Annotated in this window: 64 protein-coding genes and 9 pseudogenes (1 of these 73 running past the window's edge); 44 read left to right on the forward strand and 29 right to left on the reverse strand. The window is 45.1% G+C overall.

Features of this window, described 5'->3' with window-relative positions; translation table 11 throughout:
- Positions 1-10: 10 nt before the first annotated feature.
- The 27 genes and pseudogenes from rpsJ (at position 11) to rplQ (ending at position 13,487) form a co-directional block, all read left to right on the forward strand.
- Positions 11-322 carry a 30S ribosomal protein S10 gene (rpsJ, locus tag A5N84_RS00125; protein WP_072280883.1) on the forward strand — a complete coding sequence of 104 codons (312 nt, stop codon included), beginning with the start codon at positions 11-13 and terminating at the stop codon, positions 320-322.
- Positions 323-406: 84 nt separating this feature from the next.
- Positions 407-1,045: a 50S ribosomal protein L3 gene (gene rplC, locus A5N84_RS00130; RefSeq protein WP_072280798.1), complete on the forward strand. Its 639-nt coding sequence runs from the start codon at positions 407-409 to the stop codon at positions 1,043-1,045.
- 13 nt (positions 1,046-1,058) lie between these two features.
- The gene (gene rplD, locus A5N84_RS00135; RefSeq protein ID WP_072280799.1) at positions 1,059-1,667 is read left to right on the forward strand and encodes a 50S ribosomal protein L4; all 609 of its coding nucleotides are present in this window, start codon (positions 1,059-1,061) and stop codon (positions 1,665-1,667) included.
- On the forward strand, positions 1,664-1,963 hold the full coding sequence (gene rplW, locus A5N84_RS00140) for a 50S ribosomal protein L23 (RefSeq protein WP_143324756.1): 300 nt from the start codon (positions 1,664-1,666) through the stop codon (positions 1,961-1,963). The genes rplD and rplW overlap by 4 nt, the downstream gene beginning before the upstream one ends.
- A 9-nt stretch (positions 1,964-1,972) precedes the next feature.
- Positions 1,973-2,806: a 50S ribosomal protein L2 gene (gene rplB / locus A5N84_RS00145; RefSeq protein WP_072280800.1), complete on the forward strand. Its 834-nt coding sequence runs from the start codon at positions 1,973-1,975 to the stop codon at positions 2,804-2,806.
- Between the two features lie 3 nt (positions 2,807-2,809).
- Positions 2,810-3,082, forward strand: coding sequence for a 30S ribosomal protein S19 (gene rpsS / locus A5N84_RS00150; protein WP_072280801.1), 273 nt, complete (start codon positions 2,810-2,812; stop codon positions 3,080-3,082).
- Positions 3,083-3,091: 9 nt separating this feature from the next.
- Positions 3,092-3,424 carry a 50S ribosomal protein L22 gene (gene rplV, locus A5N84_RS00155; RefSeq protein ID WP_072280802.1) on the forward strand — a complete coding sequence of 111 codons (333 nt, stop codon included), beginning with the start codon at positions 3,092-3,094 and terminating at the stop codon, positions 3,422-3,424.
- 12 nt (positions 3,425-3,436) lie between these two features.
- Positions 3,437-4,147 carry a 30S ribosomal protein S3 gene (gene rpsC, locus A5N84_RS00160; RefSeq protein WP_072280803.1) on the forward strand — a complete coding sequence of 237 codons (711 nt, stop codon included), beginning with the start codon at positions 3,437-3,439 and terminating at the stop codon, positions 4,145-4,147.
- A 9-nt stretch (positions 4,148-4,156) separates the two neighbouring features.
- Entirely contained in the window at positions 4,157-4,570 is a 414-nt protein-coding gene (rplP, locus tag A5N84_RS00165) for a 50S ribosomal protein L16 (RefSeq protein ID WP_072280804.1), read from the forward strand.
- A complete protein-coding gene (gene rpmC, locus A5N84_RS00170; RefSeq protein ID WP_072280805.1) occupies positions 4,570-4,764 on the forward strand; it encodes a 50S ribosomal protein L29 in 195 nt (64 codons plus the stop codon). The genes rplP and rpmC overlap by 1 nt, the downstream gene beginning before the upstream one ends.
- A gap of 3 nt (positions 4,765-4,767) precedes the next feature.
- Complete coding sequence (rpsQ, locus tag A5N84_RS00175) at positions 4,768-5,031, forward strand: 30S ribosomal protein S17 (RefSeq protein ID WP_072280806.1); 264 nt, start codon at positions 4,768-4,770, stop codon at positions 5,029-5,031.
- Positions 5,032-5,041: 10 nt separating this feature from the next.
- The gene (rplN, locus tag A5N84_RS00180; protein WP_072280807.1) at positions 5,042-5,410 is read left to right on the forward strand and encodes a 50S ribosomal protein L14; all 369 of its coding nucleotides are present in this window, start codon (positions 5,042-5,044) and stop codon (positions 5,408-5,410) included.
- A gap of 10 nt (positions 5,411-5,420) precedes the next feature.
- The gene (gene rplX, locus A5N84_RS00185) at positions 5,421-5,735 is read left to right on the forward strand and encodes a 50S ribosomal protein L24 (RefSeq protein WP_072280808.1); all 315 of its coding nucleotides are present in this window, start codon (positions 5,421-5,423) and stop codon (positions 5,733-5,735) included.
- Between the two features lie 10 nt (positions 5,736-5,745).
- Positions 5,746-6,285: a 50S ribosomal protein L5 gene (gene rplE / locus A5N84_RS00190; protein WP_072280809.1), complete on the forward strand. Its 540-nt coding sequence runs from the start codon at positions 5,746-5,748 to the stop codon at positions 6,283-6,285.
- A 9-nt stretch (positions 6,286-6,294) separates the two neighbouring features.
- A complete protein-coding gene (gene rpsN / locus A5N84_RS00195; protein WP_072280810.1) occupies positions 6,295-6,603 on the forward strand; it encodes a 30S ribosomal protein S14 in 309 nt (102 codons plus the stop codon).
- Positions 6,604-6,696: 93 nt separating this feature from the next.
- Positions 6,697-7,086, forward strand: coding sequence for a 30S ribosomal protein S8 (gene rpsH, locus A5N84_RS00200; protein WP_408633823.1), 390 nt, complete (start codon positions 6,697-6,699; stop codon positions 7,084-7,086).
- A gap of 9 nt (positions 7,087-7,095) precedes the next feature.
- Complete coding sequence (gene rplF / locus A5N84_RS00205) at positions 7,096-7,629, forward strand: 50S ribosomal protein L6 (protein WP_072280811.1); 534 nt, start codon at positions 7,096-7,098, stop codon at positions 7,627-7,629.
- A gap of 12 nt (positions 7,630-7,641) precedes the next feature.
- Positions 7,642-7,999, forward strand: a pseudogene (rplR, locus tag A5N84_RS00210) (50S ribosomal protein L18).
- A gap of 9 nt (positions 8,000-8,008) precedes the next feature.
- On the forward strand, positions 8,009-8,524 hold the full coding sequence (rpsE, locus tag A5N84_RS00215; RefSeq protein WP_072280812.1) for a 30S ribosomal protein S5: 516 nt from the start codon (positions 8,009-8,011) through the stop codon (positions 8,522-8,524).
- On the forward strand, positions 8,514-8,699 hold the full coding sequence (gene rpmD, locus A5N84_RS00220; protein ID WP_233119768.1) for a 50S ribosomal protein L30: 186 nt from the start codon (positions 8,514-8,516) through the stop codon (positions 8,697-8,699). Before rpsE ends, rpmD begins: the two co-directional genes overlap by 11 nt.
- Positions 8,699-9,136: a 50S ribosomal protein L15 gene (rplO, locus tag A5N84_RS00225; RefSeq protein WP_072280813.1), complete on the forward strand. Its 438-nt coding sequence runs from the start codon at positions 8,699-8,701 to the stop codon at positions 9,134-9,136. Before rpmD ends, rplO begins: the two co-directional genes overlap by 1 nt.
- An 18-nt stretch (positions 9,137-9,154) precedes the next feature.
- Positions 9,155-10,476 (forward strand): annotated as a pseudogene (gene secY / locus A5N84_RS00230) (preprotein translocase subunit SecY).
- 180 nt (positions 10,477-10,656) lie between these two features.
- On the forward strand, positions 10,657-11,013 hold the full coding sequence (gene rpsM / locus A5N84_RS00235; protein ID WP_072280814.1) for a 30S ribosomal protein S13: 357 nt from the start codon (positions 10,657-10,659) through the stop codon (positions 11,011-11,013).
- 15 nt (positions 11,014-11,028) lie between these two features.
- Entirely contained in the window at positions 11,029-11,427 is a 399-nt protein-coding gene (rpsK, locus tag A5N84_RS00240) for a 30S ribosomal protein S11 (RefSeq protein WP_072280815.1), read from the forward strand.
- 16 nt (positions 11,428-11,443) lie between these two features.
- A complete protein-coding gene (gene rpsD / locus A5N84_RS00245) occupies positions 11,444-12,064 on the forward strand; it encodes a 30S ribosomal protein S4 (RefSeq protein WP_072280816.1) in 621 nt (206 codons plus the stop codon).
- Positions 12,065-12,104: 40 nt separating this feature from the next.
- Positions 12,105-13,061 carry a DNA-directed RNA polymerase subunit alpha gene (locus tag A5N84_RS00250; protein WP_072280817.1) on the forward strand — a complete coding sequence of 319 codons (957 nt, stop codon included), beginning with the start codon at positions 12,105-12,107 and terminating at the stop codon, positions 13,059-13,061.
- A gap of 36 nt (positions 13,062-13,097) precedes the next feature.
- Positions 13,098-13,487, forward strand: a complete 390-nt coding sequence (rplQ, locus tag A5N84_RS00255) for a 50S ribosomal protein L17 (protein ID WP_072280818.1) — start codon at positions 13,098-13,100, stop codon at positions 13,485-13,487.
- Positions 13,488-13,624: 137 nt separating this feature from the next.
- Here the strand turns inward: rplQ and A5N84_RS13130 are convergent.
- Both A5N84_RS13130 and A5N84_RS00270 read right to left on the reverse strand, forming a co-directional pair.
- Positions 13,625-13,896, reverse strand: a pseudogene (locus tag A5N84_RS13130) (ectoine synthase); the annotation flags it as partial.
- A gap of 259 nt (positions 13,897-14,155) precedes the next feature.
- On the reverse strand, positions 14,156-16,024 hold the full coding sequence (locus A5N84_RS00270; RefSeq protein ID WP_072280819.1) for a fructose-specific PTS transporter subunit EIIC: 1,869 nt from the start codon (positions 16,022-16,024) through the stop codon (positions 14,156-14,158).
- A 198-nt stretch (positions 16,025-16,222) separates the two neighbouring features.
- On the opposite strand from A5N84_RS00270, the gene A5N84_RS00275 reads away from it, so the two are divergent.
- From A5N84_RS00275 to xseA, 5 genes are all read left to right on the forward strand, one after another.
- Complete coding sequence (locus A5N84_RS00275) at positions 16,223-16,498, forward strand: HTH domain-containing protein (RefSeq protein WP_143324757.1); 276 nt, start codon at positions 16,223-16,225, stop codon at positions 16,496-16,498.
- Between the two features lie 22 nt (positions 16,499-16,520).
- Positions 16,521-16,997, forward strand: coding sequence for a DeoR/GlpR family DNA-binding transcription regulator (locus A5N84_RS00280; protein ID WP_078055485.1), 477 nt, complete (start codon positions 16,521-16,523; stop codon positions 16,995-16,997).
- A gap of 68 nt (positions 16,998-17,065) precedes the next feature.
- Positions 17,066-18,199: an N-acetylglucosamine-6-phosphate deacetylase gene (gene nagA / locus A5N84_RS00285; protein WP_072280822.1), complete on the forward strand. Its 1,134-nt coding sequence runs from the start codon at positions 17,066-17,068 to the stop codon at positions 18,197-18,199.
- A gap of 23 nt (positions 18,200-18,222) precedes the next feature.
- Positions 18,223-19,044, forward strand: a complete 822-nt coding sequence (nagB, locus tag A5N84_RS00290; protein WP_072280823.1) for a glucosamine-6-phosphate deaminase — start codon at positions 18,223-18,225, stop codon at positions 19,042-19,044.
- Between the two features lie 158 nt (positions 19,045-19,202).
- Entirely contained in the window at positions 19,203-20,543 is a 1,341-nt protein-coding gene (xseA, locus tag A5N84_RS00295; RefSeq protein ID WP_072280824.1) for an exodeoxyribonuclease VII large subunit, read from the forward strand.
- Between the two features lie 100 nt (positions 20,544-20,643).
- Here the strand turns inward: xseA and A5N84_RS00300 are convergent, their stop codons facing one another.
- From A5N84_RS00300 to sdhC, 5 genes and pseudogenes are all read right to left on the reverse strand, one after another.
- The gene (locus A5N84_RS00300) at positions 20,644-21,852 is read right to left on the reverse strand and encodes a J domain-containing protein (RefSeq protein WP_072280825.1); all 1,209 of its coding nucleotides are present in this window, start codon (positions 21,850-21,852) and stop codon (positions 20,644-20,646) included.
- A gap of 217 nt (positions 21,853-22,069) precedes the next feature.
- A pseudogene (locus A5N84_RS00305) lies at positions 22,070-22,848 on the reverse strand (succinate dehydrogenase iron-sulfur subunit).
- A gap of 19 nt (positions 22,849-22,867) precedes the next feature.
- Positions 22,868-24,661, reverse strand: a complete 1,794-nt coding sequence (gene sdhA / locus A5N84_RS00310) for a succinate dehydrogenase flavoprotein subunit (RefSeq protein ID WP_072280826.1) — start codon at positions 24,659-24,661, stop codon at positions 22,868-22,870.
- A gap of 15 nt (positions 24,662-24,676) precedes the next feature.
- Entirely contained in the window at positions 24,677-25,057 is a 381-nt protein-coding gene (gene sdhD / locus A5N84_RS00315) for a succinate dehydrogenase, hydrophobic membrane anchor protein (protein ID WP_072280827.1), read from the reverse strand.
- A 10-nt stretch (positions 25,058-25,067) separates the two neighbouring features.
- Entirely contained in the window at positions 25,068-25,457 is a 390-nt protein-coding gene (gene sdhC, locus A5N84_RS00320; RefSeq protein WP_072280828.1) for a succinate dehydrogenase, cytochrome b556 subunit, read from the reverse strand.
- 309 nt (positions 25,458-25,766) lie between these two features.
- Between sdhC and ygfZ the strand changes: the two genes are divergently transcribed.
- The 5 genes from ygfZ (at position 25,767) to A5N84_RS00350 (ending at position 30,165) form a co-directional block, all read left to right on the forward strand.
- Positions 25,767-26,780 carry a CAF17-like 4Fe-4S cluster assembly/insertion protein YgfZ gene (gene ygfZ, locus A5N84_RS00330; protein ID WP_143324758.1) on the forward strand — a complete coding sequence of 338 codons (1,014 nt, stop codon included), beginning with the start codon at positions 25,767-25,769 and terminating at the stop codon, positions 26,778-26,780.
- A complete protein-coding gene (locus A5N84_RS00335) occupies positions 26,773-28,182 on the forward strand; it encodes a nicotinate-nucleotide adenylyltransferase (RefSeq protein WP_072280830.1) in 1,410 nt (469 codons plus the stop codon). Before ygfZ ends, A5N84_RS00335 begins: the two co-directional genes overlap by 8 nt.
- A 58-nt stretch (positions 28,183-28,240) precedes the next feature.
- Complete coding sequence (locus tag A5N84_RS00340) at positions 28,241-29,089, forward strand: YhcB family protein (RefSeq protein ID WP_072280831.1); 849 nt, start codon at positions 28,241-28,243, stop codon at positions 29,087-29,089.
- A gap of 9 nt (positions 29,090-29,098) precedes the next feature.
- Positions 29,099-29,548 (forward strand): META domain-containing protein, encoded by a 450-nt coding sequence (locus tag A5N84_RS00345; protein WP_072280832.1) that lies wholly within the window; start codon positions 29,099-29,101, stop codon positions 29,546-29,548.
- An 80-nt stretch (positions 29,549-29,628) separates the two neighbouring features.
- Positions 29,629-30,165 (forward strand): DUF805 domain-containing protein, encoded by a 537-nt coding sequence (locus A5N84_RS00350; RefSeq protein ID WP_158008597.1) that lies wholly within the window; start codon positions 29,629-29,631, stop codon positions 30,163-30,165.
- 142 nt (positions 30,166-30,307) lie between these two features.
- Here the strand turns inward: A5N84_RS00350 and A5N84_RS00355 are convergent, their stop codons facing one another.
- Positions 30,308-31,540: a DUF819 family protein gene (locus A5N84_RS00355; protein ID WP_072280834.1), complete on the reverse strand. Its 1,233-nt coding sequence runs from the start codon at positions 31,538-31,540 to the stop codon at positions 30,308-30,310.
- Between the two features lie 88 nt (positions 31,541-31,628).
- Between A5N84_RS00355 and hemF the strand changes: the two genes are divergently transcribed.
- Genes hemF through A5N84_RS00370 form a run of 3 tightly spaced genes read left to right on the forward strand, consistent with a single transcriptional unit; the run spans position 31,629 to position 33,209 of the window.
- Complete coding sequence (gene hemF / locus A5N84_RS00360; protein WP_072280888.1) at positions 31,629-32,561, forward strand: oxygen-dependent coproporphyrinogen oxidase; 933 nt, start codon at positions 31,629-31,631, stop codon at positions 32,559-32,561.
- A gap of 5 nt (positions 32,562-32,566) precedes the next feature.
- The gene (locus A5N84_RS00365; RefSeq protein ID WP_158008598.1) at positions 32,567-32,875 is read left to right on the forward strand and encodes a motility associated factor glycosyltransferase family protein; all 309 of its coding nucleotides are present in this window, start codon (positions 32,567-32,569) and stop codon (positions 32,873-32,875) included.
- Positions 32,805-33,209, forward strand: coding sequence for a motility associated factor glycosyltransferase family protein (locus A5N84_RS00370; protein WP_143324759.1), 405 nt, complete (start codon positions 32,805-32,807; stop codon positions 33,207-33,209). The genes A5N84_RS00365 and A5N84_RS00370 overlap by 71 nt, the downstream gene beginning before the upstream one ends.
- A gap of 34 nt (positions 33,210-33,243) precedes the next feature.
- Here the strand turns inward: A5N84_RS00370 and A5N84_RS00375 are convergent, their stop codons facing one another.
- Positions 33,244-34,560, reverse strand: coding sequence for a YihY/virulence factor BrkB family protein (locus A5N84_RS00375; RefSeq protein ID WP_072280837.1), 1,317 nt, complete (start codon positions 34,558-34,560; stop codon positions 33,244-33,246).
- Positions 34,561-34,680: 120 nt separating this feature from the next.
- On the opposite strand from A5N84_RS00375, the gene A5N84_RS00380 reads away from it, so the two are divergent.
- Genes A5N84_RS00380 through A5N84_RS12285 form a run of 3 tightly spaced genes read left to right on the forward strand, consistent with a single transcriptional unit; the run spans position 34,681 to position 36,644 of the window.
- Positions 34,681-35,130 carry a universal stress protein gene (locus A5N84_RS00380; protein WP_072280838.1) on the forward strand — a complete coding sequence of 150 codons (450 nt, stop codon included), beginning with the start codon at positions 34,681-34,683 and terminating at the stop codon, positions 35,128-35,130.
- Positions 35,130-35,639, forward strand: coding sequence for a hypothetical protein (locus A5N84_RS00385; RefSeq protein ID WP_072280839.1), 510 nt, complete (start codon positions 35,130-35,132; stop codon positions 35,637-35,639). The genes A5N84_RS00380 and A5N84_RS00385 overlap by 1 nt, the downstream gene beginning before the upstream one ends.
- Positions 35,640-35,681: 42 nt before the next feature.
- Positions 35,682-36,644, forward strand: coding sequence for an FKBP-type peptidyl-prolyl cis-trans isomerase (locus tag A5N84_RS12285; protein ID WP_072280840.1), 963 nt, complete (start codon positions 35,682-35,684; stop codon positions 36,642-36,644).
- A 139-nt stretch (positions 36,645-36,783) separates the two neighbouring features.
- Here A5N84_RS12285 and mscL read toward each other — a convergent pair whose 3' ends face one another.
- The 20 genes and pseudogenes from mscL to def form a co-directional block, all read right to left on the reverse strand.
- A complete protein-coding gene (gene mscL, locus A5N84_RS00395; RefSeq protein ID WP_072280841.1) occupies positions 36,784-37,194 on the reverse strand; it encodes a large conductance mechanosensitive channel protein MscL in 411 nt (136 codons plus the stop codon).
- A gap of 82 nt (positions 37,195-37,276) precedes the next feature.
- Positions 37,277-37,735 (reverse strand): DNA polymerase III subunit chi, encoded by a 459-nt coding sequence (locus tag A5N84_RS00400; RefSeq protein ID WP_332882097.1) that lies wholly within the window; start codon positions 37,733-37,735, stop codon positions 37,277-37,279.
- Positions 37,732-38,594, reverse strand: a pseudogene (locus tag A5N84_RS00405) (D-amino-acid transaminase). The gene A5N84_RS00400 and the pseudogene A5N84_RS00405 overlap by 4 nt, the downstream one beginning before the upstream one ends.
- Before the next feature lie 439 nt (positions 38,595-39,033).
- The gene (pdxK, locus tag A5N84_RS00410) at positions 39,034-39,867 is read right to left on the reverse strand and encodes a pyridoxine/pyridoxal/pyridoxamine kinase (protein ID WP_072280842.1); all 834 of its coding nucleotides are present in this window, start codon (positions 39,865-39,867) and stop codon (positions 39,034-39,036) included.
- A 164-nt stretch (positions 39,868-40,031) separates the two neighbouring features.
- A complete protein-coding gene (gene rplT, locus A5N84_RS00415) occupies positions 40,032-40,385 on the reverse strand; it encodes a 50S ribosomal protein L20 (RefSeq protein ID WP_072280843.1) in 354 nt (117 codons plus the stop codon).
- A 10-nt stretch (positions 40,386-40,395) separates the two neighbouring features.
- Positions 40,396-40,584 (reverse strand): 50S ribosomal protein L35, encoded by a 189-nt coding sequence (rpmI, locus tag A5N84_RS00420; RefSeq protein WP_072280844.1) that lies wholly within the window; start codon positions 40,582-40,584, stop codon positions 40,396-40,398.
- 107 nt (positions 40,585-40,691) lie between these two features.
- On the reverse strand, positions 40,692-41,210 hold the full coding sequence (gene infC / locus A5N84_RS00425; RefSeq protein ID WP_143324760.1) for a translation initiation factor IF-3: 519 nt from the start codon (positions 41,208-41,210) through the stop codon (positions 40,692-40,694).
- Between the two features lie 22 nt (positions 41,211-41,232).
- Positions 41,233-43,140: pseudogene (gene thrS, locus A5N84_RS12985) on the reverse strand (threonine--tRNA ligase).
- Positions 43,141-43,234: 94 nt separating this feature from the next.
- Positions 43,235-44,398, reverse strand: a complete 1,164-nt coding sequence (proB, locus tag A5N84_RS00435; RefSeq protein WP_072280846.1) for a glutamate 5-kinase — start codon at positions 44,396-44,398, stop codon at positions 43,235-43,237.
- Positions 44,388-45,421: pseudogene (gene cgtA, locus A5N84_RS00440) on the reverse strand (Obg family GTPase CgtA). Before cgtA ends, proB begins: the two are co-directional and overlap by 11 nt.
- A 92-nt stretch (positions 45,422-45,513) precedes the next feature.
- Complete coding sequence (rpmA, locus tag A5N84_RS00445) at positions 45,514-45,777, reverse strand: 50S ribosomal protein L27 (protein ID WP_072280847.1); 264 nt, start codon at positions 45,775-45,777, stop codon at positions 45,514-45,516.
- A gap of 13 nt (positions 45,778-45,790) precedes the next feature.
- Positions 45,791-46,123 carry a 50S ribosomal protein L21 gene (rplU, locus tag A5N84_RS00450; protein ID WP_072280848.1) on the reverse strand — a complete coding sequence of 111 codons (333 nt, stop codon included), beginning with the start codon at positions 46,121-46,123 and terminating at the stop codon, positions 45,791-45,793.
- 115 nt (positions 46,124-46,238) lie between these two features.
- Positions 46,239-46,790: an AAA-type ATPase lid domain-containing protein gene (locus A5N84_RS11095; protein WP_456300050.1), complete on the reverse strand. Its 552-nt coding sequence runs from the start codon at positions 46,788-46,790 to the stop codon at positions 46,239-46,241.
- Positions 46,745-47,521, reverse strand: coding sequence for a sigma-54-dependent transcriptional regulator (locus A5N84_RS11100; RefSeq protein ID WP_233119772.1), 777 nt, complete (start codon positions 47,519-47,521; stop codon positions 46,745-46,747). The genes A5N84_RS11095 and A5N84_RS11100 overlap by 46 nt, the downstream gene beginning before the upstream one ends.
- An 89-nt stretch (positions 47,522-47,610) precedes the next feature.
- A complete protein-coding gene (locus A5N84_RS13135) occupies positions 47,611-47,907 on the reverse strand; it encodes an ATP-binding protein (protein WP_408633824.1) in 297 nt (98 codons plus the stop codon).
- A 215-nt stretch (positions 47,908-48,122) separates the two neighbouring features.
- Positions 48,123-49,775, reverse strand: a pseudogene (locus A5N84_RS00460) (HAMP domain-containing protein); the annotation flags it as partial.
- Positions 49,757-50,302 carry a DUF4390 domain-containing protein gene (locus tag A5N84_RS00465; RefSeq protein ID WP_072280850.1) on the reverse strand — a complete coding sequence of 182 codons (546 nt, stop codon included), beginning with the start codon at positions 50,300-50,302 and terminating at the stop codon, positions 49,757-49,759. The gene A5N84_RS00465 and the pseudogene A5N84_RS00460, both read right to left, overlap by 19 nt.
- Positions 50,303-50,304: 2 nt before the next feature.
- Positions 50,305-51,567, reverse strand: coding sequence for a 16S rRNA (cytosine(967)-C(5))-methyltransferase RsmB (rsmB, locus tag A5N84_RS00470; protein ID WP_072280851.1), 1,263 nt, complete (start codon positions 51,565-51,567; stop codon positions 50,305-50,307).
- Positions 51,564-52,510, reverse strand: a pseudogene (gene fmt, locus A5N84_RS00475) (methionyl-tRNA formyltransferase). Before fmt ends, rsmB begins: the two are co-directional and overlap by 4 nt.
- Positions 52,511-52,514: 4 nt before the next feature.
- Complete coding sequence (def, locus tag A5N84_RS00480; RefSeq protein ID WP_072280852.1) at positions 52,515-53,051, reverse strand: peptide deformylase; 537 nt, start codon at positions 53,049-53,051, stop codon at positions 52,515-52,517.
- Between the two features lie 135 nt (positions 53,052-53,186).
- On the opposite strand from def, the gene A5N84_RS00485 reads away from it, so the two are divergent.
- Positions 53,187-54,176, forward strand: partial view of a LysM peptidoglycan-binding domain-containing protein gene (locus A5N84_RS00485; protein WP_233119774.1) — the 5' portion only. Its footprint extends 249 nt past the window's final position; 990 of the gene's 1,239 nt are visible here — the first part of the coding sequence; its start codon is at positions 53,187-53,189; its stop codon lies beyond the right edge, outside the window.

Below are 54,176 nucleotides of genomic sequence, written 5' to 3' on the forward strand. Positions count from 1 at the left end.
CGGGAGTATTATGGCTACTCAAAAAATTCGTATTCGCTTAAAATCTTATGATCATCGATTAATCGATAACTCTGCTAAACAGATTGTTGAAACAGCTAAACGTGCTGGCGCACAGGTGAAGGGTCCTATTCCTTTGCCTGTGAAAAAAGAGATTTATACCATACTAATTTCACCGCATGTCAATAAAGATGCTCGTGATCAGTATGAGCTACGCACACATAAACGCATTATGGATATTGTTGATCCTACTGACAAGACAGTTGATGCGTTAATGAAGTTAGATTTGGCAGCTGGAGTTGACGTTAAGATTGAATTGCAGTAAAATCAGCGCCCTTTAGAAGGTAAATTCTAGGCGAAGAGGGTTACCCGCCCTCCTCTCGCCTTTTTATGTTAGTGAGGAATCTATATGACAATGGGCTTAGTGGGTCAAAAAATCGGAATGACCCGAATTTTTCATGAGGATGGAAGTGCTTCGGCAGTTACCGTTATCGAGGTAAAGCCAAATGTGGTTTCACAAATCAAAACGCAAGAAAAAGATGGTTACAGCGCTGTTCAGTTGTCTGTTGGCGAGCGTAAAGCCAATCGCACAACTAAAGCTGTGGCTGGACATTTTGCTAAAGCGAACGTTCAAGTTGGTGTGGTAACTAAAGAGTTTCGTGTTGCTGATGAAGAATTGTCAAGCTATTCAGTTGGCAATACTATTAATGTGGCTCTTTTTGAAGAAGGTCAAAAGGTTGATGTTAGAGGGCGTAGTGTTGGTAAAGGGTTTGCAGGCACAATAAAGCGTCACAATTTCAGAGGCCAAAGACAAACGCATGGTAATTCGTTATCCCATCGTGTTCCGGGTTCAATTGGTCAAAACCAAACACCAGGGCGTGTATTTAAAGGAAAAAAAATGTCTGGGCAGATGGGAAATAAAATGCGTAGTACGCAAAATCTCCAAATTGCTCGAGTAGATAGTGAGCGTAATTTGTTGCTCATAAAAGGTGCTGTCCCTGGCTCTAAGGGTGGCTATGTTGTTATTCGTCCATCAATTAAAGCTTAGGAGGTATTGTATTATGGATATTCAAATAAAAGATACATCCGAAGCGGTTTCAGTTGAGGAAAACGTATTTTCTGCTGCTTATAATGAGGCTTTGGTTCATCAAGTGGTTGTTGCTATTTTGGCAGGTGCTCGTGCTGGAACAAAAGCTCAAAAGACACGTTCAGAGGTTTCTGGCGGGGGTGCTAAACCTTGGCGTCAAAAAGGAACAGGCCGTGCAAGAGCGGGAACTATTCGCTCTCCTATTTGGAGAGGGGGCGGTGTAACATTTGCAGCTAAACCTAGAGATTTTAGTAAAAAAGTTAATCGCAAGATGTATCGTGCAGCAATGCGCAGTATTCTTTCAGAATTGATGCGTCAAGAGCGTTTAATTATTATAGATTCCTTTGGCATAAAAGCTCCAAAGACTAAAGATTTCTTGAAAGTTTCTAAAGAGAAAGATTTTGGTAATGATGTCTTGTTGGTCACAGAATCTATGGAAGATAATGTCTTTTTGGCATCCCGTAATATACCGTTAGTTACAGCGGTAGATGTGAAGGCAGTTGATCCTGTTTTATTGCTACGCCATAAGAAAGTGGTTATGGATAAAGCTGCTATTGAAAAAATTAACGAGTGGTTATCATGAAACAAGAACGTATCTTACAGGTGATTCGAGGACCGCATGTTACCGAGAAGTCTTCGTTAGCAACTGAATCTAAGCAGTTGGTTTTCAAAGTGGATCGACATGCGGGGAAAAATGAAATTAAGGAAGCTGTAGAGGAGCTGTTGGAAGTAAAAGTAACAGCAGTTAATACAGTGTTAGTTAAGGGCAAGTCTAAGCGGTTTGGTGCACGTATTGGGCGTCGTAAAGATTATAAAAAGGCTTATGTTAGCCTTGATAAGGCGACTGACATGGAAGCATTAATGGCTGATCAAGCGTAAGGAGTAGAAATGGCTATAATTAAATCTAAACCTACTTCGGCTGGTCGTCGTTTTGTAGTAAATGTCACTAGACCAGAGTTGCATAAGGGACAGCCTTACGCACCATTATTGGAAAAGCAAACTCGTGGAAGTGGTCGCAATAGTGCTGGGCGTATTACAGTACGGCATCGTGGTGGTGGCCATGCACATAAATATCGTATTATTGATTTCAAACGTCAAAAAGATGGAATTGATGCGGTTGTGGAGCGCTTAGAATATGATCCAAACCGAACTGCTTACATTGCATTGGTTCGTTATAAAGATGGTGAACGCCGGTATATTATCGCGCCTCGCAATATGACAGCTGGTGATGTCATCAAAAACGGAGATGATGCTGGAATTAAACGTGGTAATTGTTTACCTTTGCGCAACATTCCTGTTGGGTCACTTGTGCACTGTGTCGAAATGAAACCAGGTAAAGGTGCACAATTGGCACGAAGTGCTGGCGCTTCTGTGCGTGTTGTTGCGCGTGAGGGTAAGTACGTAACAATCGCATTACGCTCAGGTGAACGGCGTCGTATTTTGGCGGATTGTAGGGCTGTTTTAGGTGAGGTTTCTAATCATGAGCATAGCCTACGTAAATTAGGAAAAGCAGGCGCTACGAGATGGCGTGGGGTTCGTCCTACTGTTCGTGGTGTGGTAATGAACCCAGTGGATCACCCACATGGTGGTGGTGAAGGACGTACTTCTGGTGGTCGTCACCCAGTTAGTCCATGGGGACAGCCTACAAAGGGCAAGAAAACCCGTAAGAATAAGCGCACGGACAAGCTTATCGTGTCACGTCGTCGTAATAAGAGAGGTTAAACCATGGCACGTTCATTAAAAAAAGGTTATTTTATCGATTTGCACTTAGCAAAAAAAGTTGATGATGCAATTGCTAATAAAAGCAAAAAACCCATTAAAACGTGGTCTCGTCGTTCAATGATTATTCCTGATATGATTGGTTTGACTATCGCTGTGCACAATGGCAAGCAGCACGTACCAGTCTTGGTTAGTGAAGATATGATTGGACATAAATTAGGTGAATTTGCGCCGACCCGAAACTATCGTGGTCATGCCGCAGATAAAAAAGGTCGATAGGAGTTAATGATGCAAGCAACAGCAAAACTACGTGCTGCACGCATCTCAGCGCAGAAAGCGCGACTGGTTGCCGACCAAATTCGCGGCAAGCATGTAGATGAAGCAGTGGAAATTTTAACTTTTAGTCCGAAGAAAGCAGCTCCGATGATTCTAAAACTGCTTAACTCGGCTATTCATAATGCACAGGAAAATGAGGGCGCAGACATTGATGAATTGCATGTCGCTGAAATACAAGTAGGTGAAGGCATGACTATGAAGCGTTTTCGTGCACGAGCAAAGGGTCGCGGCACGCGAATCTTAAAGCGTACTAGCAATATTTTTATTCGTGTTGAAGAACGTTAAGAGGAGTAAATAATGGGTCAAAAAATACATCCAATTGGTTTTCGCCTCGGCGTTTCTAAAGACTGGGTATCTAAATGGTATGCAGAGGGCGGTGATTACGCTGATTTTTTAGAAAAAGATTACGAGGTTCGTGAGTATATTCGTAAAAAATTAGCACACGCTTCTGTAAGTAAAATTTTAATTGAACGTCCAAGAAATGGTGCGCAAATTACTATTTTTACTGCTCGTCCTGGTATTGTAATTGGTAAAAAAGGTGAGGACATCGAGGTCTTGAAAAAAGAGGTCTCTAATATTCTTGGAGTTCCTACATCTATCAATATTGAAGAAATTCGTCGCCCTGAACTAGATGCTTTTTTGGTTGCTGATAATATTGCAAAACAGTTAGAGCGTCGCGTAATGTTTCGGCGTGCAATGAAGCGTGCGGTTACTTCAACTATGCGCTTAGGTGCTTCTGGTATAAAGGTTGCTATTTCTGGTCGCTTAAACGGTGCAGAAATTGCAAGAACAGAATGGTATCGTGAAGGTCGTGTGCCCTTACATACTCTTCGTGCAGATATTGATTATGGCTTTGCAGAGGCTCATACAACCTATGGCGTTATCGGCGTAAAGGTTTGGGTGTTTGTGGGTGAAAAATTAGAAGGCCTTGAGCTAGATAAGTCTTCTCATGATTTGCCTGATGATAAGCGTAATCGTCGCAAACCTCGCGTACGTCGCAAAGATTAAGGTGATATTATGTTACAACCAAAAAGAACAAAATTCAGAAAACAGCATAAGGGTCGCAACCGTGGTTTGGCACAGTCGGGCAATACTGTCAGTTTTGGAGAGTTTGGTCTGAAAGCCACTACACGTGGACGAATTACTGCTCGGCAAATTGAAGCAGCACGTCGTGCTATTAATCGTCACATTAAGCGTGGTGGTAAAGTTTGGATTAGAATTTTTCCAGATGTGCCAGTAACTAAAAAACCATTAGAAACTCGTATGGGTAAAGGCAAAGGTAATGTTGAGTATTGGGTTGCAAAAGTTCAGCCTGGTACGGTGCTTTATGAGATGGATGGCGTTAATGAAGAATTAGCGCGCGAAGCTTTTCGTTTAGCTGCTGCAAAGTTACCTGTACAAACCGTATTTGAAACACGGAAGGTGATGTGATGAGTCTTAAAGAATTACAGGATAAGGATGTTGATGGTTTGCGTGAAGAGTTGATCTCTTTGCGCCAAGCTCAGTTAAAATTGAAGATGCAAAAAGCAAGCGGACAACTTGAGCAAACGCATCAAATTCGTCAGGTTCGTCGTGGCATCGCTAGAGTCAAGACTTTGCTGATGCAAAAAAATGTGAAGGTATAAAGTATGAGTGAAAAACAAACCATTCAACGTAGTTTGCAAGGGTTGGTTGTAAGTAATAAGGGCGATAAAACAATCACGGTTTCGGTATCGCGTCATGAAAAGCACCCAATCTATGGTAAGTATATTAAACGTACATTTAAATGTCATGCTCATGACGAAAATAATGAATGTAATGTAGGTGATACAGTACGAATTAATCAAAGTCGTCCAATCTCTAAAACCAAAACATGGCGTTTAGTAGAGATTGTTGAGCGTGCGAAAGGCTAAGGAGAACTAAATGATTCAAATGCAATCCCGCCTTGCTGTTGCTGATAATAGTGGCGCACGTGAGGTTCAATGTATAAAGGTATTAGGCGGTTCTCATCGTCGCTATGCAGGTATTGGTGATGTTATTAAGGTATCAGTCAAAGAAGCTATGCCGAGAGGACGTGTCAAAAAAGGTGATGTGTATAATGCTTTAATCGTGCGTACTAGAAAAGGAGTTCGTCGACGTGATGGCTCTCTATTGCGTTTTGATAGCAACGCTGCTGTACTTTTAAATGCAAAATTAGAGCCAATTGGTACACGTGTATTTGGGCCTATTGCACGTGAGTTGCGTGGTGAGAAATTTATGAAAATTATCTCATTAGCGCCTGAAGTGCTTTAAGGAGTAAAAAATGAAACGTATTCAAAAAGGTGACGAAGTAATCGTTATCACTGGTAAGGCTGAGAATAAAGGTCAGCGCGGCGTCGTATTAAAGGTTTTAAATGATAAGGTTATTGTTGAAGGCTTAAATATGGTTGCTAAACATGTCAAGCCTAATCCTCAGTTGGGAGTTGAAGGGGGAATTCAGCGTAAAGAAGCTCCCATTCATATTTCTAATGTCATGCTTTATAATGCGGCGTCTGGTAAAGGCGATCGGGTCGGATTCAAGATTGAAGACGGTAAAAGGTTTCGCATATTTAAGTCTGACGGCAAACGGATAGACTGAGGTATTAATCATGGCTAGATTACAAAAACAATATCGTGAAGAATTGGCGCCAGCGTTAAAAGAAAAGCTTGGATTGTCTAATGTGATGGAAGTTCCTAAATTGGAAAAAATCACTATTAACATGGGCGTAGGTGAAGCGATTAATGATAAAAAAATCATGGATAATGCTGTACGTGATTTAACGTTAATTAGTGGTCAAAAACCGTTGATTACAAAGTCTAAAAAATCTATTGCAGGTTTTAAGATTCGTGATGGTTGGCCCATTGGTTGCAAAGTGACGCTTCGCAGTGCACAGATGTACGAATTTTTAGATCGTTTGATTAATATCTCGTTGCCACGCACACGTGATTTTCGTGGGTTAAATCCAAAATCTTTTGATGGAAGAGGGAATTACACTTTTGGTGTGAGAGAGCAAATTATTTTCCCTGAAATTGATTTTGAAAAAACTGATGCTATACGTGGTATGGATATTACATTCACAACTACTGCTCGTGATGATGAAGGTGCTAAAGCATTACTTGAAGCATTCGGTTTTCCATTTAGAGGATAAGGGAAGTTTATGGCAAAAGTATCAATGATAGAACGTGAAAGTAAGCGACTTAAATTAGTTCAAAAGTATGCTGAAAAACGTCATGAATTAAAAGAAATTATACGTAAGGTTGATCAATACTCTGAAGAAGAACGTATGCAAGCACAAGAAAAATTGCAAAAGCTTCCTAGAGATTCTTCACCAGTTCGAGTTCAACGTCGCTGCCGTATCACAGGCCGTCCACATGCAGTTTACCGTAAATTTGGTTTGTCACGAAATAAATTGCGTGAGCTTGTTATGCGTGGTGAGGTTCCTGGTGTACGTAAAGCCAGTTGGTGATTTTATTTTTAAGTGTTTGGCTAAAATTTAGTCTGATATTTAAGTTCCAGGATCGTGGGAAAACCCATAGATCTGATACTGAAAGGAGTAATTATGTTATCTGATCCAGTTGCAGATATGCTTACGCGTATCCGTAATGCTCAAGCTATAGGAAGATCACTAGTGGTGATGCCTTCCTCCAAGCAGAAGCTTGCGATTGCTGAAGTTTTAAAAGAAGAAGGTTATATTTTATCCTATGAGACAAAAGACGAGCAAAAGCCCGAGTTGACTATTCATCTAAAATATTATCAAGGCAAGCCTGTTATTGAGATGATTAGACGTATCTCTAGACCAGGATTGCGCATCTTTAAAAATAAAGATGAGTTACCTAGAGTTCAAGGTGGATTGGGGATTGCTATTGTTTCGACCTCAAATGGCGTAATGAGTGATCAAAAGGCACGTCAAAAAGGTATTGGCGGCGAAATTATTTGTTACGTTGCTTAAGGAGGAGTTATGTCACGTATAGGTAAGGCCCCGGTAGCAATTCCAAGTGAAGTGAATGTTACGATTGATGGGCAAAAGGTTATTGCAAAAGGTTCAAAGGGTGAATTGAATCTTGTCTTGCATCCCTATGTTGAAGCTGTTCAAGAAGAAGGTTTAGTAAAGTTAAGGCCTGTAAAAGAAACATCTGATCATTGGGCTATGTGTGGGACAATGCGTTCATTAGTCAATAATATGATTCTTGGTGTAAACCAAGGTTATGAAAAAAAATTGCAGTTAATTGGTGTTGGATATCGTGCACAAGCTCAGGGTCAAACACTTAATTTATCTTTAGGATTTTCTCATCCAGTTGTATTTAATGTGCCTGCTGGAATTACTGTAGAAACACCAACTCAGACTGAAATCTTAGTCAAAGGAACTGATAAGCAGCAGATTGGTGAAGTTGCAGCGAAAATTCGTGCTTATCGCCCCCCAGAGCCTTACAAAGGTAAGGGTGTGCGTTATGCTAATGAGCGCGTGATTATGAAAGAAGCTAAGAAGAAGTAAGTAGGTGAGATTATGAATCAAAAGAAAGTAAATCGTATCCGCCGTGGGAAAAGAACGCGCGCAAAAATTCGCGAAAATGGGAAAAATAAGCTTAGTTATTAATAAAACTTACCAACATATGTATGCCCAAATCATTGACGAAAGTGGTGATAAAGTATTAGCAAGTGCTTCTACTTTAGAATCATCTGTCCGTGAAGGTTTAAAATTTACTGGGAATATTGAGGCAGCTGCTAAAGTAGGTACTGCAATTGCTGAAAAAGCAAAATCTTTAGGAATTGAGGAAATTGCGTTTGATCGTAATGGCTTTCGTTATCATGGTCGTGTAAAGGCTTTGGCGGATTCTGCCCGCGAAGCTGGTTTGAAATTTTAAGAGGTTGTTATGGTTCAACAAAATGATCGTCAACAAGATAGTGAGTTTATTGAAAAACTTGTCACAGTAAATCGGGTTACTAAGGTAGTAAAAGGTGGTCGCCAGTTTACATTTACAGCTTTAACAGTTGTTGGTGATGGCAATGGGCGTATTGGTTTTGGTTATGGGAAAGCTAAAGAAGTTCCCATTGCTATCCAAAAAGCCATGGATCAAGCAAAGAAAAGTTTGGTTAAAATTACTTTGACAAATGATACTTTGCAACATCCTGTTATTGGAACACATGGTGCGGCTAAAGTTTTTATGCAGCCGGCATCTGATGGTACTGGTGTAATTGCAGGTGGTGCAATGCGTGCTGTATTTGAGGCACTTGGTGTGAAAGATGTTTTGGCAAAATGTCAAGGAACTCGCAACCCAGGAAATGTAGTGCGAGCAACAATCAATGGGCTTTTAAAAATGAATACGCCTCAGTATGTTGCAGCGAAACGTGGTAAATCTGTGGAAGAGGTGCTCGAAAATGTCCAGTAAACTTAAAGTTACATTGATAAAAAGTCCTGCTGGGCGATTAGAAAACCATAAACTATGTGTGAGGGGTTTAGGTTTGCGCCGTATGCATCATTCGCGTATTGTAGAAAATACACCAGAAAATCGCGGTATGATTAACAAAGTATCGTATCTTTTGAAAGTTGAAGAGGTGTCCTAATGCGTTTAAATGAATTATCACCTGCTGAAGGTTCACGTCAATCACCAAAAAGACTAGGACGTGGTATTGGTTCGGGTCTAGGTAAGACAAGTGGTAAAGGCCATAAGGGTCAAAAGGCACGCTCTGGCGGGTACCACAAAGTAGGTTTTGAGGGTGGTCAAATGCCTTTGCAGCGTCGCTTACCTAAACGTGGTTTTAAAAGTCGCACTAAAGGAAATATTGCACAAGTTAGAACAAGTGAACTCAATCAATTGGCAGGTGAGTCTGTAATTGATTTGGCTTTACTTAAAACCCATAGCTTAGTACCAGTTCATGCCTTAGGTGCAAAAGTATTTTTAAGTGGTAAAGTTGAAAATGCCTTAACTCTAAAAGGAATCAATGTTTCTAAAGGAGCTAAGGAAGCCATTGAAGGTGCTGGCGGTTCAATATCTGAGTAATATAAGGGTTATTTTAATATGGCAAAACCTGCAATCAATCCTTATAAGGAACTAACTTCGCGCTTATGGTATTTGGTTTTTGCATTGATTATTTATAGAGTTGGTGCACATATTCCAGTGCCTGGTGTGGATTTAGCAAGAATTAGAGAATTATTCGAAAGTGGAGAAGGATCTATTTTTCAGCTTTTTAATATGTTCTCAGGAGGAGCTTTAAGTAATGCTTCTTTGTTGGCTTTAGGTGTTGCGCCTTATATTTCTGCGTCTATTGTGATGCAGTTAATGTCGCATATGTATCCTCCTTTAAAAGAATTGCGCCAACAAGGTAGCAGTGGGCAGAAAAAGATTAGCCAATATACGCGTTATTTTACTTTGCTGCTTGCACTTATTCAGGGATTTGCCATATCAAGGACTGTCGAAGCACAGGGGATGACTTTAATTTCAGGACCAGCATTCTTAGTGACAGCTACTATTGGTCTCGCCTCTGGTGCATTGTTTATGATGTGGTTGGGTGAACAGATCACTGAGCGTGGGATTGGAAATGGTATTTCCATGCTGATCTTTGCAGGAATTGCAGTAAATATGCCTGCAGGTATTGCAAACTTGATTGAACAGGCAAAAGTTGGTGATATTAGTTTTGGCCGATTTTTTATGACTCTTGCTATAATTATCGGTTTATTTGCTTTGATTGTGACAGTTGAACGTGCGCAAAGACAAATAAAAATTCATTATGCTAAAAGACATGGTATGCAGCAAGGGATTGGTGAGCGCTCACATTTGCCATTAAAAATTAATATGGCGGGTGTTATTCCAGCAATTTTTGCTTCTGCAATCATTACATTGTTAGTTTCTGCGTTGTCGTTAGGAAATAACTTAAGTGGTTCTGTTGGTAGATATATTTCTGATATTGCTGCTGGTTTTGCACAAGGCAGTTGGTTGTATATTGCTACATTTTCATTGCTGATTATTCTGTTCTCTTTTTTCTATACAGCTATGATGTTTGAAAATAGAGAATTGGCAGATAACTTGAAAAAATCAAATGCTTTTATTCAAGGACATAGACCAGGGAAACAAACAGCACAGTATTTGGATATGGTACAAGAATGCTTAACTTTGGTAGGTGCTTTTTATGTAGCATTTGTTTGTGTTCTCCCATCTATCATGAATATAGGCTCAGCATCCTCTCATGTATTATTTTTGTTTGGTGGAACTTCTTTATTAATTGCTGTGGTCGTTGCAATGGATTTTGTCTCACAAGTGCAGTCTCATTTGATGTCAAAAAATATGACTCACTTATGAAAAAAGCAAATATTTCTGGTTTTGGCGGACAATACCACCGTTGATTATTTCAAGAAGTATAAAAAGTTAGCACATCTGTAAAAAATGTGCAGCAAACTCTAAGTTATCCCTTATTGTGGTATGCTTGTTTTTGCAGTGGCATATGTCACAAACAACGTCTTGTAGGCGTTGACAGTAAGTTGATTTATCTATAGAATTTCGAACCTTTATTTTTAGGAGTATTTATGGCTCGTATTGCTGGTATTAATGTACCTACGAATAAACATGTCGTGGTTGCGTTAACCTCAATTTATGGTATTGGTTCTGCTCGTGCTCGTGACATTGTTGCAGCAGCAAACGTAGAACCCGATAAAAAAGTTCGTGACCTAAGTGATGCAGAAGTTGAAGCTTTGCGTCAGGTAGTAGGCGAGTATCAGGTAGAAGGCGATTTACGTCGAAAAGTTTCGATGGACATCAAACGTTTGATGGATTTGGGTTGTTATCGTGGATTACGCCATCGTCGCTCTTTGCCAGTTCGTGGTCAACGCACTAAAACTAATGCGCGCACCCGTAAAGGTCCGCGTCGTCCAATTAAACGTTAATTAAGAGAGTAAGTTATGGCTAAGGCTGCTGGTAAACAAAAAAATGTTAAAAAGAAAGCAAAGCGTGTAGTGGTGGACGCCGTTGCGCACGTCCACGCATCATTTAATAACACAATCGTGACCATTACTGATGGTCAGGGTAACACGCTTTCATGGGCAACTGCCGGTGGGTCTGGTTTTCGCGGTTCAAGAAAAAGTACTCCGTTCGCTGCACAGGTGGCAGCAGAACGTGCAGGGAATGCAGCCAAAGAATATGGTGTGCAAAACCTTGACGTGAATATCAAAGGACCTGGTCCAGGACGTGAGTCTGCTGTACGTGCTTTGAATGCAAATGGTTTTAACATTCATAGTATTACAGATGTAACTCCTGTGCCACACAATGGTTGTCGTCCACCTAAAAAGCGTCGCGTATAATTATTCGGAGTAGAGAATGGCTAGATATATTGGACCTAAGTGTCGCTTAAGTCGTCGTGAAGGGGTAGACCTTGAATTAAAATCAGGGGTGCGCCCATTAGAATCAAAATGCAATTTAAATGCAGCACCTGGTCAGCATGGTGCGCGTCGAGGTCGTTTATCAGACTACGGCGGTCAGCTGCGTGAAAAACAAAAGTTAAAGCGTATTTATGGCGTATTAGAGCGTCAGTTTCGCAACTATTATAAAAAAGCGGCTTCTCAAAAAGGTTCTACAGGTGAAAATTTGTTGAAGTTGTTAGAGCAACGTTTAGATAATGTGGTTTATCGTATGGGCTATGGTGCAACACGTGCAGAAGCGCGACAGTTGGTTTCTCATGGTGCGATTGAGGTAAATGGTCAGCGTGTAAATATTGCTTCTTATCAGGTGAAAGCTGAGGACGTTGTTGCTGTTCGTGAAAAATCTCGTAAGCAATTGCGTATTCAAAGTGCGCTAGAAATTGCTTCTCAACGTGGATTTGTTGAGTGGGTTGAAGTAGATACAAGTAAGATGACAGGTCAGTTTAAACGTGTTCCTGAGCGAATTGATTTATCAGCTGATATTAACGAGTCACTTGTTGTTGAGCTTTACTCGAAATAACGTCAGTCTTGAATTTATTTATTTATAGAGGGCGTTTAAAATGGCTTTATCAGAACTTTTAACACCGCGTATTGTGCAAATAAAGGAACTTGCTCCTAACACGTCGCGTGTGACTTTGGAACCTCTTGAGCGTGGATTTGGTTATACATTAGGAACAGCGCTACGTCGTGTCTTGCTGTCTTCATTAGAAGGTGCAGCGGTAATTGAATGTGAGATTGATGGTGTTGACCATGAATACTCTGCGATTGAAGGCGTTCGTGAAGACGTGGTGGACGTAATGTTAAATCTTAAAGGGCTTTCTTTAATCATTCATGAAGGTGAGCGTGCTGAAATGCATTTATCTGCTAATAAAGCAGGTGAAGTTAAGGCAGGTGATTTTAATGCACCTTCTAATATTGAGATTGCTAATCCTGAGCATATTATTGCGCACTTAACACAGGATGTAAGTTTTCGCATGCGTGTCGTTGTGGAGAAAAATCGTGGTTATCGAGTAGTTAATGCTGAGACTGTAGAGTCTGTTTCTCCGGGTGTATTGAGATTGGATGCTTCTTTCTCACCAATTAAGCGTATTGCCTATCGCGTTGAGTCGGCTCGTGTTGAACAGCGTACAGACTTAGATAAGTTGATTATCGATATTGAGTCTAACGGTACAATTAGTCCTGAGCAAGCAATCCGCCAAGCGGCAACTATTTTGCATCAACAAATTTCTGTTTTTGTTAATCTTGAGTCAACTGATGAAGAGTATGAGCAAGAAGAGGTAGTTGAGGTTGACCCAGTATTGTTACGTCCGGTGGATGATTTGGAACTAACAGTTAGAAGCGCAAACTGTTTGAAAGCTGAAAATATTAATAACATTGGTGATTTAGTACGTCGTAGTGAGATGGAGTTGCTGAAAACTCCGAATTTAGGTAAAAAATCTCTCAATGAAATTAAGGAAGTTTTAGCTTCTCATGGTTTAGAACTGGGTATGGATATTGATAACTGGCCACAAAATTAAGCAATTTGTAGCTGAGAAAAATTTAGGAGTATTAAAATGAGACATAAACTTGCCGGTCGTAAATTTAACCGGACTAGCGCTCATCGTAAGGCGATGTTTCAGAATATGTCGGTTTCTTTAATTGAACATGAGCTGATTAAAACAACTTTGCCTAAGGCAAAGGATTTACGTCGCGTGATTGAGCCAATGATTACGCATGCTAAAAATCATGACGATGTTGCTGGTCGTCGTATTGCCTTTTCGCGTTTGCGTGACCGTGCTGCGGTGCAGAAGTTGTTTGCTGAGCTTGCACCACGTTATAAAGAGCGTCCTGGTGGCTATGTTCGGATTTTGAAATGCGGATTCCGCCCTGGTGACCAAGCCCCTATGGCATATGTTGAATTGGTTGACCGTCCGTTGCCAGAGGAAACAGATAGTGAGGCATAAGCAGATGTTTTAATACATTTGGTGTAATTCTAAATATAAAAGGCTAACTTTTTGACAAAGTTAGCCTTTTTATTATGATGGGTTTTTAAAGCTTTTTATTATTTTATGTAGATGCTGATTCTTTAGAGGCGCGCAGGTAGGTAGTGTTTATCGTGTTCATTTAATACATAAATATCGCCGACGTTGATGGGATAGATATTGCCTTGCATATCTTCAACTTCACCACTGCCTGCAATGCAATAACAGGCTTCTAAGTGGTTTTTATACTCTAGCAGGGACTCAGTCGCGCGATAGACGAACTATGGCACACGGTAAATCCCATACCATCGGCTTGGGTGAGTAAGCGATGGCTGGTGTCATTCCCCCAGTTCACAAAGTATTCGCTATAGTCGAAGAATTGAAAAAGTATTACGGCGTTGGCTCGCCTTGCCGTACTATCTGTACTGTCTGCGGCTCGCCGCCTTGTACTACTTTTTCACTTCTCCGACTATATTTTCCACGTCTTTTAAACTGCGTACAAACATGTTCACTCTTATAATTCAATGTTATCTATAATATTAACCTCGGGTTAATATCAGTAAACATTAATATAATCTTGTCTGTTGCGCAATGCAGTGGCGAGAAATTATCAATGATGCCACCAGCATCAGCTGGTGGCGTTGTAAGCGTTAGGCGACTGGTTTTTTAAATAAAGCCAGAGCCAGTGTGCTAGCGCCTGTTCCTAGGGCAATAGCGAGCGCGTATCCTCCTAGATTGATGACAGCGTTAGGAATAAATAATACGAAAATACCCCCATGCGGTGCGCGCAATCCGCATTCAAACCACATACTTAATGCACCAGCTAGTGCTGAGCCTATCATGAGTGCAGGAATGACGCGTAATGGGTCTTTGGCGGCAAATGGAATGGCGCCCTCAGTAATAAAGCTCAAGCCTAAAATTCCTGTTGCTTTGCCTGCTTGGCGCTCTTCCTCACTAAAGCGATTGTGCACTAGGAGCGTAGCAAGGGCGATGGCAAGTGGTGGCGTCATTCCTGCTGCCATTGTCGCTGCCATTGGGGCAAATACATCTGAAGCAATGAGTGCTGTGGAGAATAAATAGGCGGCTTTATTGATTGGGCCACCCATATCAATGGCCATCATTGCGCCTAAGATAGCGCCGAGTAATAGGGCATTAGTGCCTTGCATGTTTTTTAACCAATCTTCTAAGCCAGATTGAATAAAGGCAATGGGTTCACCAATTAAATAATACATTAGCAATCCAACCACCGTTGTGCCCAATAATGGAAGAATAATCATTGGTTTAAGACTTTCTAGCTCTTTGGGCAGTTTGATGATTTTAGACAACCATGCCACCCAATAACCTGCAATAAAGCCTGCTAGAATTGCGCCTAGAAATCCCGCGCCCGTATTTGCAGCGATATATGCGCCCACCATTGCAGGGGCAAGCGCTGTTCTGCCAGCGATTGAATAACCAATATAAGCGCCTAAGATAGGCACAAATAGCGCAAACGCATCTTTCCCAATCCAAAATAAGGTAGCCGCTAGAGTTTGGCGGTATTCCTCTTTATAAATATGAATGCCTTCGGCGCCTAATAAAAATGACCCCAGTGCAAAGCCCAAAGCGATTAATAAACCACCTGCTACTACAAACGGTAGCATATGAGAGACGCCCGTCATTAAATGCTTATAGACCCCTGTTTTTTGCTTATTTGCGCTAGTAGATGTTGAGTGCTCCGCTTGGTGTGGCGTACCTTCTGCAAAAGCTTTTTCAATGACCGCCTGCGCATTGGCAATAGCGGCTTTTGTTGTTGTGCGATACAATTTTTTACCTGCAAAGCGCTGAGCGTCTACATTGGTATCCGCCGCAATAATCACCACTGCCGCCTGTGCAATCTCTTCATCATGCAATACATTTCTAGCGCCGACACTGCCTTGAGTTTCAATTTTTACCGCATATCCCAAGGCTTCAGCGCCTTTCTCTAGCGCTTCCTGAGCCATATAAGTATGCGCCACCCCTGTTGGGCAAGCCGTAACGCCTATGATTAAATCTTTTTGCGTCTTGTGAGATGATGAATTATCTTCACGATGCGCACTGTAGGCATCTGCTGAGGTTGCCACTGCTGATAGCGTCGACAAAATATCTTGAATATCATCAGTCTGAGCCAATCGTTTGGCTGTTTTCTCTTCACTGACCACCGTGCTCAAACGTTTTAAAATTCCCAGATGCTCATTATCTTTCGCCGCAATCCCCACCACTAAATACGCCAACTCACCGTCCTCCCAGTCCACCCCTTGAGGAAATTGCACAATTGCAATGGCCGTTTCATGAATAAAATGGCGGTTTTCAGGGATACCATGCGGAATAGCCACTCCATTGCCTAAATAAGTATTTTCTTGCGCTTCACGCGCCAGCATACTTTGTTCATAGGCAGGGGTTGTTTTTCCATTATTTGCCAATAGTTGAGCGACTTGTGCAATCGCTTCTTGTTTAGAGTTGGCGCGCGCATTTAAGCGAATCAGTTGAGGGGTTAATTGCATCTCTATTCTCCTTCTTAGTACTCTTCTGCAAATTATAAATGTTTTGTTATCTTATAGATAAGATAATTTTCATGATGAAAAATATTAAAAATATGATGATATAAGAAATATCTTGTTAATATCATGGTTTAATTTGGCGGCTTCAAGTATAATTTAGCGCTAAATTTAGTGATTACTAACATTTTTAAACATATATTTATGAAATCTTCTGCAATACAACGTCGTCAACAACTTCTCAAACAACTTACAAACGGCGCAATCTACACACCGGCACAACTTGCTGAGCAACTGGGTGTCTCTATCATGACGATTTATCGTGATTTAAAAGTATTGCAAGCACAAGGTGTTGTGCATAAAGAAAGCGGAGGTGTTTTTAAGGCGCAAGCCAACCCACATCATGCCTTCAATTCATTTTTACCGATTAGCCATCAAGCTGCAAAACAGCCATTGGACGTTTCGCGGCTGCGCATTTAATTGATGAGCAAAAGATTCGCTCATTATTGATTCAGGGACAACGGTTTTAGAATTTGTTAAAGCGTTGCCTGATGTATCCATACAAGTCATGGTTGATAGTTTGCCTGCCTTAAATGCGCTGAGTACTTACCAGCACATGCAAGTGCATGTTATTGGTGGCAAACTCAATATAGACAATGGCATATTTGAAGGCAGTTTAGCGCATGACACCTTAAGCAACTGCCATTTTACTAAAGCCTTTATTGGCACAGATGGCATTGATTTGCGCGCAGGATTAACTACCACCAATACCGCTAACGCGCAACTTACGCGCTTAATGGCAGAACAAGCGGATGAGGTATACATTTTGGCGGATTTATCTAAATTTTATCAACGTGCTTTGGCCAGCATTATGGGCTTTGAACGTATCACTGCCATCATTACACAGCAGGGGGTGAGTGATGAATTTAAAGAATTGTTTTTAAATAAAAATATCAAATTATTTGAGGTGGATTGTTAAAAATAAAATTACTGAGATAGGCAATTAAACATAAATAAAGCTTGTAATGAGAGGATTTAGGGGGAGTTATGGCGGTAGTTTATTATCAGCAGGCGCAGATTTTTAACGGACGGGTGTTGCTAAAAGGGTATAGTTTGGCGGTGGAAGATGGGCGGACGTTGGCGCTCGTGCCTGATGAGTTGGTGGATAAGAATGCGCAGGTGGTGCGCTTGTCGGGAGGAATTTTAACGCCCGGTTATGTGGAGTTGCAGGCTAATGGTGGGGGTGGGGTGTTATTTAATGAGCATCCAACGCTTGCAGGGATTGAGGCGATTTTGGCGGCGCATCGCCAATTTGGCACAGTCGCCATGTTGCCGACTTTTATTACGGATTCGGCGGAGCAATTAGCTTTGGCAATGGCGGCGGTGGCGCAAGGGATTGAGGCGCAGACGGTGGGATTAATTGGGGGGCATTTTGAAGGCCCATTTATTAATGTGGAGAAAAAGGGGACGCATCGTGCGGATTTTATTCGGATGCCTGAGGCGGTGGATTGGCAGATGTTTGCTCGGCGGGATTTGGGCAATAGTTTGGTTACGCTGGCGCCTGAAAAGGTTCCAGAGGGGTTTGTGGCGCATTTGGTGAGCTTGGGTTTTCGGGTGAATGCAGGGCATACGTTAGCGGATGAGCGGGCAATGTTGGCAGCGTTTCATGAGGGGCTGGGTGGGGTTACGCATTTATATAATGCAATGCCTGCTTTTGCAGGACGGTCGTCTGGGGTATTGGCGGCGGCGGTGCGCTTGGGGCTCAATTGCGGAATTATTGTAGATGGGGTGCATAGTGAAGCGGCGGCGTTGCAGGTGGCGTTTAAATTATTAGGGAAGGATTATTTGTCGTTGGTAACCGATAGCATGCATACAATTGGGGCTAAGGGGATTGAGTCGTTTGAATTAACGGGGCAGCGGGTGTTTGTGCAAGGAGACCGCTTGGTCAATGAGGAGGGGTCTTTGGCTGGGGCGCATATTACAATGGAGCGGAGTGTGAAAAATGCGCGTGATTTGATGCAAGTGGGGGTGGCAGATGCGCTGACGATGGCGATTACTACGCCAGCGCGTTATATCGGACGGGCGGATTTGGCGCGAATTACAGGACGACGATTGGCTGATATTTTATATTTAGATGAGGCGCTGTCATTGCAGGCGTTGCCTTGGGTTGAATTGGATTAGATTAGTTGGATTAGGAGGATAAGATGCGTTTTTTGGCATTAAAACGGGGCGCTGATGAGTGGGTGTGTGAATATATTGTGGGGAAGATTAATGCGTTTGCACCAAGTGCAGAGCGTCCTTTTGTGTTGGGATTGCCCACAGGGGGAACGCCTTTGGCGGTGTATCAGCGGTTAATTGAGGCATATCGGCAGGGGCGGGTGAGTTTTAAATATGTGGTTACGATTAATATGGATGAATATTTGGGGCTTGGCGCGGAGCATCCTCAGAGCTATCGTTATTTTATGCAGGAGAATTTTTTTAAGTGGGTGGATATTTTGCCCGAAAATACGCATATTCCAGATGGATTGGCAGAAGATGTGGAGGCTGAGGCGAAGCGTTATGAGCAGTTAATTGCGGATTTAGGCGGTGTGCAGTTATTCTTTGGTGGGGTGGGCAGTGATGGGCATGTGGCGTTTAATGAAGCGGGTTCGTCGCTTGGTTCAAGAACGCGCGTAAAGACGTTGACGCGGCAAACGTTGGCGGATAATGCACGTTTTTTCGATTCTATGGAGGAAGTGCCTAAGTATGCGCTTACGGTGGGCATTGAAACGATTATGCAAGCAAGAGAGGTATTAATTTTAGCCAAGGGGTTAGCAAAGGCGCTGGCGGTAGAGCAAGCGGTGGAGGGTGCGGTAAATGCTTTATGGCCGATTACACGTTTTCAATGCCATGAACGGTTTATTTTAGTATGCGATGAGGCGGCGGCTGGAGAGCTGAAGTTTAAGACGTTGCGTTATTTTGCTAGTACTGAAGGGCAGATTAATCCGCAGTTGCGCGAGGATTTATTGTGCTATAGCGAGGATTAAAGAGGCTTTTATAGGGTCAAAGTATTAAGCGCCATTAAGGCGCTTTTTGTTGCGGGGAATATTTTTTATAAGCAATATTCTAATGCGCTAAGGATGAATTTTTTGCTGGTAGAGAGAAAAATAATGATAATGCGTTTTTCATCAGTTGAGGTGGGGCAATGGCGGGCAAAACATACAGTGTTTCAACGTTAAATCGTAGTGTACGGCAGGCGTTGGAGGCGGATTTTAAGGATATTTGGGTAGAGGGGGAGATTTCTAATTTAATGCGTCCTTCATCGGGGCATTTGTATTTTTCCCTGAAGGATGATGAGGCACAGGTGAGTTGTGCGTTGTTTCGTGGGAGTCAACATAAACTGCAGTTGCCTGTCTTGGAGGTGGCGAATGGGCTGGCGGTAAGGGTACATGCGCGAGTGAGTTTGTATGAACCACGCGGTAATTATCAGCTGATTGTAGATCAGATGGCGCTGGCGGGGATTGGGGCGTTGGAGCAGGCGTTTATTACACGACGCGATGCCTTGCAAAAAGAAGGATTATTTGCCCAAGCGCGTAAACGACCCTTGCCTGTGCGTCCTAAGAGCATTGGGTTGATTACTTCTGCCAGTGGTGCGGCGTTGCATGATGCGTTAACAACGCTTGCACGGCGTAATCCTTTGGTGTCGGTGGTGGTTTATCCGTCTTTGGTGCAGGGGGAATTAGCGCCAGCGCAGTTGATAGCGCAAATTAAGACAGCAAATCGACGTAAAGAATGCGAGGTGTTGTTGCTGATTCGTGGCGGTGGGTCTCTTGAGGATTTATGGGCGTATAATGATGAGGCGCTAGTGCGTGCAATTGTTGCCAGTGAGATTCCGATTGTTAGCGGGGTAGGGCATGAGGTGGATGTAACCTTAGCAGATTTTGCCGCTGACTTACGTGCGCCAACGCCAACGGCAGCTGCTGAACTGAGTTGCGCGAATGTGTCTGAAGATATTGAGGCGCTAAAGTCATGCCAACTTAAGTTACAGCAACAGATGCATTATGCATTAACAGGGCATCAGCAGATATTGGCGCATTGGCAGCAGCGTTTACTAGCGCAAAATCCACAGCGGCTTTTAGAGCGGCAGGCGCAACGCGCAGATGAGTTGGGATTGCGCTTGCAACAGGTCATAGAGCGATCGGTCAAATTAGCACGGGGACAATTAACCCCATGGGCTGAGCGTTTGTCGTTGGAATTATTGCAACGGCGTTTGCAAGCAGCGCAGCGCAATATATTTAATTTGCATGCCTCATTGTTGCGCTTGCAACAACAACGGATGATGCAAGCGCAACAATTGCTACAACATTCTATGCAGGCATTGCACCATTTAAGCCCTCTCAATATTTTAGAGCGTGGTTTTGCGGTGGTACAAAACGCACAACATGAGGTGGTCAGTCAGGCGCATGCTGTACAGACTGGAGAGCGTGTAACTGTGCGCTTAGCGAAGGGGCGGTTAGTCTGTGAGGTGCGTAGGCGCTTAAAATAAAAATGTTTTAAAGATGTGGATTAAATGGGTGGCTTAGCCGAGTTGAGAATAAATAAAAAATGTCTGAATTTTTTCTCAGGCATTTTTTATATTTTTTATACTAGAAACAACTTTCGGGAAGATAATTGAGCGGGAAATTATTATCAGGTGAGCACTGCCAATCTAAACCAATATTAGGAATACTAACCGCTTTCATGCGCAATTGAGTGCTTTTCAGAGCTTTCATGGCGTGGTCGTTAAACATAAGGGTAATGGCGCGTTCATCGGGATTGTCAATAATATTGAGGTCATAATAAGAAGCTTTGGCGTTAAAATTTGAGGTTAATGTTTTGGGAAATATCTTATATTCACGAATATATTGCTCCACATCTTTAGTCGCTAAGCGTAAATCTTCTACTGCTTTTTTAGATTGTTGCAGGGTGCGCCAGTGGTCATAGCCCACATAACCACCCCACGCAATGCCTGAAAATAATCCTAATAGCGCCAATATCATTATCAGTTTTTGCACAGTAAAAGTATTAAAGCAAACGGGCTCAATGCAAGGTGAACTATGATTTTTAGATTTACCATTTTTGCTCTGCACTTGCTTTATCTTGTGATTGGCTTTAGGTGCTACGACCTGAAGCTGTTCAGCGCTGTGTGCATTCTCTGATGCGCTAGTACCCCCTAAATCGACAAAGCCAGTTTGATTAGCAATGGGGTTAGAATTATTGCGCGGGGGGGCAGGTGAAGAGGGTTTTTTAGTCGGAGAATCTGCTATGTCTTTAGGCGTTATAAAGCTATCAAGAGAATCCAATTGTTTTGCATCAATGGCGGTTTTTTTAGCTTCGGGGGCTTTGGCGTTTACTTCGGAATTAAAAAAATCATCTAGTTTGATTTGCTCGGTACATTCATGGGGAGCTTCTTGACAATCTGCTCTATCTGGCAATTCTGCCAAGGCATCGCTAATTTGCATAGAAATGATGTAGTCTTCTTCTTGTGCGGCAATAGTATCATAACGTTCATCTGAGCTAATATTATTGAGTTTTGTAGGCGTTGTTGAAACATCGTTATGTTTGTTGACAGTATCTTGATAATCTGTGAAGAACTGGGATTGTTTTGGCGAGATTTTGCCATTTTTAATCAAAAATTTGTCGTAGTCTTGGCGTTTTTTTTCATCGCTTAAGGTGGATTCAATATTATTTAGGGTAATGTTAAAGCTACCGCTTTGATCTTTACAGCGCAAAATAGCTACAGCAATTCTAACGGTTTCAGAATCTGAATCTGGTTCAATGCCTAAGATTTCATAGTAGTTTTTTGTATTAGCCATATCGTCTTCTACCTTATTTTGATGACTGATAATGCACGATAAATTTGTTTAAAATTAATGCGATATCTTACAATCTCTCTATGACAAAGCAAGCAATATTTTATTTTGGCTTGATAGAGAGTTGTAGGATAGATGTTGAGGCTTACAAGAGAACAAAGATTCATGCTTTATCTTGTTGGAGAGGCAGGCGCAAGGAAAGTCTTGCGCCTAGTGGAGATTAGAGTTGGCGTTCGACGAGTTTGGCTTTAATTTCAGCAATGGCTTTTGCTGGATTAAGCCTTTGGGGCAAGTGTTGGTGCAGTTCATAATGGTATGGCAGCGGTAGAGTTTGAAGCTGTCTTCTAAAAAATCTAGGCGTTTAGCGGTCGATTCATCGCGACTGTCTTGTAGCCAGCGGTGAGCTTGCAATAAGATGGCTGGCCCTAAATAGCGCTCACCATTCCACCAATAACTAGGGCAAGAAGTGGAGCAACAGGCGCAGAGGATGCATTCATATAATCCATCAAGCTTGGCGCGCTCGGCTTCGCTTTGCAGGCGCTCACGTTCGGGCGCAGGGGTTTGGGTTTGTAACCATGGTTCAATGGAGGCATGTTGGGCGTAAAAATGGGTCAAATCTGGCACAAGGTCTTTGACGACGCGCATATGCGGAAGTGGGTAGATGTTGACGTCTTCTTTAATATCATCAATAGCTTTTGTGCAGGCGAGGGTATTGCGTCCGTCAATATTCATTGCGCAAGAGCCGCAAATGCCTTCACGACAAGAGCGGCGCAAGGTGAGTGTGCTGTCGATTTCATTTTTAATTTTTAGCAGCGCATCCAGCACCATGGGGCCACAGTCGTCCAAATCGATTTCGAAGGTATCGGTGCGAGGGTTGGCATTATCACCTGGGTTCCAGCGATAGATTTTAAAGGTTTTGACATTGGTGGCGCCTTCTGGGGCTGGATAATGTTTGCCTTTGGTGATGGTGGAGTTTTTGGGGAGAGAAAATTCGGCCATGGGTTGCTCCTTGGATTTTTTAATAAACGCGTTTTTTGGGTTTGACGTATTCGACTTCGTCTGTGCCGGTGTAGTCATGAACAGGGCGGTAGTCAATGCGGACATTGCCTTGTTCATCAAGCCAAGTTAGGGTGTGTTTCATCCACTGCTTGTCATCGCGTTCGGGATAATCTTCGTGGGCATGTGCGCCACGGCTTTCTTGGCGATTTTCAGCGGCGGTGATGGAGACTTGTGCGCAGGCTAGTAGGTTGGCTAGTTCGAAGGTTTCCACGAGGTCGCTGTTCCAATTTAGGCTTTTATCGCTTACGCGCACACGTTCATAACTTTGATAGATATCAGAAAGTTTGTTAACGCCTTCTTTTAGGCTGTCAGCGGTACGAAAAACGGCAGCATGATTTTGCATGGTGCGTTGCATATTATCGCGAATTTCCGCGGTTGAGAGGTTGCCTTGAGCGTGATGAATGCGGGCGAAGCGTTCTAGTGCTTGTTCAATGGCTGCTTGTGGAATAGGGGCTGGTTTAGAGTTGGGCTGGATGATTTTACGCGCGCGATGAGCAGCGGCACGCCCAAAGACGACAAGGTCAAGAAGGGAATTTGAACCAAGTCGATTTGCACCATGTACCGAGACGCAAGCCGCTTCCCCAATCGCCATTAATCCTGGAACAACAGCATCGGGATTGCCCTCTTTAAGTTGTACCACTTCGCCATGATAATTGGTTGGAATACCGCCCATATTGTAGTGTACGGTGGGGATAACGGGGATGGGCTCTTTGGTTACGTCGACACCAGAAAAGATTTTGGCGGTTTCGGCAATCCCTGGGAGGCGCTGGTTAATAACGTCGCTGCCAAGATGTTCTAAATGTAGATGGATATGGTCATTTTTGCTGCCAACGCCGCGTCCTTCGCGGATTTCTATGGACATGGAGCGTGAGACGACGTCGCGTGAGGCGAGGTCTTTGGCGCTAGGGGCGTAGCGTTCCATGAAGCGCTCACCTTCGTTGTTGGTGAGATAACCACCCTCACCGCGGCTGCCTTCGGTAATTAGACATCCTGAGCCGTAAATGCCTGTGGGGTGGAATTGAGTAAATTCCATATCTTGCAAGGCAAGTCCTGCGCGTAACATCATACCGTTGCCATCGCCTGTACAGGTATGGGCGGAGGTGCAGGATTGCCACGCGCGCCCATAACCGCCTGTTGCCAAAACAACGATTTGTGCGTTAAAAATATGCAGTTCACCGCTGGCTAAATCAAGCGCCATTACCCCGCGACAATCACCCTCTTCCCCCATCAGGAGGTCTGTTGCGAAATATTCAATGAAAAATTCAGCACGATGGCGCAGGGCTTGTTGATAGAGGGTGTGCAACATGGCGTGTCCTGTGCGGTCGGCAGCGGCGCAGGTGCGTTTGGCTTGTCCGCCTTCGCCAAATTCTTTGGTCATACCGCCAAAGGGGCGCTGATAAATTTTGCCTTCTTCGGTGCGCGAGAAGGGCATGCCGTAGTGTTCGAGTTCGATGATAGCAGGAATGGCTTCTCGGCACATGTAGGCGATGGCGTCTTGGTCGCCAAGCCAGTCAGAACCTTTGACGGTATCATAAAAATGCCATTGCCATTTGTCTTCATCCATATTAGCAAGTGCGCCTGCAATGCCACCTTGAGCGGCGACGGTGTGGGAGCGCGTGGGGAATACTTTGGTTACACAGGCGGTTTTGAGTCCTTCTAATGCCATGCCAAAGGTTGCGCGTAGACCAGCGCCACCTGCACCAACGACGATAACGTCGTAGCTATGATGATGAATTTTGTAGTTTTTGCTCATGATTATTCTCAAGGGTTAAATTAGCGCGAGGCGCAAAATGGAGATGCTGGCGATAATAGCGCCGATAAAACAAGCATTATTAATGGCAATGATGGAGAGCCATTTGGTTTTTTCACAATGGACATAGTCTTCTATGACAACTTGTGCGCCCAGTGCGCCATGATAAAAACCTGCTAGCACAAAGGCGAGCGCTAAGGCGCTGTTAAATGGGTTGGCAAAAAAGCTATGTACTTCGCCAAGATGATGCGCTGTGGCGAGGCGAAATAGGGCATATAGAAAATATAGGGCGAGAGGAATGAGGGTGAGGGCGCTGGCGCGTTGATAAATGAAATGTCCTGTGCCGTTGCCCGCAGAACCAAGTCCTTTAACTTTTTTTAGGGATTTAAAAATGCTCATGCGATGTTCTCTATAGGGAAAAAGATAGGATAATCCAAAAAATTAGGTTGACGCTAATGGCGCTGATGGCAACGATGCGTCCGCTTTTTCTGGCTTGATGCAGTTCTAGGTTGTAGCCAAAATCCCACAGTAAATGGCGGATGCCGTTGCAAAAGTGATAAATCAATGCACCGCTACCCATAAACATCACTAAAACAATAAACGGATTGGCAAGGAAATGATTGGCGCTTGCGTAGCTGTCAACGCCACCTGCTGCCATCATTAACCAGCCCGTGAGTATAAATAAGCTTATTAAGGTGCATACGCCAGTGATGCGGTGCAAAATGGACATGAGGGAGGTGAAGTCGGTCATGCGATAGACTTGTAGATGGGGGGATAACGGTCGATTATCAGTTTGCATGATTTGATTGCCTCTTTTTTTGATTAATAAATATTTGCTAGGTGGTGCGTTGGCGGTTGCTATTGTGAGTGCAATGCCAACGTTGAGTTAATAAGTATAACAAAAATTGGCGATAAAAATCTCGCCAATATGTGTGGGAAAGTGGATTATTTTGTAGTGCTTTTAAAGACTTAATGAGAATTATTCTTAATTTTGTGGGTTGGCTAAGGGTGATTAAAAATCAACACAACGTCCTTTGCGTTCCCAATCCCCATAGCGAGTAGCTCAAGTCCTTTTGGACCGCCAATTTCATCGGTTTGGGCTTTTTGGGTGCTTGGGTCGGTGGGGGTTTGGTCGGGGTGTTTGGTTTTTGGGAGGGGTTGGTTGACTCATGTTTGCTATCCTCTTTATGGGGGGTTAGTTGCTATAATAGCGCGATTTTTAATAGGGGTTCAATGGGGGGAATATGCGAGAAGAGGAGCAGGTGCAGGGTTGGGGGCGTTGTGGGTGAGCGGTGAAGAGGCGGTGGTGTTTTTAAATGGGCAGTTGACTATTAATGTGGGGCGTTTGCAACAGCAGTGGAAGGTGGCGGGCTATTGTGCGCCTTCGGGGAAGGTTTTAGCGGTGATGTGGGTTGTGCCATGGCAACGTGATGGGGTGCAAGGATTTTATTTGCTGATGCCAAATGTGTTGCTGGAGGCTGTGCAGGCGCGTTTGAAAAAGTTTATTTTGCGCAGTCGGGTGAGCTTGGAGGTGGTGGCGTTGTCTATGCGGGTATTAAATTTGGGGGGAGAAAAGGCGTTAGAGTTTGCTTTGCCAGTGGTAGAAGATGAGGCAGGGGGGCTGTGCTTGACGTTTCCTAATGGGGCGGTGGTGTGGTGTGGGTTTGATGAGCAGGGTGCAACTCAGGATTGGCAGGAGTTGCGTGCGCTTTGTATTGGGCTGGGGATGGCGATGGTTTATGTTTCAACGAGTGATGTGTTTGTGCCGCAGATGTTGGGTTTAACGGCGATTGGGGCGGTGGAGTTTGATAAGGGGTGTTATGTGGGGCAGGAGGTGGTGGCGCGGTTGCACTATAAATCTCAGGTACGGCAGCATTTGGGGTGGGCGATTGTGGATAAGATGTGGATAAGGGATTTGCAGGTGGGCGAGGCGCTTTTTTATGAACAGCAAAAAGCGGCGGTGGTATTAGATTGGGTGCAGGGTGAGCAGGGATTTTGGGTGCAGGCGGTGATTCAACAGCGATTTGTGGGAAAGAAACTTGGGCGTAAAGATAAAGAAGATAAGATAATATTTGAATTAAATCATGAAGCTGCAGCATTAAAGGAGGATAACAATGGATGAGAAAAGCATAACGACGCGACAAAAAGCATTGCGGATTAATTTGGATGAGCGCAAATATGGCACGATTGTAGAAATTGGTGCTGGGCAGGAGGTGGCAAGAGAGTTTTTTCGTGCTGGGGCGGCTGCAGGTACGATTGCTAAAACGATGTCGGCTTATGATATGCAGTTTTCTAATGCAATTTATGGGGAGGACGCCAGTGGGCGTTTTGTGTGTCGCTCGCGTTTGTTTGTGATGCTAGAACGTGAGTTTGGTTTGGTGATTGAACGGGTGCGCGATAGTCGCCCCAAGACGTCGACGTTTTTTGCATATGCTGCAACGGTGGCGGCAAAAAGTTTTAATCGTGATCATGAATGCCATGCGTGGTGTGGGATTCGTTTGCAGTTGTATCCTGAGGCGCCGCCAAGCGATATTGTGATTCATGTGCGGATGTTGGATAAAGATGCTAATCAACAACAGGAAGCGCTAGGGGTGGTGGGGGTGAATTTGATTTATGGGGCGTATTATTTATTTGATTCTCCGCGTAAATTGATTGATTCGCTCACAGAGGGGTTGGAAGAGGGGCGTGTGGAGATTGATAGTATTGAGTTTTTTGGTCCGTATTTTGAGGATTTGGATAATCGGACGCTAAATTTGCATTTGATTCGTTCGTGGAAAACGCGCGCGATTATGTTTAACCCTAATGGTAAGGTACGCGTCCCTGCGGAGCTGTTGTATAAGAAAAATGTATTGGTTACACGGGGGTCGTTTAAGCCTTATACTCTCATCAATGCCGATATGATGCAGCAGGGGTTTAAGGAGTTTATGCAAATATCTGGAATTACGCCTGAAAATACGCTGCTTTTAGCAGAAATTACTATGAATCAGTTGGTGGGCAATAATGAAAATATTGAAGAGGACGATTTTGTTGAGCGGGTCGACCAATTAAGTGCGTTGGGCTATCACGTGTTGATTTCTGATTATGTGCGCTATTTTAGTTTGCGTGCTTACTTTCGCCAGTTTACAAAAAAATATATTGGCATGGTGTTGGGGATGGATTCGTTACGACGCATTTTTAATGAGGATTTTTATCGTGGGGTTGAAGGCGGTATTTTAGAAGGATTTGGCAAGCTATTCCCTGATAATACAATTATTTATGCCTACCCTGAAAAAGGAAAAGATGGGCAGGAAGTCAATTATGAAAATATTCAAATTCCTGAGCATTTGCAATATTTATATAAGCATTTGGTGCAAAATGGTTTTATCCGCGGGATTCATGATTCTAATTCAGAGCTATTTGATATTTTCTCGCGTGATGTGCTAAATGAGATTCAGCAAAATATTTCTGGATGGGAAGAGAAAGTGCCAGAGCCAATTGCCGCGTTGATTAAGGAGCGGAAATTGTTTGGTCTTAACAGCCGTTAGCTTAGAATAGTTTGCTATACTCTGGATTAATTGGTCAATATTACAAAGGGAGAAAAAAATGCAGTTTAATACTGAGATGATGATTGCAGCTGTGGTGGGGTTTATCGTGGGGGCGTTGTTGATTTGGCTAATCAGTAGCACTAAACAAAAAAGCGCCTCTGAAAGTCAATCGGCATTGCAAAAAGAAAAAGAGGCGCTACAAAAAGAATATAACCAATACCGTGATGAGGTGAATGCGCATTTTGCGAAAACTGCCGATGCGGTGGACAATCTGACTAAAAGTTATCAGGATGTGTTTGCGCACTTAAGCGATGGGGCGCAACATTTGATGGATAAAGAAGCATTGCAGGCGCAGTTGAAAAAGCGCGAAGGTAAGGCGGTAACGCTGGCGTATTTGGTGGATAAAAACACGCTTAAACAGGTGGATGAGAAATCAGTAGTTTTAACTAAGCCTTCTACACCACAAGAAGGCGTACAAAAAGAAATATTTAAAAAAGAACGAGATGTACTAATTACCGCGCCACAAAAAGAGACGGATAAACAGGCGAATAAGACAGCTGATTCTACAAATGAAACGCCAACAATGCAGGCGACACCAACAAAATACACGCCTGTATCAAATGAGGCGGGCGAAGCAAAAAGCGCTGAAGTAGTGAAAACGCCAGCACAAATTGCAGCAGAAAAAGCAGGATTTTCATTTGACCATATAAATGGCAAAAATACACAGGCGGAAGTCGAGCCTTCGGTTGTGTCTAAAAAAGAAACTGATAAAGCGGTTAATGTTGGTGGCGCTCAGTCAACGCCTAAAGCTGGAGAAGCACCGATAAAGCTGGGGGCAGTAGAGGAAGAAAGTGCGATTGATTCTGTGAAAAGACATTTGCGCAATAACAGTGATAAAACAAACTGAGGAGGGAAAATGCGGGTTTTAAAAGGTTTAGGGTTGGCAATGATGGCGGTGGTTATGAGTGCTTGCCACAGTAGCGCGCCATCTGATTTGCTTGAAAGTGTGAGCGCTAAAGACCATGCAGGAGATCAATGGGTGTTAGAGGCGGGAGTGCTTGCTGGCAAGGCGTTGGATTTGTCTATTCTTGAGGCGGGTAATCGCATTACGCTGACATTTTATGAACAGCAAGCTTTGGTTGGGCAGTCGGCGGTGAATAATTATCGCGTTCCTGTAACGGTGAAGGGGGCTAAAATTGAGCATACTGGACCAGTGATTAGCACATTGATGGCAGCCCCTGTGGAGTTGATGAATTTAGAACATCAGTATTTGCAGGCGATGGAAAAAGTAGCGGAAATTCAACGCAAAGGCGCGCAGTTGGTGTTGGTAGGGGATGGGGTGCGGTTACAGTATCGCGCGCTTTAGGGTTGAGTGTTCAATAATGGCTGTTGTTTAGGCGGTTAAGAATAATCGCCTAAATTTTTTAGTTGGGAGTTAATGAAAATATGCTGGGTTTTCTGAAGTTTGGTGTTTTATATTTTATTGGCGATTTTCTTTCGAAGGTTGTAGGGTTTTTGAAGGTTGTAGATATTCTAGATCATTTAAGTGGGGCATCTGTTATTTGGGCTTTATTCTCAGGGGGGGTGTTTATTGTTCTAAGTAATAAGTTAATAATATCTATCCCTGAGAGAATGATGAGATTGCATTATGTTCTTTTTATCGGAGTACCAATAGTAGTTCTTTTTTCATGTTTGAATACGAATTTTGAACAGTGGTGGCTGGAGAAATTATCAGATGATCATAAGATGTTTTTGGGCATGTTTTTGTCTTCTATTATTGTTTTTGTATATTTGATTTTGGTTGTTATATTTATGTCCGCTTCTCGTTTTCGAGATATCAATAGCAATCCTGCACTTGCTTTCTTATTATTGGTTCCATTTGTTCATTTATTAGTTATTTTAGCGCTGTGTTTTCTTCCTGGGACTGTTGGGAAAAATCAGTATGGGGAAGACCCTAAATTGAAAGGTGTTGAGGCGGAATAATTAAAATGCCTATTGCTAAGTTTGATGGTGTGTTTTAGGTGTTAAAAACCAATGACAGGCTGAAGCATTTTGATATTTTTTAAATTGATATACCCACCGTTTTGGTGGGTTTTTTTATGGTTTTTTATGGGTTTTTTGGGAGTTAGGTGAGCAGTAGGCGCATGAGTTGGGCGCTGAGGTAGCCTCCGATGGTGCCGATGGCGTAGCCTAGGATGCCTAAAAGGACGCCGACGGGTGCTAGTGCGGGGTGGAAGGCGGTGGCGACGATGGGTGCGGAGGAGGCGCCACCTGTGTTGGCGTTGGAGGCGACGCAAAGGAAGAAGATGGGAGCGCGCAGGAGGCGGGCGAGCAGAAGGAGGAGGAGGACGTGGAGGGTAATCCATGCGGTTCCGATGAGAAGGAGGTTGAAATGGGCGGTGATGCCTTTTAAGTTAATTTGTAGTCCGATGGCGGCGATTAGGAGGTAGATGAATACGGTGCCGATTTTGGAGGCGCCGACGTGGTCGAGTTGGCGGGCGCGGGTGAAGGAGAGAGCGATGCCTGCCAAGGTGGTGAGGAGGACGAGCCAGAAGAAGGGGCTATGAAAGCTGTATTGTGCTGCCCAGCTGGTGGTGGCGAAGGTGTTGGCGATGTGGGTGCTTAGGGGGGAGGCAAATCCTGTGATGCAGTAGGTGAGGCTTAGAATGAGGATGAGGTCACGTAGGCTGCTGGGGCGGTTGTGGTGTTGGGCGGTTTGTTCGACGTTGGCAATGAGGGTGTCGAGGTTGGTGGTATCGGCTTTGAGCCAGCGGTCGATGCGTGTGGCGTGGCGGGCGAGGAGGAAGATGACAAATAGCCAGAGGGAGGCGTTGGTGGTGTCAACGAGTATCATGGTGCCAAAGAGGGTGTCGTCGACGTTGTAGAGTTCTTTCATGGCAACTTGGTTGGCGGCGCCACCTATCCAGCTGCCCGCAACAGTGGAAAATCCTTGCCAGAGGGTGTCGTTAGCAAAGAGGCTGGGGTTGATTTGTTTGTATGCCCAAAGTACGAGGGGCCCGCTGATGATAATGGTGAGGCTGGCGGCAAAGAAGAGGATGAGGATTTTCCAACCAAGGCTCAATAGGCGGGGTAGGTCCATTGAGAGGGTCATGAGGAAGAGGGCGGCTGGGAGTAGCCATGTGGCGCAGAAGCGGTAGAGGGTTTGGCTGATGTCGCTGGCGATGAGTCCGCTGGTGTTTAGTGCTGCTGGGATAAAGCAACATAGGACGATGGCTGGGACGATGGCGTAGAAGCGTTGCCAGAAGGGGTGGGGGTGTCCTGCGGTGTAGAAGATGAGTCCGATGATGCCCATGAGGACGCCGAAGGCGAGGGGGAGGGTGGTGATGATTGGGGTCATAGTTGGGGTGGGTTGTTTTAGGAGGCGCTATGATACTATGGCGATTTTTTTTTTGCTAGATTTTTTTTATTGGCTTTGGGAGGTTGTTATGGCGGATTCGGTAGCATTGGGCGCAAGGCAATTTGAGCGCGATTTGTGGGCGCATCAGCAGGAGATTACACAGGCTCTGACGGAGATTGATGGGCAGGAGTTTTTGGTAGATGTGTGGCAAAAGCCTGAAAATGCGCGTGGTTTGGTGGGCAATGGGCAGACGATGGTGTTAAAGCAGGGGGCGGTGTTTGAGCAGGCGGGGGTGAATGTGTCGGTGGTGCGAGGGCAGGCGTTGCCACCGAGTGCGACGGTGCGTCGTCCTGAGTTGGCAGGGTGTGGCTTTGAGGCGATGGGATTGTCTTTGGTTATTCATCCGCGTAATCCTTATGTGCCGACTTCTCATGCGAATGTGCGGTTGTTTGTGGTTAAAAATGCGCAAGGGGTGCAGGATTGGTGGTTTGGCGGTGGGTTTGATTTGACGCCGTTTTATGTGTTTGAGGAGGATGGGCAGTTTTGGCATGAGGTGGCGGCGGCGGTGTGCGCGCCTTTTGGGGTTGGGTTGTATGCGCAGTTTAAAAAGGCTTGTGATGAATATTTTTATTTACCGCATCGACAGGAGACGCGTGGGATTGGGGGGCTGTTTTTTGATGATTTTAATGCGTTGCCATTTGCTCAGTGTAGGGGGTTGGCTAATGCGGTGGCGCGTGGGTTTTTAACGGGTTATGTACCGATTGTTAAGAAGCGGATGGGGTGTGTGTATGGGGCAAGGGAGCGGGAGTTTCAGTTGTATCGGCGGGGGCGGTATGTGGAGTTTAATTTGGTCTATGACCGCGGTACTCATTTTGGGCTGCAAAGTGGGGGGCGTGTGGAGTCGATTTTGATGTCGTTGCCGCCAAATGTGCGCTTTGAATATGATTATATTCCTGAGGCAGGGAGTTCGGAGGCGATGTTGCAGGAATATTTGCAACCTCGTGATTGGGGGGTGGTATGAAGAGGATGACGTTGTTATTGGGCGGAGATTTTGCGCGTCCTATGGGGGATTATGCGCGCGTGGATGAGGTGGTGGCTGTTGATGGGGGGATGGCGCATGCGAGGCGTTTGGCGGTTGTGCCACAGGTGTGGTTGGGGGATTTTGATAGCGCTTCTCAGGCGCTTAGGCGTGAGTATGAGCAGGTGCAACAGTTGGTCTTTCCAACAATGAAAGCAGAGACGGATTTGGTGCTGGCGCTGGATTATGTGCGCGATTTGTGGGGCGCACGCGCTGGGGTGTTGTCGTTGGTGGGGGGCGCTTGGGGCGGAGTTTGACCATACGTTGGGGAATTTTTGGTCGTTGCCAAGGTATCAATATCCTGCTGTTGCTTGGGGGGTGCATAATCATGTGATTTATCTGCCAAGTGGTTATTGTGCGCATTTGCAGGGGGAGCAGGGGGCGCTGGTGAGTGTGTTGGCATTATCTTCTTTATCAGGGGTGAATTATTCGGGGTTGCAATGGGGGCTACAGGAGGCGGAGATTGTCCCGTTTGAGACGTTTAGTTTGCGCAATGCATTGGCAAAACCACAGGCGCAAGTCAGTTGGCGCTTAGGCGATGGCTTGGTGGTGATTGATGCAAAGATTACGCCAAAGATATCTGCGCTCTAGCATGGGAACTAGAGCGCAAGTGGGGGTTGTATGATTAGCTGGATTTAGGGGATTCGGTTTTGGCGTGGTATTCGTCGGTGGTGTGGTCGCTGAAGGGGTTGTCGTCTAACCATGTGCTTAAGGGGATGTCTAAAACGTCGTTTAGTTTGTGCTCTAGGATATCGATGTTGTTGCGATTGAGGTTGAGTAGGTTTTTGGGGGTGGCGAGAACTTGATAGATGCTTAGAAGGTTGTAGTGTTTGATGGCTTTTGTGGGGATATAGCGCGGGGGAGTGTCGGTGGTCATGGTTACAAGGTCGGCATTTTGTAGGCGATTTAAAATGAGATTAAGTTTTTTGGGGGTGGTGTGAATGGCGTTGCTGAGTTCTAAAATAGATGGAGGGGTTTTCGCATTGACAAAGGCGCGCGCAATCTCATTCATTGCCGCAAAGCCAATGAGGAGTTGTTCGTCGGCATACCAATTCTCTTCGCTTTCTGGCGATAGGCTATAAGGCATTTGCACGAGGCTGGCGACTTTGGCGCCCATAAGAAAGAGTAGCCATAAAAAATAGAGCCAAAATAATAAGATGACGATGGTGGCAAAACTTGAATAAATAACAGAATAATTGCTACTGCCTGCAATAAATACGCTAAAGATTAATGAGATGGGATACCAAAGCACTAAAAAGAATATCGAACCAGTAAAAGCGGCGCTCCAGCGGACTTTTAGGTTGGGAATCCATGCATAGGAGCAGGCAATAACAATAAAGACAAGCAATATGGGAAAGGCGCTGGTAAGGATTGAAAAGACGGTGCTGATGCCAGGATATTGTAAGAAGGGTTTAAGCCATGCGGCATCTTTGACGCTGAGCATGGTGGTCATGATTGCACCAATAATTAGTGGAGCCAGTAAGACGGCACTGATGTAACCTGTGAGGCGCGATTGTAAGGTGCGGTTGTCTTCTATTTTCCAAATGCGATTTAGGGTGTCTTCTATTTTTTGCGCAAGATTCATCACAGAAACAAATAAAAAAACAATGCCGACAATCCCTAGTCCGCCCGCTCTTGTTTGTCCAACAAATTCTATAAGATGAGAGGTGACTTGTTCACCAGCACTACCCATCGGTGCGAGTAGTTCGTTAAGCCAAGGCTCTATCAATCCCTCAACGCCAAAACCACGCAAAAGAGCAAAGGCAACCGCTAGCAGAGGAACAAGCGTTAAGAGGGTGATGTAAACCATTGCTTGCGCATCTTCTGGTAGTCGCTCTTTGAGATAAGCGCGGATAAGTGCAAAGGGGAAAAATTTTATCCAGCGCCAAGATTTTGCGCCACGATTATGCCAAAGTGTTGTCCAATATTGATTGATTGACATTTAATGCTCCTTCGTTTGTCTATGTAAAAGCCAAGCTTAAACAGATGGGCTTTTATTGCTAATATTTGGCGCTAGTGTGGTAGACTTTTGCCTCTAACGCGAAAAAAGAGGAAGAATATCATGGCTGATTATAAACATGTATTGTTGGTTACAGATTTGCGCGAGGATAGTGACCAGCTTTTTGAAAAAGCAAAGTTAATGATGGAGTTAGGGGAAAAAATTAAATTAAGTATTTTGCATGTGGTGCAGGAATCGATTTTAACGGCAGGTTATGAAATCGTGCCGATTGTGCCTGCAAGCGATGAATCAGAATTAGTTCAGCAAGCGCGTGGGAAAATTGATGCGCTGTTAACGCGTTTTGCCATCACAACCGATGCGGTTTATATTGAAACCGCGTTATCAACGCGGCGGGGGATTTTAGATTATGTGGAGTCTAATGCGCCAGATTTGTTAATTATTGGTCGACATACGCGTCATGGTTTGGCGGCTTTATTGGGTGCTACCGCAGATGATGTATTGCCAGCGGTTAATTGTGATGTGTTGGTTGTAAAATTAGGTGCGCCGGTTTAATGTCAGTGTTGTTAATTGGTGAGATTAATGCAAAAGCGCTGGCAGATTTACTGGCGCGTTTTGGTTTGCAGGTGCAGTTTGTTAAAAAAGGTGAGCCTATTGCGGGAAGTTATTGGGGGGAGCCTGAGGCTGGATTGATTGCAAATAATTTATATGTGCGCGCGGATACGCCAGTTCACTCGGCATTGCATGAGGCATGCCATTGGATTTGTATGGATGACAAGCGTAAAAAAACAGTGCATACAGACGCTAAAGGCAGTGTGATGGAAGAATGCGCGGTCAATTATTTGCAGATTTTATTAGCAGATGAGCTGGTGGAGATGGGACGTGAGCGGATGTTAGAAGATATGACGGCATGGGGATATAGTTACCGCGAGGGGGATGTGCGTGCATGGTTGTCAGGTGATGCGGCGGATGCTCGGCAGTGGTTGCTAAATGCTGAGATTATTGATGTGGATGATAAGGTTAACAACCTTAAATGTACGTTGGATAATCCTATGGCATACTGAGGCTAATTGTTTGTATTTACTTTAATTTTAAGGAGTTTTTCGATGAAAAAAATATTATTAACGGCAGCAGTAATGGCAGCAATGAGCAGTGCAAGTGCTTATGAATTAAAAAGTGAAGCAGAGCGGGTTGGCTATACAATTGGCGCTGAGATGGGGATAACTGTTCAAGGTTTTATGGGCGATGATGCAAGTGAAAGTATTGATTTTAATGCTTTAATAGTGGGGTTGCGCGATGCTTATGAGCAAAATGAATTGTCCTTATCTCCTGAAGAAATGGAAACTGCTATGCGTAATTTTGCTGAAAAGCGTATGGAAGAAATGCAGAATCGTCAAGAAAAATTAAAAATTGAAAATCTTAAAGCAGGTGAGGAGTTCTTAGCCGCAAACGCTAAAAAAGAAGGCGTGGTAACGACTGACTCTGGTTTGCAATATTTAGTGGTAGAAGAAGGCGAAGGCAGAAAACCATCTGTAGATTCAGAGGTTAAGGCTGATTATGAAGGGCGTTTGATTGATGGCACAGTATTTGATAGCTCTATTGAGCGCGGTGAGCCAGTAACGTTTTATGTAGGCGAGGTTATCAGTGGATGGGCTGAAGCATTGCAATTAATGCCAGTCGGTTCAAAATATCGCTTGTTTATTCCCGCGGAATTGGCTTATGGTGAGGCAGATTTAGGGAATATTCCGCCCAATTCTACTTTGATTTTTGATGTTACATTATTAGAAATTGTCGATGAGGTCGGCAATAGTGATTTTGCTCAACAAGCGCAGGCGACGATTGAAGAGGCAAAAGCCAATGCAGATATGGCGAGCAATCATGCAAAAGAAATCGTTAAAGAGACTAAAGCAGTTCCAACACCTGAATCTACTGTAACTGTGGAAGAGCAACGTGCGATGGAGCAAGTAGGTGAAGAGGCTCAACAAATTAAGTTAGATGCTTCTAAACAAGGTGATGCAACACCTAAGCAACCAGCATTAGACAAAATGGGTGATAACGCGACACAATAAGCGTTTTATTTAAGAGTCCCAACCAAAACCCCCATAGCGTGTGAAGTTATGGGGGTTTTTTATATTGATATTACATAGGGGTTAAATCAATAAAGTTGCTAAAAGTCATATAGGCTTAAATAATCCTTACATCTCTTGATTATAAATTGCGCTGAGAAGGGGGGCGGTTATTTAGGGTTTTGAGTTGATCGCGGATTTCACGCAATAGGGCGATATTTTCAGGCGGTTCAACTTTTTTATTTTCATCTTCGCTTTTAAGCGCTTCTGTGAGTTTATTCATAGGTGTGACGACAAACAAATAAACAGCGATGGCAATTAAGAAAAATTTCACTGTGGCGGTGATAAATTGCCCAATAGGGAAGAGTGTGCCGTTAAAAGTAAAGGCGATATTGTCAAAATTTGGTTCGCCAACCATCACAGCAATCAGCGGATTTATAAAACTTTCTACTAATCCATTTACTACGGAACTAAAAGCCGCACCCATGACAACACCAACAGCTAAATCAACTACATTACCGCGCGCAATAAAATTTTTAAATCCAGATAACATATGCACTCCTGTTTTTTAAGGTCACGCATTATAGATTAAATTGGGAGTGTGTTGTAATTCTTTGCTGTTGATAAAAAAGTATTTAATCTAGTGGATAGAGTTCAGGTTGGAGATTGAGTTTTTGATAATGTTGATAACGTTTGCGAGTGGCGTTAAGAACATTAGGCTCTTGAATAATAATTTCAAAGATGCGTTGACTCCTTTTGGGAATATCGACTTGTGGCTCTAGGCTTAGATTGATAATAATATCGGCTTGGTGAATCCGCTCAGGTGCAGTATAAAGAATAGCGGTAGTATCTTCATGTTGTTGGGCAAATTCACTTAAACAGTGTGGGATGAAACTTTCGGGTTTAAATGCCCAAAGTTGGTGGTTAAGCTCGGTACTTTGATTCTTATCAGCGCATAAAATGGCTACGCGCTGGTTAAGATTTTGTGCTTTTTCGACTAGTTTGCAGGCAAATTGAAGGCGCAAATACGGGTCATTTTTATGTTGGTAAAGATAAAAGCGCACCAGAGGGCGCGCTGTATTGGAATTTATCACAATGAATGGCGGGTCTGAGTAATAATTTCAAGATAGCTACGGCGCAAGGCAAGTACGAGAAAAGCAGGTTTGCCTGTGCCGATATCTTGCCCGTCGATATTAACCACAGGCGTAATGAGTGCGGTAGAGGCGGTCATTAATGCTGCATCAGCTTGCTTTGCCTCTTCGGGAGTGAATTTACGTTCCACTAGAGTTAGCCCTACTTTTTCAATGGCTTTAAATAACCCATGGCGAGTAATACCGTCTAAAATTTCATGGTTAGCGTTGCGGGTGATTAGGCGGTTGCCACGAATAATTGCGGCATTGCTGGAGCTTCCTTCGGTAATATACCCTAAATCATCGACTAGCCACGCATCATCAAAACCAGCATCTTTGGCAACCATTTTTGCCATAGATTGCGCCAGTAATTGAGTGGTTTTAATATCACGTCTAAGCCAACGGATATCAGGTTGCGTCATTACACGTAATCCTTTGCGCACCATAGGGTCATTGGCAATATCGCGCGTTTGCGTAAAAGCAACAATATTGGGGGTTAGGTCTAGAGAAAAGGTAAAATCACGCTCAGCGTTGCCACGGGTAACTTGTAAATAAATCATCCCCTCTTCTAGGGTGTTTTTTTTGATAAGTTCTTGGCAAATTTTTAAAAAATCTTCCTTGGGAAAAGTAATATTTAGCTCCCCTAAAGAGCGAGCCAAGCGACGAATATGGCTTTTGCATCAAGAAGTTGTCCTTTAAATACGGCGATAACTTCATAAACAGCATCCGCCATTAAAAAACCACGGTCAAAAATGGAGATAGTGGCATCGTGTTCGGGTAAATACTGTCCATTAACATAGACGGTGCGAGAGTGATTTTGCATACGAATTCCTAAGATATGGGGTTAATAATAGCGTTAGTATGAACTAGCGCATATTGGGTTTGTATAGTATACCTTTGTCTAAAAAATCTCTAGCATTACGCAACAAAGTTACGCCAATAGTGCACCTGTTATTTTTATTTAAATCCAACAGATTACGCAACAAAACAAGAAAAAAGCATTGCTAAAGTCAAAAAAAAGAGCAAATAAACGGAGACGGAATAAATACGTGCAAACGCAAGATAAAAAACTATGCCTTAACCGTTATTCGGAAAGCTTATTATGAACCTATCAAAATAAATTACAGAAGCTTTGGTACTTAACGATACAATTAACTCAATAATGGAGTTTGTATAAAGTATGAGGAATTTTCCAAATAGATTTTAAAATTCAAATCTATTTGGAAAGGGTGATAATTTTAATAGTGCAAGGATGCTTTGATTTAGTCGATTAAAATTAATTCGTTTACCTCGGCTTGGCGCGTGCGCATAATAACCTCCATCACGCGCTGAGAGGCTTGCTCAGCCGCTTGATAAACGTCTAATCCAGAAAGCAAATTAGCAATCACTGATGCCATAAAAGTATCGCCAGTGCCTTTAGCGTCCGTGTGATAGTAGGGATGCGATTTGACAACTGTGCCTTCATGGGTAGCGACAATATATTGCATCGTCCCTTCTATCCATTCACTTTCAACCGCGCTAGTGGCAATGACCCATTGCGTTTGAGTATTAAGTAGCGATTTTGCCGCTTCTTTAGCTTCTTCAGTGGTATGAATTTTACAATCAAGCAAAAACTCAAGCTCAAAATGATTGGGCGTTAGTCCAGTAGCTAGAGCACATAAATGCTCGCGATATTCAAGTGCCAAACCTTTGTCAACATACAAACCAACATCAATATCGCCCATAACAGGATCAATAAATATAGCAATGTCAGGATAATTTTGGCGTATTTTCCCTAACCATTGAGTCAGGATACGTGCTTGAGAAGGACTGCCTAAATAGCCCAAAATAATTGCGCGGGCTTGTTTTAAAGCTTGTCTTTCTTCTAATCCTTGCAGATAGCCACTAAACCATTCATCACTAATAACACCACCATACATCGTTGGATATAAAGGGGTATTAGAAAGCAAAACTGTTGGAACACCAGCCACTGTAAAGCCGCGTTGTTCTAAAGTAGGGATAGCGGCGCTGTTGCCCACACAGCCATAAATCACTTGAGATTGAATACTGATCACATCAATGGCAAGTGGTTGTTGTAAATGCTGATTATTTTTCATAGCGCTCCTAAAATAGGTGTTGGTTGAGATAATGTTATTTATAACATATTATTAGCAGCTATCATATCTTTTGAAGATAAAAAGATAAAAAGATAAAAAGATAAAAAAGATAAAAAAACGACCGCTTAAAAGCGGTCGCTTGGATTACAAAATTATATGCAATCTTATAAAGCAGCTTTGGCTTTTTCAGCCAAGCTTTGGAAGACAGACTTATTATAAACTGCTAATTCTGCCAACATTTTACGGTCAATAGCGATATTGGCTTTTTTCAAACCATTAATAAAACGACTATAAGATAGACCGTGTAAACGCGCGGCAGCGTTGATACGGATAATCCATAATTGACGGAATTGACGCTTACGGTTGCGACGGTCGCGATAAGCATACTGCCCAGCTTTAATAACCGCTTGATTGGCCACGCGGAAGACTTTGCGTCTTGCGTTGTAATAACCTTTTGCTGCTTTTAATACTTTTTTATGACGCGCTCTAGCTGTAACGCCTCTTTTTACTCGTGCCATTTTTTACTCCTTAACCAATCATTTGCTTAACTGCTTTTTGGTCACTATCGTGAACCATTGTCGTGCCACGTAAATTACGTTTACGTTTAGTCGATTTTTTGGTTAGGATATGGCGCAAATGTGAGTGTGCACGTTTGTATCCATTTTTGGTTTTTTTGAAGCGCTTTGCAGCCCCTCGGTGTGTTTTCATTTTAGGCATAATAAACTCCGCATTGTGTAGTTGCCATGGTTAAAATAACCGCCAATACAAGATTGACGTATGTAATAGAGTAAGTCAGTATAAAAATACTGGCTTACTTAGGCGTGCTACTTTTTGGTTGGCGCCATGACCATAACCATCTGGCGTCCTTCCATACTTGCTTTTTGCTCAACCACAGCTGCCTGTGATAAGTCAGCTTCGATGCGGTCAAGTAACGCACGCCCGAGGTCTTGGTGAGCCATCTCACGTCCGCGAAAACGAACGGTAATTTTGATTTTATCACCATCATTTAAGAAACGGTTCAGGTTGCGTAGTTTGACCTGGTAGTCTCCTTCATCCGTGCTTGGACGGAATTTGACCTCTTTAACTTGAATACGCTTTTGATTTTTGCGTGCTTCTTGTTGCTTTTTCTGTTGCTCAAAGCGGAATTTGCCATAGTCCATAATTCGACAAACCACTGGTGTGGCGTTGCCTGCAACTTCGACTAAATCTAATCCCTGCTCATAGGCAATTTCTAAAGCCTCTTCAACTGATACGACGCCGCGTTGTTCGCCATCGGCATCTATCAGACGAATTTCTTTTTCGGTAATCTCTTCGTTTACCCGTGTCTCGTTTTGCTTAGCTATTGCTAATCTCCTACAATTTGACTTAATTTTTGGTCTTTACGCGCTCAATAATTGTCTTGATTGTATCGTCTATAGATAAGACGCCGAGTTCTTTACCTTCTCGGGTGCGTACAGACAGTGTATTTTGCTCCTTTTCACGCTCGCCAGCTACTAATAAATAGGGGATGCGTTGTAAGGTGTGCTCGCGGATTTTATAGCTAATTTTTTCATTGCGCAAATCTTTTTCACAGCGAATATTATTTTCAAGGAGTTTTTGATAAACCTCACTAACATAATCTGATTGTTTGTCGGTGATGGGCATAACAACTGCTTGGATTGGGGCAAGCCATACAGGCAACCAACCTGCATATTGTTCTATCAGCATGCCGATAAAGCGCTCTAGTGAGCCTAATATTGCGCGATGAATCATGACAGGCGTTTGTTTTTCGCCTTTTTCATCAATGTATTGTGCGCCTAGTCGTCCAGGCATAGAGAAATCTAATTGCACAGTGCCACATTGCCAGCGACGTCCGATAGAGTCTTTGAGGGTAAATTCAATTTTAGGGCCGTAGAACGCGCCTTCGCCAGGTTGGAGGGTGAAGGTTAACCCTTGTTCTTCGAGTGCTTCTTTGAGGGCATTTTCTGCTTCATCCCAAAGGCTGTCTTCTCCTACACGTTTCTCTGGGCGGGTTGAAAGGGCAATTTCAATATCATTAAAGCCAAAATCTTTATAGATTTCAAAAACCATATTATTGCAGGCGATGATTTCTTGTTTCATTTGTGCACGACTGCAAAATACGTGGGCGTCGTCTTGCACAAAGCGACGCGCGCGCATCAGACCGTGTAGGGTGCCTGAGGCTCGTTGCGATGCACAACGCCAAACTCTGCCATGCGGATGGGGAGCTCGCGATAGCTTTTAAGACCTTGATTGAAGATTTGGATATGTCCTGGGCAGTTCATTGGTTTAATGGCGTAATCATGTTCATCGATATGGGTGGTGAACATGTTGTTGCCAAATTTATCCCAGTGCCCTGAGCGCTCCCAGAGACTGCGGTCGATGATTTGCGGTGCCATGACTTCTTCATAACCGTGTTGGCGGAGTTTTTGGCGCATATAATCTTCAACAAGGCGGAAAATTGTCCAACCTTTGCTATGCCAAAAGACCATGCCAGGTGCTTCTTCTTGGAAGTGGAATAAATCTAGTTGTTTGCCGATTTTGCGGTGGTCGCGCTTTTCGGCTTCTGCCATTTGTTCTAGATAGGCATTGAGGCTTTCTTATCACGAAAAGCGACGCCATAAATACGCTGTAAGGGGTCAGAGGTGGCATCTCCGCGCCAGTAAGAGCCAGCTAATTTATTGAGTTTGAAGGCTTTTATATGTCCCATATTGGAACATGAGGCCCACGACACATATCGAGATATTCTTGATGGTGATAAAGTCCGACGGTTTGAATGTCGTTATCAAAATCTTCAATTAGGCGGACTTTATAGTCTTCACCGCGTTTCTGGAATTGGGTTTTGGCTTGTTCGACAGGCGTCCAAACTTTTTCTACGCGGTAGCCAGTTTGCGCTAGTTCGTGCATGCGTTGCTCTAATTGTTCAAGGTCGTCTGGATTGAAGCGATGTTCACTGGCGATGTCGTAATAAAAACCGTTTTCTATAACTGGCCCGATGACCATTTTAGCTTCTGGCCAGAGTTGTTTTAGGGCGTGCCCGAGTAGATGGGCGCAAGAGTGGCGGATAATTTCTAATCCTTCTTCATCGCGCGCGGTGATAATGGCAATGCTGGCGTCTTCCTCAATGGGGTCGCTTAAATCTTGTAGGCGGTCATTGACGCGAATGGCGATGGCGGCTTTTGCCAGTCCTTCACCAATACTGGCGGCGATTTCTGCGCCATTTGTGGGTTTATTGAATTGTTTTTGACTGCCGTCGGGTAGGGTGATGGCGACCATAATTGCTCCTTTTCAGTGTTGACGCTTACCACACGCCAAATGAGGTTATCAGTTAGTTAGGCAAGGCGCGCTATTTTAGCGCTTATGCGTTAGATTACAAGTGCGCGGCATTTGGCGTTAGGATGAGGTTGTCGCGATGTATGAGGGTATCGCCGTGGATTAGGAGTTGGGTGAGTTCGTGGGAATGTTTGCCTATCAGCTGTTGGGTTTCTTGGGCGTCGTAGTTGATGAGTCCGCGGGCAATTTCTTTGCCTTGGGGATTGAGGCAGGCAACGAGTTCACCCCGTGCAAAGTTTCCGCTAATTTGCGTAACGCCAACGGGGAGAAGGCTTTTTTGTGCGCTGATGAGTGCTTGGCTTGCGCCTTGGTCAAGCCAGAGTTGTCCAGCAATTTGTAATTGACTGCCAAGCCATTGTTTGCGCGCTTGTTGCGGGGAGTTGTGGGCAATCAGGAGGGTGCCGATGGGCTCACCTTGACTTAGGCGGGTGATGATATCAGGTTGTGCGCCTGATGCGAGAAGGGTGTGGGTGCCTGAGTGCGCGGCTTTTTGCGCGGCAAGGATTTTGGTAAGCATGCCACCGCTACCGAGTGCGCTTCCTTTTGAATCGGCGATATCAAGTAAGGCGGGGTCGTGTGCATAGGCGGTGGGAATGAGTTGGGCGTCGCTGTGTTGGCGGGGGTTTTTATCGTATAACCCTTGTTGGTCGGTTAAGATGAGATAAGCGCCTGCGCTGACGACGTTGGCAACCATTGCGCCAAGATTATCGTTATCGCCAAAGCGGATTTCAGCGTAGGAGACGGTGTCATTTTCGTTGATAACGGGAATGATGTTAAGTTGGCACATGGTTTGCAAGCTTGAGCGGATGTTGAGGTAGCGTTGGCGGTCTGCGGCATCGTCGTGGGTGAGTAGGACTTGGGCGATACGAATGCCATGGGTGGCAAAAGCTTCTTGCCAAGCGTGAGAGAGTTGCATTTGTCCAACAGCAGCAGCGGTTTGAAGTTGGCTGAGTTCGGTGGGGCGGGTGTGCCAGTTGAGTTGTCCCATGCCAATGGCGATGGCGCCTGAGGAGACGAGTAGTACTTGTTTGTTGGCGCGTTGCAATGTTGCGATTTGTCCCGCCCATTGGCTTAAAACTTTTGGGTCTATGCCTTGTCCATTTTGAGTGAGCATGGCGCTGCCAATTTTAATAACCCAGCGGTTAACGTGTGGAAGTTGTTGGCGGTAGTGCTGGGCGTTGGCGGTTGTGTTAGAAAGCATTGCGACTGTCGTAATCAAGTTGTTCTAGGGTTTGCATGATGTCTTTCATTAGGGTGTCTGTGCCCATAGCGGTTTCAGCGGAGATGCTATAAACAGGGTCTTGCCAGTTGAGTTCGTCGATGATTTGTTGTGCGCGCTCTTGGCGCTCTTCTTCAGCTAGAGTGTCCATTTTGTTTAGCACCAGCCAACGTGGCATGTTGGCAAATTGTTGGTCGTATTTTTCAAGCTCACGACTGACTTGATGAAAATCTTGTATGGGATTTTGCGAATCACTCATATTTGAGCAGTCAATTAGATGTAATAGTAGGCGGGTGCGTGAAAGATGTTTTAAGAATTGATGTCCAAGCCCTGCACCTTCTGCAGCACCTTCAATAAGTCCTGGAATGTCTGCCATGACAAAACTTTGTAGCATGCCAACGCGCACCACTCCAAGATTAGGATAAAGCGTGGTAAAGGGGTAATCAGCAATTTTGGGTTTAGCAGCAGAAACTCGACTAATGAGGGTGGATTTTCCTGCATTAGGCAATCCCAATAATCCCACGTCTGCAAGCAACTTTAGCTCAAGGCGAAGGTAGCGTTCTTCGCCTGCAGTGCCTGGTTTGCTTTGACGTGGAGCGCGATTGGTGGAGCTTTTGTAGCGCGTGTTGCCCAGTCCGTGGAAACCGCCCTGAGCGACTAGGAGGGTGTCGCCTTCTTCAGTAAGGTCGCCTATGAGTTCGTTTGTTTGTTCAACAAAAACTTGCGTGCCGATCGGGACATTGATGTAGAGGTCTTCGCCGCTGCGTCCGCGTTTGTTACGTCCTTCGCCGGGTTTGCCACTTTCGGCTTGAAACTGCGTTCAAAGCGAAAATCAGCGAGGGTGTTTGTGCCTTCTATGGCGCGTAAATAGACGCTACCCCCATCGCCCCCATCGCCTCCATCGGGTCCACCAAATTCAACATATTTTTCACGGCGAAAGCTAACCACACCGTTGCCACCTTTTCCTGCGCGGACGTAAATGACTGCTTCATCAACAAATTTCATGTTTTCTCCGATGGGATGGGGATAAATGATTATATGGCACAGATAAAAAACCCTACGCTAGGAGTAGGGTTTTTATTAGATTTGAGCGCGATTTAAGCTTCAACTGGTTCGATGCTTACATATTTGCGTTTTTTTGCGCCACGAATAGAAAAAACTACTTTTCCTGCTGCTTTGGCGAAAAGAGTATGGTCGCGACCAATGCCAACATTTTCACCAGCATTAAATGGGGTGCCACGTTGGCGAACGATAATGCTGCCTGCATTGACAAGTTCACCGCCAAAACGCTTAACGCCTAAACGTTTAGACTCTGAATCACGACCGTTACGGCTGGAACCGCCTGCTTTCTTGTGTGCCATTGTATGCTCCTAATTATTTTGCTTGTTGGTTTTGTCCGTCGATGGCGTCGATGACAACTTCGGTGTAGTTTTGACGATGTCCTTGTTGTTTCATCGAGTGTTTGCGACGACGGAATTTGAGGATTTTTACTTTTTTATGGCGACCGTGTTCGGCGATAGTTGCACTTACGGTTTTGCCGTCTAAGTAAGGGGCGCCTACGGCGACGTTGGTGTCATCGGCGGCAATGAGTAAAACTTTGTCAAATGCGATGCTGTCGCCTGCTTCACCTGCAAGGGTTTCGACGCGTAGACGTTGACCAGGTTTGACTTTGTATTGCTTACCGCCAGTTTCAATAACTGCGAACATAATTTCTACTCCAAGAAGTTGACGCGAGTGCGCCTTGTTTTACAAAAGCGCGCTATGATACCTGTGTTTTTAAGATAAGACAATAGTTTAACGGGGTTTTATTGTGTGGTTGGTTTTATGGGTTGGGTTTTTCGGTGGGGTCAATGCCAAGGCTTCGTAGCTTGCGATAAAGGTTGGTGCGGTCCATGCCAACTCTGCCAGCAAGTTGGGCGATGTTGCCGTTGCAGTGGCGAAATTGTTCGAGTAGATATTGATGTTCAAAGACTTCGCGCGCTTCTCTGAGGGAGAGATCTTTGGGGATTATTTGCGACCATAGGTTGTCTTGTTGGGGGCTGTTGGTGGGGGTAAGGGCTTGTTTGGCTTCTTTGGCGTCAATTTCTGGGTTGTCGCTGGCGATGAGGAGGCGTTGGACTAGGTTTCTGACTTCGCGGATATTGCCTGACCAGTGGTGTTGGCGTAGGGCGTTTTGCGCGGCAAGGCTGAAATGGCGGTAGGTCATTTGTTCATAGTCGGCAAAATATTGGCTGAAGTGGTCGAGAAGCTCTGGGAGGTCTTCGCTGTGGTCTTTTAGGGGTGAAATGGTGAGGTTGGCAATGGTTAGGCGGTCAAAGAGTCGGCTGTCTAGGCGTTCTTTGAGTAGATGTAGGGGGAGGCGCGAGGCGGCAATGGTGCGGACGTTGACTTTGTGTTTACCGCTGCCATCGCTTGATAATAATCTTGATGTTCGAGGAGGTTTAGGAGGATTTCTTGGATGTCGTTTTTTAAGACGCTGAGCTCGTCAAGGTAAAGTGTGCCGCCGTTGGCTTGGGCAATGAGTCCGCTGCGTTTGTCGTTGCCAATGAGTGTGGGCAGGATGTCGCTGGCTTCCATGGCAGCAAAATTGGCGCTGATAAATGGGGCGTTGGCGCGTGCGCTGTGTTGATGGATGTATTTGGCAAGATGTTGTTTGCCAACCCCTGCATTGCCTGTGATGAGAAGTGGGAGGTCTTGTTCGGCAAGGATTTGTGCGCTTTGGCGCAGTTGTTGGCTGTGTTGGCTTTTGCCAATAATTTGTGCGGGGGGGTTGATTTGTGCTTTGAGGGCTTCGTTTTGTTTTTGTAGGTCGTGTTTTTGTAGGGCGCGCTCGATGGTGAGCATGAGTTTGGCGGTGGAGAGTGGTTTTTCAAGGAAGTCGTAGGCGCCGAGTTTGGTGGCTTCGACGGCGGTTTCTATGGTGCCGTGTCCTGACATCATGATAACGGGCGGGGGGAGTTGGTGTTCGTTTTGCCATTGGCGTAGGAGGCTGATGCCGTCGGTGTCTGGCATCCAGATGTCTAGGAGGATAAGTCGGGTGGTGGGTTTGATAGTGCTGGTGGGCGCTTTCGGCGTTATTGGCGGTGTGAATGCGGTAGCCTTCATCGCTTAGGATGTCTTCTAGGGAGTCAAGAATGCTTTGTTCGTCATCTACGATAAGGAGGGTGGCGTTGGTTTGAGTCATGAGGGCACTCCTAAGTGGGTGGATTTAGAGGGAGGGTGAGGCTTATTTTAGCACCCTCTAGGGTGGTGCTGTGGCCTGCTTGGATGTTGCCGTGGTGTTCGAGGATGATTTTTTTGACGATGGCAAGGCCGAGTCCTGTGCCTTTTTTCTTGCCAGTAACATAGGGTTCAAAGGGGTCTTTGTTAAGGTCAATAAAGCCTGTGCCGTTGTCTTCAATGGTGAGTAGGATTTGGTGGGGTTGGTTTTGGGTGGTGAGGATGATGGTGGGGTTGGCTTGGGTTTCGGTGGCTTCGATGGCGTTTTTGATGAGGTTGTGTAGACTTGACGCAGTTGGGTGGCGTCGGCGTTTAGGCTGGGGAGGTTGGGTTGGAGGTTTAGGGTGAGTGGGGTGTGGGGGTAGAGTTCGCTGAGTTCTTCTAAAAGGGCGTTGAGATTTAGGGGCGCGCGTCGCAGTTCGATGGTTTTGGCAAGGTGGCTAAAATCGCTGACGATGTCTTTTAGGGCGTCAACTTGGTTGATGATGGTTTGGGTGGCGCGGCTGAGGATGTGTTGGTCGTTTGAATCTTGTAGGCGGTTGTGGAGTTTGTGTTGTAGGCGTTCGCTTTGTAGGCGGATGGGGGTGAGGGGGTTTTTGATTTCGTGAGCGAGGCGGCGGGCGACTTCTTCCCAAGCGGCGTTGCGTTGGTGTTGGAGGTAGGTGGTGATGTCGTCAAAGACGATGACGTGTCCGTCGCGGTTGCGTTTGTAGGTGTCGGGGAGGCGGCTGCCGTGGCACATGAGAACTTTGCGGCTGCCAAAGCGGTTGAGGGTTACTTCTTGTTGCCAATTGCTGTAGGTGTTGAGGTGGGGGGCGAGGGCGTGGAGGAGTTCTTCGTAGCTGTCGCTTAGGTGGCTGTCGTTGGTGTGGGCGTGGGGTTGGTAGTGGTGGTGTTTTTGTCCAAGGGTGAGGTCTAGGATTTTTCCTGCGTTTTGGTTGTGGCTTTGCAGTTGTCCTTGGTGGTCTAGGGTGATAACGCCTGAGGTGAGGTTGTCCATGATGGTTTCAAGGTGTGCTTTTTGTTGGGCGAGTTGCTGTTGGGCGTGGGCGTTATTTTCTTGGGCGTTTTTGAGGGTTTGGGTCATGGTGTTAAATTGTTCCCCAAGTTTGCCAAGGTCGTTGTTGGGTAGTCCGTTGATGTGTCCGCTAAAATCGCCGTCGGCAACTTTGCGCGTGGCGTGCATGAGGATGCGTAGGGGGCGGGTCATGTGTTCGCCAAAAAGGATGCTAATCCATAGCGCAATGAGGATAGTTAGTAGGAGTATGAGGGTGAGAACAAGAATAAGGGAGACGGTGATATGGGGTTGTAGGTAGTTAAATCGTTGATGTTGTTGGTAGCTTTCGCGGACGGAGCTGGCTAGGGAGTTGAAGGCTTCGGGCATGGCGTAGACGGTTTGTAGGTAGAAGGGGTCGCGTCCGAGTTTGTTGATGTCGCTTAGGGCGCGGATGATGTATTGGTCGTTGTAGCTGGCAAATTCAAAATATTCTTGCTCTTGATTGACGCGGATGAGGGTTTCAGCGTTGGGTGGTTCGATGGTCATGATGTCGAGGTTTTGGTGGGCGAAGGCGACGATGTTGCCTTGTTGGTCAAAAACGGCAATTTCTAAAGCGCCTGTGTTGCGGCGCATGCCTTCGATGTTGTCTACTAGTTCGCCGTAGGTCATGGGGGCGATGAGTTGGGCGAGGCTGCGGGTGTCGTCCAGTGCATCTTTGGCGCGCATGGTGATGGCGGTGCGGGTGAGTTGTAGGGCGTCGTTTAGAGCACCAGAGACGCGACTGTTGAAGGTTTGCCCAAGGTTGTAGGATAAAAATTGCCAAGAAAAAAAGGCAATGATGCTGATAGGGAGAAGGGTGGCGGTGAGCATGGAGAGGGCAAAGGAGAGGGTAAGGCGTAGTCCGCTGCGCTGCCGGCTGAGGTGTTTGAGTAGGGCGATGATTTGCCAGACGATAACGCCTGTTAAGGCGGTGAGTCCGAGTACGGCAATGATGATTAGGGGGATGTAGTATTTGGCGGTGCTTTGTGGGTGGGTGGCGGCGTAGCTGAGTTGGTATAGCGCTATGAGGGTGGCTAAAATGATGGTGAGTCCCGCGATGAGACTCCACGCTATGCGTTTAAATCCTAGGCGGCGAGCTGACATGTCCACCACTTGCTTGAGAGTTGCCAGTCGCTGTCGTTTAGGGCGCTAATTTGTAGGGCGGCTGGGAGTCGTTGGGGGTCTAAACGAAAACGGACTTTTAAGCGTAGGGCGGTGGTGTTGGAATCGAGAGTGAGTATGGAAAGGGATTGAAGGGTGCCGATGGTTTTTAGGGTTTGTTCTAGTGAGGGTTGGCTTTTGGTTTTGGGGTTGTTGGCGGTGTTGAAGACGAAGGTTTGGGCAATGGGGTTGTAATGTAGGCGGATGGGGTAGAGGTGGTTGGTGGTGTGGTTAAGCCATGGGCGGGTTTGTTCGATTTCAATTTGGTAGTAAAAATAAAGGGCAAGTCCGCTTTTGAGTGCGGTTAGGGGGTCGCTTGGGAGGTTGATGTTGGTGGTGAGGGTGAGGTGTAGGCGGTGGTTTTGTAGGTGGCATTTGCCATCGGTGATGGTGATGGGGGCGCTATGTCCTAGAGAGGTAAATAATAGCGCTAGGAGTAGGGGAAGAAGAGGCAATGGGTTAGTAAGCATGGTTAGAGGGTTTTGCTGAGTAGGGCGTAAAAAAAGCCGTCGCCGTCGTTATCGGGAAGGCGGAGGTGTCCAAAACCTGTGTCTTGGGCGTGGGGGAGGGTGAGCGGTTGCAGGCGGGCGTTGGGGTGTTTGCCGAGAAATTGTTCGATGAGTAGTTGGTTTTCGCGTGGTTGTAGGGAGCAGGTGGTGTAGAGGAGGCGTCCGTTGGGTTTGAGGGTGCGCCAGAGGCTGGTGAGCAGGCGCATTTGTGTTTTGGGAAGGCGTTTGAGGTCGTCTTCGGTGCGCAACCAGCTGATATCAGGATGGCGTCGAATGACGCCGCTGCCTGAGCAGGGTGCATCTAGGAGGATGGCGTCATAGGGGGTGTTTTGATACCACTGGCTGATCTGGCTGGCATCGGCGCTAATGAGTTGGGCTTGGGCTTTGAGGCGGGTGAGGTTGTCGCGGACTTTTTTTAATCGTGCTGGGTCATGGTCGAGCGCGTCAAGGTGAATGTTGGGAGTAAGTTCGAGAAGATGCCCTGTTTTTCCACCAGGTGCTGCGCAGGCGTCTAGGATGCGCTCACCTTCTTTAGGCGCTAAGAGGCTGGCGGCGATTTGTGCAGCGGCATCTTGTATGGAGACGATGCCGTCGTTAAAGCCGTAAATGTCTTGTACTTTAAGTCCGCTGTTTAGGGTGATGGCTTGGGGATGCAGGGGGTTTTTGCGGGCGTCAGGGTGATGGGTAAGCCATTGATCGCGCTGATGGGCTGGATGGAGGCGGATGGTTAAAGGGGGCGCTTGGCTGTAGGCTTGTCCGATTTGTGGGAGGGCGGTTTTGTAGTGGCGCGCCACCCAATCAGGGACGTTGCGGTGTGTGTTGTGATTGAGTTGTTCTGTCCAATAGTCGCGTTCGCGTTGGGTGCGTCGTAAAATGGCATTAATCAGTCCTTTGGCGCGCGCGTTGCCGTTGTGTTCGGCTAGGCGGACGGTTTCGTTGATAACGCCGTGGTCGCCTAGGGCCATGCGCAATAGTTGGTAGAGTCCGAGGTTTAGAATAAGTCCTGCGGTTGGGTCTTGATTTAGCGGTTTGTCTAGCATGCTGTCTCGAATATGGCTAAGGGCGCGCATTTCGCGGAGGGTGCCATAAACTAGGGCTTGATAAAGGGCGAGGTCGGTAGGGCGGATGTTTTTTTTGCTGGGTTCGATTAAAACCGCTAGGGAGCGTTTTTTGTCGATGACTTCTAGGAGGGTGGTTAGGGCGGCTTGGCGTGCGGTGATGTTCATGGGTTAAATCTCAGGCCTGTTAGATGGTGTCCGTGTCGTAGGTCGGCGGCGTGGCATTTGGTTTTGCCTGCCAGTTGAATGTGTTGTAAGCGTAAAATGCCTTCTCCAGTTTGGACGTCAATGCCGTGTTGATGATGGGCAAGGATGGTGCCTACTTCTGCAGGACTGGTGTTTGGATTGTTGGGAAGTGCTTGGGCGCTAAAGATGCGCCAGTTTTGTGTCTCTAGGGCGCTATGCGCGACGGGGTAGGGTTATAAGCGCGGATGTGGCGTTCAATTGTGGTGGCGCTGTGTTGCCAGTTGATGGCTGCTTCGGCTTTGCTGAGTTTGTGGGCGTAGGTGGCTTGGGTATTGTCTTGTGGGGTTGGGGTGTTTGTTTGCGCGAGAATGTGTGGCAGCGCTTGGAGAAGGGTTTGTGCGCCTAGATGCATGAGTTGGTTGTGTAGAGTTTCTGCTGTTGTGGTGGGGGTGATGCTACAAGATTGTTGTAACCAGATATCGCCTGTATCTAGTCCTTCATCCATTTGCATGATGCTGATACCGCTTTGGGTATCTCCTGCGGCGATGGCGCGCTGAATGGGTGCTGCACCGCGCCAGCGCGGGAGAAGAGAGGCGTGAATGTTGATGCAACCTAATCGGGGAAGTTGTAAAAACCAGCTGGGAAGGAGTAGTCCATAAGCGGCAACGATAATCAGGTCGGGTGTGTGGTCAAAGAGGGAGAGCTCTGGTGTGAGGCGTTGGGGTTGAATGAAAGGGAGGTTGTATTGCTGGGCGGTTTGTTTAACGGCGCTTTGTTGGAGCTTTTGTCCGCGTCCTGCTGGGCGGTCAGGTTGGGTGAGTACGCCTGTAACGCGATACTCTGGATGTTGGCAAAGTTGCGCTAGGCTATAGGCGGCAAATTCTGGGGTGCCAGCAAACCATAAAGTGGCAGGGGTGTTGTGCATAAGATTATTGTTCGTTTTGTTGTTTGAGGTGTTTTTGCAGTTTTTTCTCGAGACTTTGGCGTTTTAAGCGCGAGAGGTGGTCGATAAATAAGATGCCGTTTAGATGGTCGATTTCGTGTTGAATGCACACAGCGAGTAGCCCGTCTGCGTCTAATTGATGTGTTTGTCCATCAACATCTTGATAGCGAATGCTAATATCGGAAGGACGCGTTACTTCGGCAAATTGCTCAGGAATAGAAAGACACCCCTCTTGATGGGATTTCTGTTCATCACTTTGGGCAATAATTTCAGGGTTTATTAGGGTGAGTTTGTCCGAGGCGCTAGAGGGGGCGGTATCGTCTAGAGTTTTGGGAACATCCATAACGATAAGACGCTGGTGGATATTAACTTGGGTGGCTGCCAGTCCGATGCCACGCGCAGAATACATTGTATCGTACATTGTGCTAATAATAGTTTTTAAGGTGTCGTCAAATTGAGTAACCGCTTTGGCGACAGTGCGCAGCCGTTTGTCTGGATGAATTAAGATGGAGTATGTATTCATAATGCAGGATTCCTTAAAAAGTTTAGACGCAATGTATAGGCAATGACCTGTAAAGTGGTTATTATACGCAAACAAGAGTATGGATTAAATGCAATTTGATGCAACCTAATGATTTGATTTAAAGGAGTCGTAATCGTGAAGATAAACCCAATACATGGATTGAGTGTGGCTTTGGTGACGGTTTTGGCGGGATGTACGTCGCCAAAAGAAGCTTTCTTAGATGCTAATCGTCAGCGTCCTAGTGAGCAATGTTTGCCATTTGATGGCACGATAGGTCAAGAAAATAGACAGCAGATGGCTGAACAAATGCCAGCTGTTACGAATCATGATGAGATTTTTGGCGATCATTTCCCTATGCAGTATGTGGTGAAAAAAGGCGATACGCTGTGGGATATTTCTAAAAAATTCTTGGCAAAACCATGGTATTGGAAGCAGATTTGGCATGATAATCCGCAAATCAAGAATCCGCATTTAATTTATCCTGGGGATGTGTTGAGTGTGGTTGCAATTGATGGGCAAAAATATGTGTCTATTACTAAAGAGGGTCAAGCGCGTAAAGGGAGGGTGTCTGCGCGCGGTGGCAGTGATTTGCCTGTTGTGAAGTATTCACCGCATGTACGTGAGCAGTCGTTGGCTGATGGTCCAATTAGTATTGCACATGCAACCATTCGTCCGCATTTGATGAAAACAAAAATTTATGCACCAGAAGCCATTAAGGATTTGCCGTTTATTTATGGTGATGCAGGAGATTATTTAACCTTATCAATGCAACATGAAATTTATGCAAAAGGGCTGACGCAATTAGAAGGGCAATATTTTGATATTTATCGAGTTGCACAACCAATTTTTGATTTGGAAAAATATAACCAACCTTCGCCTTATGCCTATGACCCTGATAGAAAGCCTATTGGGTATCAGATGGATTACATCGGCAAGGCGGGATTGGAAAAACATGATTTGGCAAATGATTTAAGCATTTTAAATCCAATTGAGGTTGTGCGTGATATGCGCGAAGGCGATGTTATTGTGCCTGTAGATGCTCGTGATGAAATAATGCAATATTTCCCTCAATTACCCTCTGCCTATTGTAATCGTGGTTATATTGTCAAGAAGACAAACAATTCA

The organism is Rappaport israeli (assembly GCF_001888055.1).
Taxonomy (GTDB): domain Bacteria; phylum Pseudomonadota; class Gammaproteobacteria; order Cardiobacteriales; family Cardiobacteriaceae; genus Rappaport; species Rappaport israeli.

Excerpts from the sequence above, each read along its gene's own strand:
- rpsJ (WP_072280883.1), top strand. The coding sequence starts at position 11 with ATGGCTACTCAAAAAATTCGTATTCGCTTAAAATCTTATGATCATCGA.
- rplC (WP_072280798.1), top strand. The coding sequence starts at position 407 with ATGACAATGGGCTTAGTGGGTCAAAAAATCGGAATGACCCGAATTTTT.
- rplD (WP_072280799.1), top strand. The coding sequence starts at position 1,059 with ATGGATATTCAAATAAAAGATACATCCGAAGCGGTTTCAGTTGAGGAA.
- rplW (WP_143324756.1), top strand. The coding sequence starts at position 1,664 with ATGAAACAAGAACGTATCTTACAGGTGATTCGAGGACCGCATGTTACC.
- rplB (WP_072280800.1), top strand. The coding sequence starts at position 1,973 with ATGGCTATAATTAAATCTAAACCTACTTCGGCTGGTCGTCGTTTTGTA.
- rpsS (WP_072280801.1), top strand. The coding sequence starts at position 2,810 with ATGGCACGTTCATTAAAAAAAGGTTATTTTATCGATTTGCACTTAGCA.
- rplV (WP_072280802.1), top strand. The coding sequence starts at position 3,092 with ATGCAAGCAACAGCAAAACTACGTGCTGCACGCATCTCAGCGCAGAAA.
- rpsC (WP_072280803.1), top strand. The coding sequence starts at position 3,437 with ATGGGTCAAAAAATACATCCAATTGGTTTTCGCCTCGGCGTTTCTAAA.
- rplP (WP_072280804.1), top strand. The coding sequence starts at position 4,157 with ATGTTACAACCAAAAAGAACAAAATTCAGAAAACAGCATAAGGGTCGC.
- rpmC (WP_072280805.1), top strand. The coding sequence starts at position 4,570 with ATGAGTCTTAAAGAATTACAGGATAAGGATGTTGATGGTTTGCGTGAA.
- rpsQ (WP_072280806.1), top strand. The coding sequence starts at position 4,768 with ATGAGTGAAAAACAAACCATTCAACGTAGTTTGCAAGGGTTGGTTGTA.
- rplN (WP_072280807.1), top strand. The coding sequence starts at position 5,042 with ATGATTCAAATGCAATCCCGCCTTGCTGTTGCTGATAATAGTGGCGCA.
- rplX (WP_072280808.1), top strand. The coding sequence starts at position 5,421 with ATGAAACGTATTCAAAAAGGTGACGAAGTAATCGTTATCACTGGTAAG.
- rplE (WP_072280809.1), top strand. The coding sequence starts at position 5,746 with ATGGCTAGATTACAAAAACAATATCGTGAAGAATTGGCGCCAGCGTTA.
- rpsN (WP_072280810.1), top strand. The coding sequence starts at position 6,295 with ATGGCAAAAGTATCAATGATAGAACGTGAAAGTAAGCGACTTAAATTA.
- rpsH (WP_408633823.1), top strand. The coding sequence starts at position 6,697 with ATGTTATCTGATCCAGTTGCAGATATGCTTACGCGTATCCGTAATGCT.
- rplF (WP_072280811.1), top strand. The coding sequence starts at position 7,096 with ATGTCACGTATAGGTAAGGCCCCGGTAGCAATTCCAAGTGAAGTGAAT.
- rpsE (WP_072280812.1), top strand. The coding sequence starts at position 8,009 with ATGGTTCAACAAAATGATCGTCAACAAGATAGTGAGTTTATTGAAAAA.
- rpmD (WP_233119768.1), top strand. The coding sequence starts at position 8,514 with ATGTCCAGTAAACTTAAAGTTACATTGATAAAAAGTCCTGCTGGGCGA.
- rplO (WP_072280813.1), top strand. The coding sequence starts at position 8,699 with ATGCGTTTAAATGAATTATCACCTGCTGAAGGTTCACGTCAATCACCA.
- rpsM (WP_072280814.1), top strand. The coding sequence starts at position 10,657 with ATGGCTCGTATTGCTGGTATTAATGTACCTACGAATAAACATGTCGTG.
- rpsK (WP_072280815.1), top strand. The coding sequence starts at position 11,029 with ATGGCTAAGGCTGCTGGTAAACAAAAAAATGTTAAAAAGAAAGCAAAG.
- rpsD (WP_072280816.1), top strand. The coding sequence starts at position 11,444 with ATGGCTAGATATATTGGACCTAAGTGTCGCTTAAGTCGTCGTGAAGGG.
- A5N84_RS00250 (WP_072280817.1), top strand. The coding sequence starts at position 12,105 with ATGGCTTTATCAGAACTTTTAACACCGCGTATTGTGCAAATAAAGGAA.
- rplQ (WP_072280818.1), top strand. The coding sequence starts at position 13,098 with ATGAGACATAAACTTGCCGGTCGTAAATTTAACCGGACTAGCGCTCAT.
- A5N84_RS00270 (WP_072280819.1), bottom strand. The coding sequence starts at position 16,024 with ATGCAATTAACCCCTCAACTGATTCGCTTAAATGCGCGCGCCAACTCT.
- A5N84_RS00275 (WP_143324757.1), top strand. The coding sequence starts at position 16,223 with ATGAAATCTTCTGCAATACAACGTCGTCAACAACTTCTCAAACAACTT.
- nagA (WP_072280822.1), top strand. The coding sequence starts at position 17,066 with ATGGCGGTAGTTTATTATCAGCAGGCGCAGATTTTTAACGGACGGGTG.
- nagB (WP_072280823.1), top strand. The coding sequence starts at position 18,223 with ATGCGTTTTTTGGCATTAAAACGGGGCGCTGATGAGTGGGTGTGTGAA.
- xseA (WP_072280824.1), top strand. The coding sequence starts at position 19,203 with ATGGCGGGCAAAACATACAGTGTTTCAACGTTAAATCGTAGTGTACGG.
- A5N84_RS00300 (WP_072280825.1), bottom strand. The coding sequence starts at position 21,852 with ATGGCTAATACAAAAAACTACTATGAAATCTTAGGCATTGAACCAGAT.
- sdhA (WP_072280826.1), bottom strand. The coding sequence starts at position 24,661 with ATGAGCAAAAACTACAAAATTCATCATCATAGCTACGACGTTATCGTC.
- sdhD (WP_072280827.1), bottom strand. The coding sequence starts at position 25,057 with ATGAGCATTTTTAAATCCCTAAAAAAAGTTAAAGGACTTGGTTCTGCG.
- sdhC (WP_072280828.1), bottom strand. The coding sequence starts at position 25,457 with ATGCAAACTGATAATCGACCGTTATCCCCCCATCTACAAGTCTATCGC.
- A5N84_RS00335 (WP_072280830.1), top strand. The coding sequence starts at position 26,773 with ATGGATGAGAAAAGCATAACGACGCGACAAAAAGCATTGCGGATTAAT.
- A5N84_RS00340 (WP_072280831.1), top strand. The coding sequence starts at position 28,241 with ATGCAGTTTAATACTGAGATGATGATTGCAGCTGTGGTGGGGTTTATC.
- A5N84_RS00345 (WP_072280832.1), top strand. The coding sequence starts at position 29,099 with ATGCGGGTTTTAAAAGGTTTAGGGTTGGCAATGATGGCGGTGGTTATG.
- A5N84_RS00350 (WP_158008597.1), top strand. The coding sequence starts at position 29,629 with ATGCTGGGTTTTCTGAAGTTTGGTGTTTTATATTTTATTGGCGATTTT.
- A5N84_RS00355 (WP_072280834.1), bottom strand. The coding sequence starts at position 31,540 with ATGACCCCAATCATCACCACCCTCCCCCTCGCCTTCGGCGTCCTCATG.
- hemF (WP_072280888.1), top strand. The coding sequence starts at position 31,629 with ATGGCGGATTCGGTAGCATTGGGCGCAAGGCAATTTGAGCGCGATTTG.
- A5N84_RS00365 (WP_158008598.1), top strand. The coding sequence starts at position 32,567 with ATGACGTTGTTATTGGGCGGAGATTTTGCGCGTCCTATGGGGGATTAT.
- A5N84_RS00370 (WP_143324759.1), top strand. The coding sequence starts at position 32,805 with ATGTGCGCGATTTGTGGGGCGCACGCGCTGGGGTGTTGTCGTTGGTGG.
- A5N84_RS00375 (WP_072280837.1), bottom strand. The coding sequence starts at position 34,560 with ATGTCAATCAATCAATATTGGACAACACTTTGGCATAATCGTGGCGCA.
- A5N84_RS00380 (WP_072280838.1), top strand. The coding sequence starts at position 34,681 with ATGGCTGATTATAAACATGTATTGTTGGTTACAGATTTGCGCGAGGAT.
- A5N84_RS00385 (WP_072280839.1), top strand. The coding sequence starts at position 35,130 with ATGTCAGTGTTGTTAATTGGTGAGATTAATGCAAAAGCGCTGGCAGAT.
- A5N84_RS12285 (WP_072280840.1), top strand. The coding sequence starts at position 35,682 with ATGAAAAAAATATTATTAACGGCAGCAGTAATGGCAGCAATGAGCAGT.
- mscL (WP_072280841.1), bottom strand. The coding sequence starts at position 37,194 with ATGTTATCTGGATTTAAAAATTTTATTGCGCGCGGTAATGTAGTTGAT.
- pdxK (WP_072280842.1), bottom strand. The coding sequence starts at position 39,867 with ATGAAAAATAATCAGCATTTACAACAACCACTTGCCATTGATGTGATC.
- rplT (WP_072280843.1), bottom strand. The coding sequence starts at position 40,385 with ATGGCACGAGTAAAAAGAGGCGTTACAGCTAGAGCGCGTCATAAAAAA.
- rpmI (WP_072280844.1), bottom strand. The coding sequence starts at position 40,584 with ATGCCTAAAATGAAAACACACCGAGGGGCTGCAAAGCGCTTCAAAAAA.
- proB (WP_072280846.1), bottom strand. The coding sequence starts at position 44,398 with ATGCTTTCTAACACAACCGCCAACGCCCAGCACTACCGCCAACAACTT.
- rpmA (WP_072280847.1), bottom strand. The coding sequence starts at position 45,777 with ATGGCACACAAGAAAGCAGGCGGTTCCAGCCGTAACGGTCGTGATTCA.
- rplU (WP_072280848.1), bottom strand. The coding sequence starts at position 46,123 with ATGTTCGCAGTTATTGAAACTGGCGGTAAGCAATACAAAGTCAAACCT.
- A5N84_RS11100 (WP_233119772.1), bottom strand. The coding sequence starts at position 47,521 with ATGAAGGCTACCGCATTCACACCGCCAATAACGCCGAAAGCGCCCACC.
- A5N84_RS00465 (WP_072280850.1), bottom strand. The coding sequence starts at position 50,302 with ATGCTTACTAACCCATTGCCTCTTCTTCCCCTACTCCTAGCGCTATTA.
- rsmB (WP_072280851.1), bottom strand. The coding sequence starts at position 51,567 with ATGAACATCACCGCACGCCAAGCCGCCCTAACCACCCTCCTAGAAGTC.
- def (WP_072280852.1), bottom strand. The coding sequence starts at position 53,051 with ATGAATACATACTCCATCTTAATTCATCCAGACAAACGGCTGCGCACT.